This is a genomic window from Roseateles sp. GW821-FHT09B06 (genome assembly GCF_059418245.1).
On record NZ_JBWKPM010000021.1, the window covers coordinates 1 to 54,092 of the forward strand.

A 54,092-nucleotide genomic window follows, 5' to 3' on the forward strand; every position below is an offset into this window, starting at 1 on the left:
GCCCTTGGCCGCCAGCGCCGTGGCCGAACCGGCGCCGGTCGACCCCGCCGCGGCCGTCGCCCTGGCCCTGCCCCGGGAGCGCGACGCCTGGCAGGAGCTGGCCGCGGCCTGGCGCGTCGAGCTGCCCGAAGGCGAGGGCGACGAACCCTGCCAGGCCCTGAGGCGCCAGCAGGCCGGGGTGCAATGCTTCCGCAGCGACGACGGCATGGTGCTGCTGCGCCTGCTGGACCGGCCCGCCATCCTGACCCTGCACGACGGCTCGGGCACGCCCTCCTATGTCACCCTGCTGAGCCTGGGCGGGCAGGAGGCCACCGTGCGTGCGGGCAGCCGCACGCAGACGGTCGGCCTGCTGGCCCTGGGCCAGCAGTGGCGCGGCGAGTTCGCGACGCTGTGGCGCGTGCCGCCGGGCTACCAGGCCCCGCGCATCACGCCGGGGCCGGCCCTCGACTGGCTGGACGCGCAGCTGGCCAAGGCCTTCGGCGTGGCGCCCCAGCCGGGCGCGCCGGGCCTCGACGCCGCGCTGCAGGCGCGGGTGGCGGCCTTCCAGCGCTCGCAGGGCCTCAAGAGCGATGGCCTGCCGGGGCCCATCACGCTGATGCAACTCAACCGCGCGGCGGGCGTCGACGAGCCCCGCCTGCCGGCAGCCGCCACCCTGGCGGCGAACTAGGGCGAGCCGCCAGCCATGTCCTACATCCTCGATGCCCTGCGGCGCGCCGAATCCGAGCGCGAGCGCGGCAAGGTGCCCACCCTGCACAGCAATTCCGGACCCGCCGACCGTGCCGACGACGAGGGCGCGGCGCCGCGCCCGCGCCGCTGGCTGGTCGGGGCGGCGGGCGCGGTGGCGCTGCTGGCGCTCGGCGCCCTGGCGGCGCAATGGTGGCCGCAGCCCGCGGCCGAGCCCGTGGCCGAGCGCACAGCCGAGCGCGCGGCCGCACAGCCCGTACCGCCGCCGGCCGCGCCGCCCCAGATCCTGCCGGCGCAGTCGCCATCGCCATCACCGGCCGCGCCGGCCGACGCCGAGCCCGCACTGAAGCGCCTGCAGCCGGGCCCGCCACCGCAGCCGCTGGCGCGGCCGGAGCCGGCCCCGCCGACGGCGACGCCTGCCAAGGCGCCGCCCGCTGCCGCCCCATCGAACCGCCCCGCGCCCGGCCTCAAGGAGCTGCCCGAGGCGCTGCGGCGCGAACTGCCCGCCGTGGTGACCAGCGGCGCCATGTATTCCGAGACGCCGGCCAACCGCATGCTGATCATCAATGGCCAGCTGTTCCGCGAGGGCGACCAGGTCGCGCCGAATCTGGTGCTGGAGCAGATCCAGCTGAAGAACGCGGTGCTCTCCTTCAAGGGCCAGCGCTACAGCATCAGCTACTGAACCTCCTGGCACCGGCCGACCGGGCATTTCAGGTCTGTGCGGATATCGCGCGAACCTGGCAAGACCTGGCACGGAGCCTGCGAATAGACAGGTAATTCGTTTGTCTCCTCCATCCCCGCGATGGATTCAGCCCCAGGCCTCGCGGCCCGGGGCTTTTTTTTGGCGACCCTGCCCGGCGGGGTGCGAGATGCACCCGGGCGGTGCGGGCGAGCCCGGCGTCCGATCTTCAAAGGCTCGCGGCGGCCCGCACCCGGCCCAGCGCCCGTTCCAGGGTCGCCAGCGGCACCGAACCCAGCGCCACGCGCAGGGCCTGCGGTACATGGGCGGTGGCCGCGAAGGGCTCGGCGGTGCTCAGCAGCAGGCCTTCGCGCCGCAGCGCGGCCGCCACGCTGTCCGCGCGCAGGCCTTCGGGCAGGGCGAGCCAGAGGTAGTAGGCGCGGGGATGGGCCATCACGCTGCAGCCTTGCAGCACCCGGCGCGCCAGGGTCTGGCGCCGCCGCGCGTCGCGGCGCTTGGCCTCTTCCAGCGCATCGACCGTGCCCGCTTCGATCCAGCGGCAGGCCAGCGCCACGGCCAGCGAGGGCGTGTTCCAGGTGGAGGCCCGCTGCGCCTGCTCCAGCGCCGGCACCAGGGCCGGCGGCGCCGCGACAAAGCCGACCCGCAGCCCCGAGGCCACGCTCTTGGACAGGCCCGAGACATAGACCGTGCGCTGCGGTGCCAGCGTGAACAGCGGCCCGGGTGCGGCGGGTTCGGCCAGGAAGGCATAGGCGCCGTCCTCGATGATGAGCAGATCGTGCCGCTCGGCCAGCGCCACCAGCCGGGCGCGGTCCGCGGCGCTCATCACGCTGCCCAGCGGGTTGTGCAGGGTGGGCATGCTGTAGATGGCGCGCAGCGGGCGGCGCCGGCACAGGGCCGCCAGCGCGTCCAGGTCGGTGTGGCCCTCGCGCTGCGGCAGCGCGCACAGCTCGATGCGGTGCGCTTCGGCCAGCGCCTTGATGCCCGGATAGGTCAGCGCGTCGACGGCCAGCGCATCGCCGGGCTTCAGCAGGGCCAGCGTCGCCAGCGCCAGGCCCTGCTGGGCGCCGTTGACGATCAGCACCTGCGCGGCGCCGACCCGGATGCCGCGGTTGCGCAGATGCTGCGCCGCCGTCTGGCGCTCGTGCGGCCGGCCGCCCTGCGGCGCCGAGTGCAGCAGCGCGTCCAGATCGCCGGAGGCGGCCAGCTCGCGCAGGCCCTCGCGCAGCAGCTCGGCCTGGCCGGGCAGGGCGGGATAGTTGAAGCTGAGGTCGACCAGTCCGCCGCCGCTGGGCTGCTGCGCCAGCGGGCCGTGGCTGCGCGGCAGCGAGGTGTCGCGCACAAAGGTGCCGCGGCCCGCCTCGCCGACCACCAGCCCCACCGCCTCCAGCGCGCGGTAGACCCGCGCCGCGGTGGCCAGGGCCATGCCCTGCTGCCGCATCAGCGCGCGCACCGTGGGCAGCTGCGCGCCGGGGCGCAACTCGCCGCTGCGGATGCGACGGCTGAACTCGTCGACGAGGTGCTGGTAGCGGGGGCTGGGCATGGTGGCTGTATCTAGAACAATTATTTGTTTGTATCAGACGCCCCGGCTACGCTGAAGCCTTTGGTGAACAGGAGTCCAGTCAGCGATGTTCAGTCACATCACGGTCGGCTGCCGCGATCTCGCCCGGGCCGCGGCCTTCTACGACGCCCTGCTCGCGCCGCTCGGGCTGGCGCGGCGCGCGGTGCAGCCCGACGGCGGGCCGCCGGCGGCCTGCTGGATCGCACCGGGCCGGGGGCTGCCGCGCTTCTATGTCTATCGGCCCTTCGACGGCCGTCCGGCCAGCGCCGGCAATGGCTGCATGACGGCTTTCGCCGCCGCGTCACCCGCCGCGGTGGATGCCGCTCATGCGGCCGGCCTGGCGGCGGGCGGCCGCGACGAGGGGGCGCCGGGGCCGCGCCCGCGCTATGGCGAGGGCTATTACGGTGCCTATCTGCGCGACCCGGACGGCAACAAGCTGCACCTGGTGCACCGCGGCGACATGCCGGAGGCCGGGGCATGATGCCGATCGTCGAGCCCGCCACCCTGGCGCTGTTTGCCCTGGCCGTGCTGCTGCTGCTGATGTCCCCGGGGCCGAACATGGCCTTCGTGATCGCCCATGGCCTGAGCTACGGCTGGCGCGGCGGCGTCGCGGCCGCGCTGGGCATCGGGGTGGCCGATCTGCTGCTGACGGCCCTGACGGCGCTGGGCATCACGGCGCTGGTGGCGCAATGGCCGCCGGCCTTCGACCTGATCCGCTGGGCCGGCGTGTGCTACCTGCTGTGGATGGCGTGGCAGGCCTGGCGCAACCCCGGCGTCCTGGCGGGCCTGGGGCGCGGCCCGCAGCGTTCGCTGCGGGCGGTGGCGCTGCGCTCGATGCTGAACAGCCTGCTGAATCCCAAGGCCCTGCTGTTCTTCATGGTGTTCCTGCCGCAGTTCGTCGACGCCAGCCGCGGGCCGGTGGCGCGCCAGCTGATCGCGCTGGGCGTGCTGCTGACCCTGATCAGCATGCTCTTTCACGCGGGCCTGGGCGCGCTGGGCGGCGCATTCAAGCGGCTGACGGCGGCCGGGACGCGCGCCGCGCGCTGGCAGTCGCGCGCGCTGGCCCTGGTGCTCGCGGCGCTGGCGATCCGGCTGGCGCTGCTCAGTCGGGCTTGATGCCCGCCTCGCGCACCACCTTCGCATTGGCCTCGTGCTCCTGGCGCACGCGCGCCGCGAAGCTGTCGACGCTGCCGGTGCTCAGCACATTGTCGAGCGCCACCAGGCGCTCCTGCAGGTCCTTGGCGGCCAGCAGCTTGTTCAGCTCGGCATTGATCTTCAGCTGCAGCTCGCGCGGCGTGCGTGCCGGCGCGAACAGGCCGAACACCGAACTGAGATTGGCGTCCGGATGGCCCAGCTCGGCCAGGGTGGGCAGCTCGGGCATGGTGGCCAGGCGCTGCGGCGCCGCCACGGCCAGCACGCGCAGCTTGCCGCTCGCGATCTGCGCGTTCAGCGCCGGCGCCGGATTGGCGGTGAAGAGCTCGAACTGGCCGCCCAGGGCATCGTTGGTGACCTGGCCGCCGCCCTTGTAGGGGATGTGGTTGAACTGGACGCCGGCCTTGCGGCCGATCTGCTCCAGCATGATGTGGCCGATGCTGCCCATGCCCGAGCTGGCCATGTTCAGCTGGCCGGGCCTGGCCTTCGCCTGGGCGATCGCGTCGGCGAAGCTCTTGCCGCGGAAGGCCTGGGTGGCGATCAGGTAGACCGGCGAATACATCACCTGGGCCACCGGCGCCACATCCTTCAGCGCGTCGTAGGGCATGCGCGGCTGCAGATGCGGGTTCAGGGTCAGCGGGCTGATCGCGGCGAAGGCCAGCGTGTGGCCGTCCGGCGCGGCCTTGGCCATCAGGTCCATGCCGCTGGTGCCGCTGGCGCCGGGCTTGTTTTCCACCACCACCGGCTGGCCCAGGGCCGCGTGCAGGCGCTCGCCCAGCAGGCGCGCCACGGCATCGCTGGTGCCGCCCGGCGCATAGGGCACGACGATGCGGATGGGCTTGGTCGGCCAGTCCTCGCGGGCGCGGGCCGCCTGGGGCAGCAGGGCGGCGCCGGCGAGCAGCGCGAGCAGGGTCAGGCGGCGGGACGGGGCGGCAGGCTTCATGGGCGGAGGGCGGCGCGAAAGATGATGACGATGATGATGAAAAGGCGAGGGCGCAGCGTAACCCATGGCCGCAGCGATGGCCGCAGCAGGCTTGCCACCGATCGGGCCTCGCGGGCCCTGCAGGGGGCGATGCCGCCGGCCCGTTGCGCCATTGCATGGCCCTCGACGACGGGATCAATCCGTTTCGCGCGACAGGAACGCAAGCGCCCTGGGCACGAAGTCGGCATGGAACTGGAACACCGCGCCATGTCCGGCATCGGGATAGATGATGAGTTCGCTGTTCGGCAGGCGCCGCGCCAGTTCGTAGGTGTTAGCGCTCGGGACCATGCGATCGCTGTCGCCGTTGGCGACAAGGACGGGGTGCTGAACTCCCGACAGGTCCGCGGGGCTTTGCTCGCCCCACCGGCGCAGCGCTTTCAACTGGGCCTGCAGCGCGGCCACGGTGATCTTCCTGTCGCGGCCTACGGAGCGTTCCTTGATGCGCAGCAGAAACTCCTGCCCCGCGCGGATTCCGGCAGGCGTCCTGGTGAAGAACAGGAACTGCTTTGGATCCTGGCCGGTGAGCAAGCCCCGGAGCATGTCCAGGTAGGTGACCCGGGCCACCTTGCCGATGCCTTCGCCACCCGCGGGACCCGTTCCCGTGATGATCATCTTGCGCACGAGCTGCGGCCGCATCAGCACGATCTCCTGCGCAATCATCCCGCCCATCGAAAACCCGAACAGGTCGACCCGGCCAAGTCCCATGGCCTCGATGAAGGCGATGGCATCCTTGGCCATGTCCTCCATCGACGTCGCCGGGGCGCCGCTGGAGGCGCCGACGCCCCGATTGTCGAAGGTGACCACGCGATGCTGCGTCGCGAAGCCGTCGACGACCCGAGGGTCCCAGTTGTCCAGAACGGCGGCCAGGTGGATGAGAAACACGACCGGCGTGCCGGGCCGGTCCGCCCCGAGTTCCCGGTAGGCGAACTCCACGCCGCCTGCGGTGATTGTCCGGGTCGGAACGTCCTTCCAGCTGAGCTTCAATGTCGGCGATGCATTCATGTGTTTCTACCTTCGCGATAGGCCTGTCCGGCCGTGGTGCAGCACGCTGGTCCGATCGCCGGCGCCCGCGCAGCATTCAGGCCGCCATTGCCGGGGTGAAGAGTCCGGGAATGCGCGGGTAGCCCAGGCCGTTGGGCGATGGCGAGGTGCCCTCGACGACGATCAGGCCCGCCGAGGCGCGCTGGCCGTAATACTCGGCCATCAGCGCGTTGGGCGTATTGGCATCGACGGCGCGGCTGCCTGTCATGGGCACCATGACGGCGCGATTGGCGAGCTGAATCGAGGCAGCCGAGAGAGGTTCGAAAACGTTGTTGATCACCAGCGTCGCATCCGATGCCAGCGCTGCGGCGGCCCTCACCTCGTCGAGATTGGTGACGTCGAGTCGCAGCGGCCGGGCGCCGGGCAGGCTGATGCTTGCAGGGTCGCGCGCGCCCGCATAGACCTTGCGGGCGCCGCGGGCGAGCAATTCGCGGGTGAAGGCCAAGCCGATGCCGCGATTGGCGCCGGTGACAAGGACAACAGCGTTCTCAAGTTGCATCGGCATCTCCAGGAATGAGTCTGAACCGGGCTCACCTGACCTTGACGACGACCTTGCCCTTCGCGCGGCCGGTTTCGACATAGGCCAGGGCCTCGTTGGTGGATTCGAACGGGAAGACCTTGTCGATGACGGGGCGGATCGCTCCTCCTTCGATGAGGCGGGTGATCTCCAGCAGTTGGGGCCCGTTCGCCTTCATGAAGAGGAAGGAGTAGCCGATGCCTCGGCCTCGCGCCTTGCGCCTGATCCCCGAGCTCAGCAGCCGCATGACCAGTTTCACGAAGCCGGCTGCCGCGATTGCCTGGCCGAATTCGGGATCGGGCGGCCCGGAGATGGAGATCAGCTTCCCGCCGGTCTTGAGCACCCGAAGCGACTTCTCGAGCGTCTTGCCATCCTGGCTGTTCAGCACGACGTCGTAGTCGCGCAAGACATCCTCGAAGTCCTGCGTCCTGTAGTCGATGACGAGGTCCGCCCCCAGGCTCTTCACGAGCCTGGCATTGGTCGTGCTCGTCGTCGTGGCGACCGTGGCGCCCAACTGTTTGGCCAACTGAATCGCGAACGTGCCCACGCCGCCGGAGCCGGCCTGAACAAAGACCTTTTGCCCCTTCTTCAGTGCGGCCCTCTCAACGAGCGCCTGCCATGCCGTCAAGCCGACCAAGGGGATGGAAGCGGCTTCCTCCATCGTGAGGCCCCGGGGCTTGAGAGCCAGCGACGCCTCCCTGACCGGGATGAATTCGGCGAAGGCGCCGATCCGGAAATCATCGACCCGGGCATAGACCTCGTCACCCGGCTTGAACTGCCGTGCACGAGGCCCGACCCGGGTCACGACGCCCGCGACGTCGTGACCCAGGACGAGGGGCAGGCGATAGGGCAGGATGAGCTTGAACTCGCCGTTCCTGATCTTGGCGTCCAGCAGATTCACGCCGGCGGCATGGACCTCGACCAGGACCTCGTCATCGCGCGGCTCCGGAATCGGCATTTCCGTCGGCCGCAACGCGACCTTTTTCCCATAGCGCTCGAGAACAAATGCTTTCATGGGGCCTCCTTACTCCTGGCGTACCCAGGTTTGCGAACGGCCCAGCATCGGCACGCCGATGTAGCCGCGCACGCTGAGCTTTTTGCCGCTGTCGGTCAGGCGCAGCCTGCTGCGGTAGACCTTGCCGTTGTCCGGGTCGAGGATCTGGCCGCCCACGTACTCGTCACCCTCCTTGACCAGGCCGCTCAGGATCACCAGGCCGACGACGGGCGCGTTCTTGTTCGCGCCTTCGCACCTGTCGCACTTCGGGTTCGGGTCTTCGGTGGGGGCAGGAAAGACCTTCTCGATCCTGCCCTGCAGCGTGCCGTTCGATTCGGAGATGCGAATCAGAGCCCGCGGCTTGCCGCTGACGTCGTCCAGGTTCTTCCACAGACCCGTGGGCGAGGCCTCGTCGGCCCGCACGGGTGAGGCGGCGAGCGCGGCAAGCAGGGCCATGGCCTGGAAAAGTGAATTTCGCATGATGATCGTCATGTGTAAAGGCGAGCCAATGGGCCGCATCCCCGATGGGTTCAGTGAGCGGCTGGGGTCAGGTGTTTGAGGGCGGCCTTGCGCAGGCCGTCCGACAGTTCCGGCTCATCGACCGCGCGAGCCAGCAGCAAGGCGCCGACCATGGTGGCGATGGTCACGAATGCCCGTTCATGGGCGCTGGGCCGTCCCCAGTCCGGCGATTGGCGGGCGACGAGGTCGATCATTTCCTTGATGTGCCGGGTCGCCACTCGCCGCACTTCGGGCGCCTGGCGCGAGGTTTCGGAACCCAGGGCAGCCAGCGGACAGCCTGTTTCGGCATGCTCCAAATGCTCCCTGGAGAGATAGGCGTCGAGCATGGCGGTCAGCGCCATGCCGGGAGGCACGCCGGCCACGGCGTCCGCGGCCGCGGCCGCGGACTCCGCGCATGCCTTTCCCGCCGCTTCGGCCAGCATGGCTTCGCGCGACCTGAAGTGGGAATAGAAGGCGCCATGCGTCAGGCCGGCCTCTTTCATGATGTCCGCAACGCCGGTGCCGTCGTAGCCGCTTCGACGGATAGCTCGGGCGGCCACCGACACGATGCGTTCGTGCGTGGCATCTTTGGCGGCGGCCCTGGCATTGGTCTTTGCGTTTCGCATGATGTTCATCATACACAATTTGCCGACGACGCGCAGGAGCGCCACGGCCGCTCAGCGGGCCCGCGTCCTCGGATGGAGCGCCCGTCCGAGTCCGCCGAACCGGCCCAGCCAACGCGGCCAGCGCGGCAATGGCGTCGCGGCCTCGCGCAGCAGCAATGCGGCGCGGCCCCGCGCCCGCAGGTGCACCGGGCCATCGGCCGGCTCGACCACCCACACCATGCCGGGCCGCAGCAGCAGGCCGGCCTGGGCGCCGGTGTCGCCCAATGTGCGGCGCGGCAGGCTCAGCTCGACCAGTCCGGTCCGCAGCTGCAGCAGCGCCATGCCGGGCCGCAGCCGCAGCCATTGGCCGGGCTGCAGCTCGAGGACCTGGTGGAGCTGGTCCTGGCGCTGGGAAAAGGAGGGGAAAGATGGCGTCATCGCGGGCTGCTCCTGTCAAGGCCTCCAGCCTAGGCAGCGGCGGCGCGCGAGACCAGACACAAGGACCGCGCTGTGCTGCATTACAGTGCCGCCGCGCGCACCATAGCGGCCGCGTTGGCGGCGGGCGCCGGGCGCATGGCCGCGCCCGGCCCCTACACTTGGGGCATGAGCTCCCCCATTGCATTCATCGGCGGCGGCAATATGGCCAGCGCCATCATCGGCGGCCTGCTGCGCGCCGGCCGGCCGCCCGCCTCGCTGCGCGTGATCGAGCCCTACGAGACGCAGCGCGCGCAGCTGGCCCAGCAGTTCGGCGTGGCGGCGCAGGCCGCGCCCGATGCCGCCGCGCTGGCCGATGTCCAGCTGGTGGTCTGGGCCGTCAAGCCGCAGCTCTTTGCCGCGGCGGCCGCGCCCTGCCGCGGGCTGATCGGGCAGGCCCTGCAGCTCTCGGTGATGGCCGGCATCCCGACCGACGCGCTGGCCCAGGCCAGCGGCAGCGAGCGGGTGGTGCGGGCGATGCCGAACACACCGGCCCTGATCGGCCAGGGCATAGCGGGCCTGTTCGCCCGCGCCGCCGTCTCGGCGGCCGACCGCGCGCTGGTCGACGAGGTGCTGCGGCCCACCGGCGCCACCTTGTGGGTGGAACGGGAAAGCCAGATCGACGCGGTGACCGCGCTGTCGGGCTCGGGGCCGGCCTATTTCTTCTTCGTGGTCGAGGCGATGATGGCGGCGGCCCAGGAACTGGGCCTGACGGCCGAGCAGGGCCGGCAGCTGGCCCTGTCCACCTGCGCCGGCGCCGCGGCCCTGGGCCTGCAGTCCGGCGAGTCGCCCACGCTGCTGCGCGAGCGCGTCACCTCCAAGGGCGGCACCACCCATGCGGCGATCGGCAGCCTGCAGGCCGATGGCGTGGGCGAGGCCTTCGTGCGCGCCATCCATGCGGCCGAGCAGCGGGCGCGCGAGCTGGGCGCCGAGTTCGGGCGCTGAGTTCGCGCTTCACGGGCCGCCGACTCTCGGATGGGCATTGCAAGCCGTGCCGGCCTGCGCGACTGGCTGCGCGCGCCGGGTTCGCTGAGCCGCCGGCTGGCGGCGCTGGGCCGGCGCTACGAGGTCCAGGTCCTGCGCCAGGCGGTGGCGCCGCTGCGGGCGGCGGAGCGCCGCGCGCTGGGCCTGCCGCGGCGCGGCTGCGCCGTGGTGCGCGAGGTGATCCTGCGCGTCGACGGCCAGCCCCTGGTCTGGGCCCGCTCGGCCCTGCATGGGCAGGGCCTGGCCGGCCCCTGGAAGGCGCTGAAGGGCCTGGGCGCCAAGCCGCTGGGGCATCTGCTCTATGCCGACCGGCGCGTGGCGCGCAGCGAGCTGCAGCCGCGCCGGCTGGCCCGTCACGGCCATACCTGGCGCCAGATGCAGCGCCAATGGACCGAAGCCACGGGGGCGCCGCCATCGCCGCAGATGCTGTGGTCGCGCAACTCGGTGTTCACGCGCCACGGCGCCCAGCTGCGCGTGATGGAGCTGTTCGCGCCGGCGCTGGCCGCGCATGCGCCGCGGCACGGCCGGGCGCGGCGCCGCTGAAGCCGGCCATAGCCCGGGCGCGGCGCCGCCCCCGTTAGCGCGGCTGCCGGGCCAGCAGCGCGGCACGGCGCGCCAGGCTCTCGGCCGGCCAGTACCGCTTGCGGTCGTAGTACTCGGGCACGGCCGGCTGCTCCGGCGGCAGCAGCACCCAGGGCTGCTTGGAGGCGGTGAAGATATGGATGTCGGGCGGCAGCCGGTCCGGGTCGTCCAGGGTGCCGACGCGCACGAAGCTGACGGTGCGGCCGGCGCCGGCGTAATGGCTCCACAGCGCGATGCGGCAGACCGGGCAGCGCGCGATCAGCTGGCCCCGGCCGCTGTTGGAGGGCGTGTCCACCAGCTCCGGCGTGCCGGCCAGCAGGGTGAGGCGATCGCTCTCGATCATCGCGTTCAGCGCGAAGGAGGCGCCGCTCTCGCGCTGGCACCAGCGGCAATGGCAGCAATGCACGAACAGCGGCGCGCTTTCCAGCCGGTAGCGGATGGCGCGGCAGTCGCAGCCGCCCTCGGGCTGCGACGGCGTGGCCGCGCTCATACCCGGCTGTCGAGCTGCGAGACGGGCAGGCCGGGCAGGCTGGACAGGGCCTCGGGCTCCAGCGGCAGCCAGGCCTGCTGGCCGTCGGGCGTGCGCACGCAGCGGGCGCGGCGGCCGATGCTGCTCAGCGAGCCGGCCGGTACCGCGCCGGCGCATTGCTCCGAAAAGCTCAGGCTGCGGGCCTGGACCAGCAGCACCGGGTCGGTGTCGAAGCGGCCCATCGCCGCGGCGCCGGCCTCCGCCGCGCTGGCATAGAGCGCCACCACGGGACCGGCCTGCGTCGAGGGGGGCTGCATGCTCTGGCAGCCGGCGCACAGCGCCAGCAGGGCGGCAAGGGGGAGGGTGGCGAGCAGGGACTTCATGGCGGACGGCGGCAGGCAAGGGGTGCTGCCAGCATTCTGCGCAGTGCCGCCCGGCCCCGCCATCGGCCTTTCCCTAGGCTGTTTGCCGCATGCGCTGAGCGCACGCCCGGATGGCGGCGCCGCGGCCGCGGCGCTCTAATGGCCCGATGAACAGCCCGACCCTTCCCGATCTGACCGAGGCCATCGCCTTCGCCCGGGCCCATGAATGCCCCTGGCCGCGCGATCCGGCGGCCGACCCGGCCGCCTGGGGCGTGCACCACGAGGACACGCCGCCCTTCAACCGCCTGCGCGGTCCGGTGCATGCCCGCGGCCCGCAGGGCGGCGTGATCTGGCAGCGCGGCCGCGAGATCGCGGCCTGGGGCGAGCCGGCGCGGGCCGACCTGACCTTCAGCGTGGCCAAGACCTATCTGGCCCTGCTGGCCGGCATCGCGCAGCGCGACGGCCTGCTGCCCGACGAGCAGCGGCCGGTGGCCGAGCAGCTGCCCGGCATCGGTTTCGACGACAGCGAGCACAACCGGGCGATCAGCTGGGCCATGCTGCTGGAGCAGACCAGCGAATGGGAGGGCTCCTGCTTCGGCCTGCCGGACCAGGTGGACCGCTGGCGCAAGGTGGCCAACGACCCGCGTCCGGCCGGCGGACCCAAGGGCGGCGCGCGGCCGCTGCAGGCACCGGGCAGCTACTGGGAATACAACGACGTGCGCATCAACCAGCTCGCGCTGGCCCTGCTGCACCTGTTCGGCCGGCCGCTGCCCGAGGTGTTCCTGGCGGAAATCCTGAAACCGCTGGGCGGCGGCGCGGACTTCGCCTGGCGCGGCTATGACGACGCCTGGCTGGAGCTGCCGGGTGCGGGCCGGGTGCAGTCGGTGCCGGGCGGCACGCATTGGGGCGCCGGCGTCTCGATCGGCGCGCGCGACCAAGCGCGCATCGGCCAGCTGCTGCTGGACGGCGGGGCGCACGCGGGCCGGCAGATCCTGCCGAGCGACTGGGTGGCGAAGCTGCACGAGCCCTGCGCGATCGCGCCCTTCTATGGCCGGCTGGTGTGGCTGAACCGCGATAGCAGGAGCTTCCCGGGCGCCTCGGCGCAGAGCTTCTTCATGGTCGGCGCCGGCGGCCACTATGTGTGGATCGAGCCGGCGCTGGAGGCGGTGATCGTGCTGCGCTGGCTGGACGGGGCCCATGCGCCGGGGGTGATGACGCGGCTGAGCCGGGCGCTGGCGGGCTGAGGCGGCGATGACGGGCGCCGCGATGCCGAGTCCGCTCCTGCTGGTGCTGGCGGGCGGCCTGGTGGCCGGCGCGCTCGACATCCTGTTCGCGATCTCCTTCGCGGCCTACAACGGCACGCGGCCCCTGCAGCTGCTGCAGATCGTCGCCAGCGGTCTGTTCGGCAAGGCGGCCCTGGCCGGCGGCGCGCCGATGGCGGCCTGGGGCCTGGCGCTGCATTTCATGCTGTCCCTGATATGGGCCGGCCTCTTTCTGACGGCGGCCCGGTGGCGGCCGGTGCTGCTGCGGCCGTCGCCTTATGTCAGCGGCATCCTGTTCGGCATCCTCGTCTTCCTGGCGATGCGCCTGGTGGTGCTGCCGCTGTCGGCCTTTCCCTTCCCGGTCGGCTTCAAGCCGCTGGCCACGGCGCTGGACCTGCTGTCGCACATGCTGCTGTTCGGCGTGCCGATCGCCTGGGCGGTGCGCAAGGCGCTGCTGGCCGGGGCGCCCTGAGAGGCCGCGGGCGCGGCCCTAGCCGCGCAAGCTCAGATCCGCCACCGTCCCGACGAAGACCGCGAAGCCCACCCAGTGGTTCAGCCGGAAGGCCTTGAAGCAGCCCTCGCGGCCGCGCTCCTTGATGAGCGTGTAATGCCAGATGACCTGGGCGGCGGCGGCCGCGATGCCCAGCAGGAAGACCTTGCCCAGGCCCAGATGCAGGCCCAGCGCGGCCCAGCTCAGCAGATGGATGGCATAGAAGGCCATCACGCCGATCACGTCGAAACGGCCCAGCGTCAGCGCCGAGGTCTTGATGCCGATCTTGATGTCGTCGTCGCGGTCGACCATCGCGTACTCGGTGTCGTAGGCCAGCACCCAGAACAGGTTGGAGACCAGCAGCGCCCAGGCCGACAGCGGCACCGCGCCGCGCAGCGCCTGCCAGCTCCAGTCGTTGCCGCCCAGGGCCGCGCCGAAGGCCATCGGGATGCCGAAGGAAAAGGCCACGCCCAGCACCGCCTGCGGCATCGACAGCACGCGCTTGGCGTAGGGATAGAGCAGCGCGACGATCAGCGCCGCGAAGGACAGCGCGATGGTCGGCGCATTGGTCGTCAGCACCAGGCCGAAGGCGAGCAGGGCCAGCATGGCGCCGAGCAGCAGGGCCTGCCGCACCGAGACCGCGCCGCTGGTGACCGGGCGGTTCGCGGTGCGCTTGACATGGCGGTCGAACTCGCGGTCGGCCACGTCGTTGACGCAGCAGCCGGCCGAGCGCATCAGGATGGTGCCCAGCGTGAAGACGATCAGCAGATGCCAGCCCGGCCAGCCGTCGGCGGCGATCCACAGCGCCGACAGCGTCGGCCACAGCAGCAGCAGCCAGCCGGCGGGGCGGTTCCAGCGGATCAGGTCGAGGTACAGGGACAGGCGGGACGGGGCGTGGGTGCTCATGACTCCGGCATTGTGTCAGCTGGGCCCGCCGCCGCGGTGTATAAACCCGGCCCGGTCAACGAGCGATCTCGCCGAGCGATCTCGCATTACCAAGGAGCGGCCATGGGCGCACAGTGGAAAGCCAAACACAAGGACCTGGCGGCCAATGCCAAGGGCCGCATCTTCACCAAGCTGTCCAAGGAGATCATGCAGGCCGCGCGCAACGGCGCCGATCCGGACATGAACGCGCGCCTGCGCATGGTGGTGGAGCAGGCCAAGAAGGCCTCGATGCCGCGCGAGACGCTGGAGCGCGCGATCAAGAAGGGCGCCGGCCTGCTGGGCGATGCGGTGCAGTTCGAGCGCGTCACCTACGAGGGCTTCGCGCCGCACCGGGTGCCGGTGATCGTCGAATGCCTGACCGACAACGTCAACCGCACGGTCTCCGAGATCCGCGTGCTGTTCCGCAAGGGCCAGCTCGGCGCGGCCGGCTCGGTGTCCTGGGACTTCGACCATGTGGGCCTGATCGAGGGCCTGCCGATGGCCGATGCCGCGGCCGGCGCCGATCCCGAACTGGCCGCGATCGAGGCCGGCGCGCAGGACTTCGAGCCCTCGGAGGAAGAGGGCGGCACCCTGTTCATCACGGATCCGGCCGATCTGGATGTGGTCGTGAAGGCGCTGCCGGCGCAGGGCTTCAGCGTCGTCGCGGCCAAGCTGGGCTACCGGCCCAAGAACCCGGTGGACAGCCTGGGCGCGGCCGAGCTGGACGAGGTGGAGGCCTTCCTGGCCGCCATCGACGCGCATGACGACGTGCAGGAGGTCTACGTCGGCCTGACGGGCTGATGCCAGGGCCGGCCGGCGGCTTCGACAGCACGCCCCGGCTCGGCCGGACCCGCCCGGCGCCGACCAGCAGGCCGGCACCGAGGGACAAGAGATAGACCTTCATGGTGCCGGCTCCGGGATTTGGCGGGTCGGGGTCAGCCCTCGTGGCCGCCGAACATCGTCTGGGCGTAGGTGATGCCCAGGCCGTAGGCGCCGCCCAGCTTCTTGGCGATGCCGGTGGTCAACTCATAGGTCTCGCCGCGGGCCCAGTCGCGCTGCAGCTCGAGCAGGTATTGCACCGCGGTCAGCGGCCGCGCGCCGGCCTGGACCATGCGCTCCATCGCATGCCGATGCGCCTCCTCGGAGACGTCGCCCGAGGCGTCGGCGATCACATAGGCCTCGAAGCCCTGCTCCAGCGCCGACAGCACCGGGCCGACGATGCAGACCGAGGTCCACAGGCCGGCGAAGACGATGCGCGGCTTGCCGATGCGGTTGACCTCCTTGATGACGTTCTCGTCCTCCCAGGTGTTCATCGAGGTGCGGTCGATCGCGGCCTGGCCGGGGAAGGCGGCCTTGATCTCGTCGAACATCGGGCCGGAGAAACTCTTCTCGGCCACCGTCGTCAGAATCGTCGGCACCTTGAAACCGGCGGCGGCCTGGGCGACGAGGCCGGCGTTGTTGCGCAGCACGACCGCGTCGATGGACTTGGTCGCGAAGGCCATCTGCGACTGGTGATCGATCATCACCAGGGCATGGTCGGTCGGGGTCAGCAGGGACTTGGCGGGACGGGCATGGGCGTTGGGCATGGAATTCTCCTAATATCAATCAAAGTTTTGAACGATTCGCGGCCGGCGGATTCGCGGGTATTTGTTGGCGTTTCCTCTGGCGTGATTGCACTTTAAGGAGACCGGCCCGATGAAGCCAGCGGTCATTTTTCAATCAATTGATCAAAATTTCTGACCAATGAAGCTCAGCCTCGAAGTGCTCACCGTGCTCGACGCCATCGACCGCCGCGGCAGCTATGCGGCGGCCGCCGAGGAACTGCACCGCGTCGGTTCCGCGCTCAGCTACCAGGTGCTGAAGCTGGAGTCGGACCTGGGCGTCAAGGTGTTCGACCGCAGCGGCCACCGCGCGGTGCTGACGGCCACCGGGCGCCTGCTGCTGGAGGAGGGGCGCCAACTGCTGCGCGCGGCCCAGGCGCTTGAGGCGCGCGCGCTGCGCATGGAGCGCGGCTGGGAGACGGTGCTGCGCATCGCGGTGGACGCGACCGTGCCCTTCGCGCTGCTGCTGCCCGAGGCCCAGGCCTTCGCGGCCGAGCATGCCGACACCGAGCTGCGCTTCGGCCGCGAGGTGCTGGGCGGCTGCTGGGATGCGCTGGTGACGCGGCGCGCGGACCTGGCCGTCGGCGCGGTGGGCGAGCCGCCGGCCGGCGTGGGCCTGTCGGTGCGGCCGCTGGGCGAGCTGGAGGTGGCCTTCTGCGTGGCGCCCGAGCATCCGCTGGCCGAGGCGAGCGAGCCGCTGACCTGGGAGCAGATCCAGCCGCATCGCGTCGTCAGCATGGCCGACAGTTCGCACCGTCTGCCGGCGCGCAGCCTCAACGTGGCCGCCGGCCAGCCGGCGATCAGCGTGCCCGATCTGTGGGCCAAGCTGCTGGCCCAGCTGGCGGGCCTGGGCTGCGGCCATCTGCCGCTGTTCATGGCCCGGCCGCATCTCGAGGCCGGCCGGCTGCGCGTGAAGCAGCTGGCGGAGGCGCGGCCGCCGCAGCGCTTCCACCTGGCCTGGCGCACCGCCGACGACGGGCCGGCGCTGCGCTGGTGGATGGACAGGCTGAACCGCCCCGAGCTGATCTCGGCGGCGGCGCTGGAGCAGTACCCGGGCTGAGCCGGCCCCTCAGGCCCGGCGGCGCCGCTCAAGCAGCGCGCCGATCTCGCCGACCACGCCGCGGCGGAAGGCCAGCACGCAGAGGATGAAGATCAGGCCGGTCACGAGCGACACCGATTCGCCCAGGCCGTTGAACCATTGCACGCCGGTGGTCTCGGCCAGCAGCTTGCCCAGATCGCCGATCTTGTTCTCCAGCGCGATGATGATCAGCGCGCCGACGATCGGGCCCACCATCGTGCCCATGCCGCCGACCAGGGTCATCAGGATCACCAGACCCGAGGTGGTCCAGACCGCGTCGGTCAGGGTGGCGAAACCCAGCACCAGGGTCTTGGTGGCGCCGGCCAGGCCGGCCAGCGCGGCCGACAGCACGAAGGCCACCAGCTTGAAGCGGTCGACGTCGTAGCCCAGCGAGGTGGCGCGCGCCTCGTTCTCGCGGATCGAGGTCAGCACCTGGCCGAAGGGCGAATGCACGGTGCGGTAGATCAGCCAGAAGGCGCCGATGAAGATGGCCAGCACCACGTAGTACAGCACCAGGTCGCTGCCGAGGTCGAGGCCCAGCAGGGTGCCGCGCGGCACGGCCTGCAGCCCGTCCTCGCCGCCGGTGAACTGGGCCTGCAGGAAGAAGAAGAACAGCATCTGGGACAGCGCCAGCGTGATCATCGAGAAATAGATGCCCGAGCGGCGGATCGCCAGCAGGCCGAACACCAGGCCGGCGACGGCCGCGGCCGCGGTGCCGAAGGCCAGGCCCAGCGGCACCGGCAGGCCCCAGACCTTCAGCGCATGGCCGGCGCCATAGGCCGCCGCGCCCAGGAAGGCGGCATGGCCGAAGCTCAAGAGGCCGGTGAAACCGATCAGCAGGTTGAAGGCGCAGGCGAACAGCGCGTAGCACATCACCTTCATCACGAAGATCGGATAGGCGCCCAGCAGCGGCAGCAGCGCGATGCCAGCGAACATCAGGCCGTAGCCGACCAGGGGTTTTTTGTTGTGCATGGTTCTACTTCACCGCGATCACAGGAAACCGGCCGAACTTAGCGGCGCCCGAGGATCCGGCTTTGCCGGTCCTGCGGGCGCGCCCCCTTGAGGGGGCCGGCGAAGCCGGTAGGGGGTGGGCTTTGCCCTTCATTTCTCTTTACCGAACAGGCCGGCCGGGCGTACCAGCAGCACGATGGCCATCACGACGAACACCACGGTGTTGGAGGCCTCGGGGTAGAACACCTTGGTCAGGCCCTCGATGATGCCCAGGCCCAGGCCCGTGACGATGGAGCCGAGGATCGAGCCCATGCCGCCGATCACCACCACCGCGAACACCACGATGATCAGGTTGCTGCCCATCAGGGCCGTGACCTGCAGGATCGGCGCGGCCAGCACGCCGGCAAAGGCTGCCAGCGCCACGCCGCCGGCATAGGTCAGCGTGATCATGCGCGGCACGTTGATGCCGAAGGCCTGTACCAGCTTCGGGTTCTCGGTGCCGGCGCGCAGCGTGGCGCCCAGCGAGGTTTTCTCGATCAGGGCCCAGACCGCCAGGCAGACCACGATCGAGGCCACCACCACCCAGGCGCGGTAGTTCGGCAGGATCATGAAGCCGAGGTTGGTGGCGCCCTGCAGGGCCTCCGGCACGCTGTACTGCTGACCGGAGACGCCGTAGAAGCTGCGGAAGATGCCCTCGGTGACCAGCGTGATGCCGAAGGTCAGCAAGAGGCCGTAGAGATGGTCCAGCTTGTAGAGCCACTGCAGCAGCAGGCGCTCGATCAGGATGCCCAGCACCCCGACCACCAGCGGCGCCACGAGCAGCATGACCCAGTAGTTCAGCCCCAGGTACTCCAGGCCCATCCAGGCCAGGAAGGCGCCCATCATGTACAGCGCGCCATGGGCGAAGTTGATGATGTTGAGCATGCCGAAGATCACGGCCAGGCCCAGCGACAGCATCGCGTAGAACGAGCCGTTCACCAGGCCCAGCAGCAGCTGCCCCAGCAGCGCCGGCAGCGGTATCCCGAAAAAGTCCGTCATGTCTTCAGCAGCTCAACAGATCGAGGGGCTCAGGTCACTTCTTGACCATCGGGCACTTGCTGTCCGACAGCTTCGTGTAGGCCTCATTCGCCGGAATGACCTGGGCCACCTTGTAGTAGTCCCAGGGCTCGGTCGACTCGGCCGGCGTCTTGACCTGCATCAGGTACATGTCGTAGCGATGCCGGCCGTCGGGGCCGATCTCGCCGTTCTTGGCGAAGAAGTCGTTGACCTTGGTGCCCTTCATCTTGGCGATCACCTTGTCGGCATCGTCGGTCTTGATCGCTTCGACGGCCTTCAGGTAATGCATGGTGGCCGAGTAGTCGCCGGCCTGCAGCATCGAGGGCATGCGCTTCATCTTCTCGAAGAAGCGGCGGCTCCAGGCGCGCGACTCGGCGCTCTGGTTCCAGTACCAGCCGTCGGTCAGGTACATGCCTTGGGTGGCCTTCAGGCCCAGCGAGTGGACGTCGTTGATGAACATCAGCAGGCCGGCCAGCTTCATGTTCTTGGTGATGCCGAACTCGTTGGCCGCCTTGATCGAGTTGATCGTGTCGCCGCCGGCATTCGCCAGGCCGAGGATCTGCGCCTTGCTGCCCTGGGCCTGCAGCAGGAAGGAGCTGAAGTCGCTGGCCGACAGCGGGTGCTTGACGCTGCCCACCACGGTGCCGCCGGCCTTCTGCACCACGGCGGTCGCGTCGCTCTGCAGCGAGGCGCCGAAGGCGTAGTCGGCGGTCAGGAAGTACCAGCTCTTGCCGCCGCTCTTGACCACCGCGTTGCCGGTGCCGTTGGCCAGGGCCACGGTGTCGTAGGCGTAGTGGATGGTGTAGGGCGTGCAGTCCTCGTTGGTCAGGCGCGAGGAGGCGGCGCCGATCGAGATGAAGGGTTTCTTCTTCTCGGCCGCGATCTTGGCCATGGCCAGATTGGCGCCGGAGTTGGTGCCGCCGATCAGCAGGTCCAGGCCCTGGGTGTCGATCCACTCGCGCGCCTTGGAGGCGGCCACGTCGGCCTTGTTCTGATGGTCGGCATAGATCAGCTCGATCTTCTTGCCCGCCACCATGCCCTTCATGTCGCCGATCGCCAGCTTGATCGCCTCGACGCCGCCGGCGCCGTCGATGTCGGCGTACAGGCTGGACATGTCGGTGATGATGCCGATCTTCACCACATCGCCGGAGATCTGGGCCTGGGCCGCACCGGTGGCGGCAATGCCGCAGGCGGCCAGGCTGGCCAGGGCGATGCGCTTGATAGCGTGTTTCGTCGTCATGCTTGTCTCCTTCATGGTGAATGACATCGGGCCGGGCCTAGCGACATCCGCGGATTCGGCTTTGCCGGTTCGCCGGATGTGCCCCCTTGAGGGGGCGTGCGAAGCGCGTAGGGGGTGTTTCATTTCAAACGCTGAGCAGCTCGTCGAGCAGGGCCCGCTTGGATTCCAGTTCGGCGGCGGCGAAGGACTCGACCACCTGGCCATGCTCGATCACGATGAAGTGGTCGGCCAGCGGGGCGGCGAAACGGAAGTTCTGCTCCACCATCACGATCGTGAAGCCCTGGGTCTTCAGGGTGCGGATCATGCGCGCCAGGGCCTGGACGATCACCGGGGCCAGGCCCTCGGAGATCTCGTCCAGCAGCAGGATGTCGGCGCCGGTGCGCAGGATGCGCGCCACCGCCAGCATCTGCTGCTCGCCGCCCGACAGGCGTGTGCCCTGGCTCATGCGGCGCTCCGCCAGATTGGGGAACATCGCGTAGATCTCGGCCTCGCTCATCGGCTTGCCGCGACCGCCCTTCAGCGGCGGCGGCAGGCGCAGGTTCTCCTCGGTGGAGAGCGAGGCGAAGATGCCGCGCTCCTCCGGGCAGTAGCCGATGCCCAGATGGGCGATGCGGTGCGTCGCCAGGGCGATGGTCTCCTCGCCGTGCACCTTGATCGAGCCCTTGCGCTCGCCGGTCAGGCCCATGATGGCGCGCAGCGTGGTCGTGCGGCCGGCGCCGTTGCGGCCCAGCAGGGTCACGACCTGACCCTTGGGCACCGTGATGTTGATGCCGTGCAGGATGTGGCTTTCGCCATACCAGGTGTGCAGGTCCTTGATTTCGAGCGCGTTCGTCATTGATTGAAACCTTGCCGGACCGAGCCGACGTTGGCATGTGGCGATGCCGACCCAGCGAAGCCCGAGGATCCGGCTTTGCCGGTCCTGCGGGCTTGCCCCCTTGAGGGGGCGCGCGGAGCGCGTAGGGGGTGGGCCATCAATGCGCTCCCTGCAGCTCGGCCGCTTCGCTGCCCATATAGGCCTCCAGCACCGCCGGATGCCTGGACACCTCGGCGTAATCGCCCTCGGCCAGCACGGCGCCGCGCGCCAGCACGGTGATGCGGTCGGCGATGGTCGAGACCACCTTCATATTGTGTTCGACCATCAGCACGGTACGGCCCTCGGCGACGCGCTTGATCAGCGCGGTGACGCGCTCCACGTCCTCGTGGCCCATGCCCTGGGTCGGCTCGTCCAGCAGCATCAGCGCCGGCTCCATCGCCATCGTCGTGGCGATCTCGAGCGCGCGCTTGCGGCCGTAGGGCAGGTCGCCGGCCTTGAGTTGAGCCATCTCGCGCAGGTCCACCAGTTCCAGCAGGGCCAGCACCCTGGCGTCCAGGGTCTGCAGGCCGGTCAGGCTCTTCCAGAAATGGAAGCTGGTGCCGGTGAAGCGCTGCAGGCCGATGCGCACGTTCTCCAGCACCGTCAGGTGCGGGAACACCGCCGAGATCTGGAAGCTGCGGATCACGCCGCGGCGCGCGATCTCGGCCGGCTTTTCGCCGGTGATGTCCACGCCGTTGAAGACGATCTTGCCGCGCGTCGGGGTCAGGAACTTGGTCAGCAGATTGAAGCAGGTGGTCTTGCCGGCGCCATTGGGGCCGATCAATGCGTGGATATGGCCGCGCTGCACCTGCAGGTTCACCCCGTCCACGGCGGTGAAGCCCTTGAACTCCTTGGTGAGTCCGCTTGTCTCCAGGATGAGTTCGCTCATCGGCTGTTGTGTCTTAGAGTTGGACGCCCAATGTAGGGTGATCCCGTGCCGCACGGTCACGGGAAAGACCTTTACGTACGATTGCGCAAGGGCTTACCCGGATGACGTTCACGGCAATCCCAGGGTGCGTCCCATCAGCGCGGTGGCCTTGTGCACGCCGTAGCGCTGGCGCAGGCGGCCGCGCAGTTTTTCGATGGTGCGCGGCGACAGGCCCAGGCTGCGCGCGCATTCCTTGGCGGTCTGGCCCGCCACCATGCCGGCCAGCACCTCGCGCTCGCGCGGGCTCAGGCCCTCGGGCTCGACGCCGCTGGGCAGGGGCTCGAACACCCAGGCCACCTCGCGCAGCGGCGTGGCGCGGTCGCTGGTATGGCCATGCACGCGGAACCATTGCATCAGGCCGTCACGCCTTTTCATCAAACGTTCATCGCGGTAGCTGCCGTCCTGCCGCAGGCTGGCATGCAGGCGCTCGCCGATGCGCTCGAATTCGGTCCGGGTGGCGAACAGCATGCAGAAACTCTGTTCGAGCAGGGCCTCGCGGGGGTAGCCGAACATCGTGGCAAAGGCCTCGTTGACCCACACCAGGCGGCGCTCGCGCGCCAGCGCCAGGCCCAGGGGACTGAGCGCGGCAAAGGCCTCGGCTGGGGAAAACCCGGGCGTAGTCCCGGGGCTGGCATCGGCTTGCATGGCTGTCTAGCCTAGCGGACTGTCAGCGCTGCCGGGTCGGGACTGTCCCGATGGGCCGCGCCCGGCGCCAAGGACCCGCACGAGGCCCGCCGACAACCCAGGAGACCCCGATGAAGCACAAGCCGTATGCCCCCGCCGCCTGCCTGAGCGCCGCGCTGCTGAGCGCCGCCTGCAACGGTTCCGACGACCCGGCGCCCGAACCGCCGGCCCCGGTGCCGGTGGTCAACACCATGCCGGGCTTCGTCGCCGGCGGCACGATCTCCGCCGCCAGCTACGACGGCAGCAGCGACGACCTGCTGACCGCCGGCCTGGGCAAGACCGGCCTGCTGGCCGCCGCGCCGGCACCCGCCAACCCGCTGGCGCCCACCGTCGCGGAACTGCGTCGCAACGCCATCCACACCAACTACCGCGCCCTGGTGGACCCCACGGTGGCCGGCGGCTTCACCAAGCTCTACGGCCCCAATATCGACAACGCCGGCAACGACAGCCTGGGCGAGGGCAAGATCGCCGGCACCGAGCACATCGCGGTGGCCGACGAGGGCACGGGCAAGCAGAACGTGGTGCTGATGGTGCAGGTGCCCGCCGGCTTCGATCCCAAGGCCCCCTGCATTGTCAGCGCCACCTCCTCGGGCTCGCGCGGCGTCTACGGCGCGATCGGCACGGCCGGCGAATGGGGCCTGAAGCGCGGCTGCGCGGTCGCCTATGCCGACAAGGGTTCGGGCAACGGCCTGCACGACCTGGCCAGCGACCAGGTGATCCAGATCGACGGCACGCTGGCCAGCGCCGCCGCCGCGGTGGCCGCCAAGAAGCTGCATTTCAGGGCCGACCTGAGCGATGCCGAGCGCCAGTCCTTCAACGCCGCCTTTCCGAACCGCGTCGCCTACAAGCATGCGCATTCGCAGCAGAACCCCGAGAAGGACTGGGGCCGCGACACGCTGCGCGCGATCAAGCTGGCCTTCTACGTGCTCAACGAGAAATACGGCACCGACATCGCCGGCCAGCCCGGCAAGAAGGAGGTCGTGATCAAGCCGAGCAACACCCTGGTGATCGCCTCCTCGGTGTCGAACGGCGGCGGCGCCGCGCTGGCCGCGGCCGAGCAGGACAGCGAGGGCCTGATCGACGGCGTGGCCGTCACCGAGCCCCAGGCCCAGCCCGGCGCCAACGCCGGCCTCACGATCAAGCAGGGCGCGGCCACCGTGGCCACCCACAGCAAGCCGCTGGCCGACTACTTCACCTATGCCAATGTCTACCAGCCCTGCGCGGCCCTGTCGGCCCAGGCGGGACTGTCGCTCGCCGCCTTCTGGCCGGCCGCCTACACCACGGCCGCGCAGAACCGCTGCGCCGCGCTGCAGGCGCGCGGCCTGGTGGCCGGCGCCACGCTGGCCGAGCAGGCCGACGATGCGCTGGCCAAGCTGAACACCTATGGCTGGATGACCGAGACCAACTTCCTGCAGCAGTCGCATTTCCGCTTCGCCACCAACTCGATCGCGCTGACCTATGTGAACGCCCATGGGCGGTTCAAGGCCACCGACAACGTCTGCGGCTTCAGCTTCGCCAACACCAACGCCAACGGCGACGTGATCGCCCAGGCGGCGGCGACGCAGGCGAGCCTGTTCTCCACCGGCAACGGGGTGCCGCCGACCTCGGGCGTCAATATCGTCTACAACGACTCGGTGGGCGGCGCCAAGCTGGACTTCCTGGCCGTCTCGCCCACCAGCGGCCTGCCCGACTTCGCGCTGGACGGCGCGCTGTGCCTGCGCGCCCTGGTCACCGGCAAGGACCCGGCCACGGGGGCGGGCCTGTTCGGCACGATGAAGGCCTGGTCCGACCGCGTGATCGCCGGCATCGCCGAGGTGCAGCTCTCGGCCAAGCTGCGCGGCCTGCCCACCATCATCGTGGCCGGGCGCAACGACACGCTGATCCCGGTCAACCATGCGGCACGGGCCTATTACGGCAAGAACCAGCTGCAGGACGGCGCCGCGGCCAAGACCCGCTACTACGAGGTCACCAACGCCCAGCATTTCGACACCTTCATCGGCCTGGGCGCGCTGGCGGGCTATGACACGCGCTACATCCCGCTGCATGTCTACTTCGTGCGGGCGCTGGACCAGATGTGGGCGCACCTGAAGAGCGGCACGGCCCTGCCGGCCAGCCAGGTGGTGCGCACCACGCCGCGTGCCTCCGGTGCGGCGCTGGCGGCCGGCAATGTGCCGCCCTGGGCCGCCACGCCGGCCGCGGCCGACGCGATCGACTTCAGCGCCGGGGTGCTGAGCGTGCCGCAGTAGGCCGGGGCCTGCCCAGCGCGAAACGCCGGCTTGCTCTATGCTCGCCGGCGTTTTCTCATCCGGGAGCTTTCGCATGCGCTTCGCCATCGCCCTGACCCTGTCCCTGGCCGCTCAGGCCGCCCAGGCCGCCGCCCCGCAGCTCAAGACCCAGGCCCCGGGCTACTACCGGATGATGCTGGGCGACTTCGAGGTCACCGCGCTGAACGACGGCACGGTGGACCTGCCCGTCGACAAGCTGATGGACAAGGCCCGCCCGGGCCAGGTCTTGCGCGCCCTGCAGAAGGCCTATCTGGGCGTGCCGCTGGAGACCTCGGTCAACGGCTATCTGATCAACACCGGCACCAAGCTGGTGCTGATCGACACCGGCGCGGCCGGCCTGTTCGGCCCCACCCTGGGCAAGCTGCAGGCCAATCTGAAGGCCGCCGGCTACCAGCCCGAGCAGGTCGACGAGGTCTACATCACCCACCTGCATCCCGACCATGTCGGCGGCCTGCTGAATGCCGAGGGCAGGCCCGCCTTCCCGAACGCGGTGGTGCGCTTCGACCGGCGCGACGGCGACCACTGGCTGAGCGGCGCGCAGATGGACAAGGCCCCGGAGGAGGGCAAGGGCTTCTTCAAGGGCGCGATGGCCGCGCTCAAGCCCTACCAGGATGCCGGCAAGGTGCAGCCCTTCGACGGCCAGGCCCGGGGCGTCGAGCTGCTGCCGGGCCTGCGCGCTCTGCCCACCTATGGCCATACCCCCGGCCACACGGTCTACCTGGCCGAGAGCAAGGGCCAGAAGCTGGCCGTCTGGGGTGACCTGATGCATGTGGCCGCGGTGCAGTTTCCCGAGCCCGCGGTGACGATCAGCTTCGACGTCGACTCCAAGGCCGCGCTGCCGCAGCGCCGGAAGGCCTATGCGGCCGCGGCCAGGGAGGGCTACTACGTCGCCGTGGCCCATGTGTCCTTCCCCGGCATCGGCAAGCTCCGTGCCGACGGCAAGGGCTACCGGTGGCTGCCGGCCAACTACAGCAGCAAGCCCTGACCCTGCGGCCCGGCGGCGCTACTGCATGGGCGCCGCCGCGCCCGGATCGAACTCCATCAGCAGGCTGGCCGCCTCCAGCGCGCGCCACAGATGGGGCGGCATCTGCATGATGCGTTCCGGCGTCCGGGCATGCAGGGTCCAGGCATGGATCTCGGCGTGCTGGTCGCGGGTCAGCAGGTTCAGCGCGAGCATGTCGTCCAGGGTCTGCATGGGGCCTCCTCGGTTCTGAGCGTAGCTTAGCGACGAAGCATGCCTTTTCAAGCGCTGCGCCGGTAATCCTGCGCGCCCGGGGATCATTCCTCCGGCACGAAGATCCACAGCAGCAGATAGACCAGCGCGCCGGTGCCGGCGCACAGCAGCAGCAGCGCGAACATCAGGCGCAGCAGCCAGGGTTCCAGGCCGGTGAACTGGGCCAGGCCGCCGCAGACGCCGCCCAGCCAGCGCTCGCTGCGGCTGCGCCGCAGATTGTTGATGGCCGCGCCGGCGGCCGGGCCGGCGCCGAGGATGCGCGCCTTGGCGCGCGCGAACTCTTCGTCGGTCAGGGCGCCGCGCTGGTGCAGATCGGCCAGGCGGCCCAGTTCCTCGCTGTCGGACATGACGTTCTCCCTTGTGGACCGGTGATGTTGCGCACAGCGTAGCGCCGCAGAGCCGGTCCCGGCCAGGGCGCGGCGACGAACTGCAGCGCGGCGGGGTCAGGCCTCACGGGCCGGCGATGCGCTGCTGCAGGCCCTGGGCGGGCTGCCGCCGCTCAGCCGTCCAGCTTCTGCTGGAACACCAGGCCCGCGTGCTCGCGCAGCGCGTGGAACTTGATCTTGGGCCAGTTCTCCTGCATCGCGCGCAGTTCGCCGGCGTATTCCAGCAGCACGGTGGGCGCGTTCACCGCGTCCCAGGCGACGCGGTGGGCGTTGTGGTCGATGAAGCGGCGCAGCTCCTTCTCGCCGCTTCCGGCAGCCCCATCGAGGTCCTCGCAGGTGACCCAGCGCGCCACGTTGTAGCGCGCCGCCATGATGCGGGCCTTGACGCCGTACTCATGCTCCAGGCGGTGCGCCACCACCTCGAACTGCAGCTGGCCCACCGCGCCCAGCAGCAGCACGCTGCCGGCCTCGGGGCGGAACACCTGGATCGCGCCTTCCTCGCCGAGCTGGCGCAGGCCCTCGCGCAGCTGCTTGGTCCTGAGCGGATCGGCGACCTCGACGCTGCGGAACATCTCCGGCGCGAAGAAGGGCAGGCCGGTGAACTGCAGGGCCTCGCCCTCGGTGATGGTGTCGCCGAGCTGCAGCACGCCGTGGTTGGGGATGCCGATGATGTCGCCGGCGAAGGCCTCGTCCAGCAGTTCGCGGCGCTGGGAGAGGAAGCTCACCACCGTGTTGGGCCGCAGCTCCTTGCCGCTGCGCACCACCTTCAGGCGCATGCCGCGTTCGAAATGGCCGGAGGTGACGCGCAGGAAGGCGATGCGGTCGCGGTGCGCCGGGTCCATATTGGCCTGGATCTTGAACACCACGCCGCTGAACTTGGGCTCCTCGGGCTGCACCACGCGCTGCATCGCGGCGCGCTCGGCCGGCGCCGGGGCCAGCTCGACCAGCGCGTCCAGCACCTCCTGCACGCCGAAGTTGTTGACGGCGGAGCCGAAGAACATCGGCGTCTGCCGGCCGGTGAGGAAATCGTCCAGGCTGAATTCGGGCGCGGCCTCCTTGACCAGCTCGATCTCGCCCTGCGCGTTGTCGTACTGCATGCCGAAGCGCTCGGCATAGACCGGGTTGTCCAGGCCGTCCAGCACCTCCTCGGTGCCGGCCACGCGGTCCTCGCCGGGCGCGAACACGCGCATCCGTGCCTGGCGCAGGTCCATCACGCCGTGGAAAGCTTTGCCCATGCCCACCGGCCAGGTGAAGGGCACGACGGTCATCCCGAGCTCGCGCTCGATCTCGTCCATCAGCGCCAGCGGATCCTGCACCTCGCGGTCCATCTTGTTGACGAAGGTCAGGATCGGCGTGTTGCGGGCGCGGCAGACCTGCAAGAGGCGCCGGGTCTGCGGCTCCACGCCGTTGGCCGCGTCGATCACCATCAGCGCCGCGTCCACCGCGGTCAGCACGCGGTAGGTGTCTTCCGAGAAGTCCTGGTGGCCCGGGGTGTCGAGCAGATTGATCACGCAGTCGCGGTACTCCATCTGCATCACCGAGCTGGCCACCGAGATGCCGCGCTGCTTCTCGATCTCCATCCAGTCCGAGGTGGCGTGGCGGCTGGCCTTGCGCGCCTTCACCGAGCCGGCGATCTGGATCGCGCCCGAGAACAGCAGCAGCTTTTCGGTCAGCGTGGTCTTGCCGGCGTCGGGGTGGGAGATGATGGCGAAGGTGCGGCGGCGGCGAACTTCGCCGTCGATGCGTGACGGGGCGCGGGTGGGCTGGTCGGCGGACATGGTGCGGGCTTGACGGGAGCTAACCGGCGATTATCGCCGCGTGTCCCCGGGACGACATCAGGCCGGCAGCACGAAGGGGCGCACGCGCGCGACCAGCCGCTCGACATAGGCCTGCTTCTCGCCCACCGGCGCGACATAGTGCAGCGCCTCGCGCGCCGCGGTCTCGCCGGCCTTGACCAGCATCACCCAGGCCGCCAGGTACTGCGAGGCCAGGCAGCCGCCGGCCGTGGCCACCGGGCCCTGCGCATGGAAGGGCTCGTCGAGCACGCGCACGCCGGCCTCGACGACCCAGGGCTTGGTCGTCAGGTCGGTGCAGGCCGGGGCATCGCCCAGCAGGCCCAGGCGCGCCAGCAGCAGGGTGCCCGAGCATTGCGCGCCGAGCAGTTGCTTGACCGGGTCGAGCTGCAGCCGGTCCAGCAGGGCGCTGTTCTCGGCGATCGCGCGGGTGTACAGCCCCGAGCCGAACAGCACGACCTCGGCCTCGTTGGCCCATTCCAGCGGCCGCTGCAGCTGCACGGTGACGCCGTTCATCGATGTGACATGGCTGCCGGGGCCGCACAGCTCGGCGGCGAAGCCCTGCGGTTTCAGTCGGTTCAGCAGGCCCAGCGCGACGAAGCTGTCCAGTTCGTTGAAGCCGTCGAAGGTCAGGATGGCGATGCGGGTGGGCTGCATGGTGCGGATTGTGGCCCGATCGGCGCGGCCGCTCATCGGTTGTTCGTTCATTCCACCTTGATGCCGCTCAGCGCGGGGTCGCCGGTCGGATAGCGCAGCGCCAGCCCTTCCAGCGTGGCCTTCAGCACGCGCGCGATCATCAGGTTGCGGTGGGTCTTGGAGTCGGCCGGCACGATGAACCAGGGCGCCCAGGCGCTGGCGGTGGCGCCGATGGCGCGCTCGTAGGCCTGCTGGTAGGCGGCCCATTGCTTGCGCGTCTCCAGGTCCGAGGCCTGGAACTTCCAGCGCTTGGCGGGGTCGTCGATGCGTGCCTGCAGGCGCTCGCGCTGCTCCTGCTTGGAGATGTGCAGCATGAACTTCAGCACGATGGTGCCGGTCTCGGCGAGCAGGCGCTCGAAGTCGCGGATCTGCGCGTAGCGCTGCCTGGTCTGCTTGGCATCGAGCGCGCCGTTGACGACCGGCACCAATACGTCCTCGTAGTGGCTGCGGTTGAACACCATGATCTCGCCGGCCGCCGGCGCCTGGCGGTGGATGCGCCAGAGATAGTCGTGGTCGCGCTCCTCGGAACTCGGGGCCTTCCAGCCCACCGTGTGCACGCCCAGCGGGCTCATGCGGCCGAACACGCCGCGCAGCGTGCCGTCCTTGCCGCTGGTGTCCAGGCCCTGCAGCAGCACCAGCAGCTTGTAGCGCCGGTCGGCATAGAACAGGTTCTGCAAGGCGTCCAGTTCGACGGCCAGCGACTCCACGGCCAGCTTGTCGGCGGCCTTGTCGCCGCCGGAGCAGGGCTTGTCGGTGGGGTCGTAGGCGGACAGGCTGAAGTCCGGATCGGCCTCGCTCAGCCGGTAGCGGGCCGGCAGCCCGGCGGCGTCGGACTCGTTGGGTTTTGCGGGCATGGTGCGGGAAGAAGGAAATTGGGCGACGCGGCCGCGCCGCGCGCCCCGTGCTGCTTAGTCCTCCAGCAGGCTGCGCAGCATCCAGGCGGTCTGCTCGTGCACGGTCAGGCGCTGGGTCAGCAGGTCGGCGCTGGGCTCGTCGCTGGCCTTGTCGACCAGGGGGAACAGGCTGCGCGCGGTGCGCGCGGCGCCCTCATGGCCCTCCATCAGGATGCGCACCATGTCCATGGCCTTGGGCGGCGTGGCCGGCGCGTCGGGCAGGGAGCTGAGGGCGGCGAACTGGGCATAGGAGCCCGGCGCCGCATGGCCCAGCGAGCGGATGCGCTCGGCGATCGGATCCACCGCGTTCCACAACTCGGTGTACTGGGCCATGAACATCGCGTGCAGCGAGTTGAACATCGGGCCCGTCACGTTCCAGTGGAAGTTGTGGGTGGTCAGGTAGAGCGTGTAGGTATCGGCCAGCAGCTTGGACAGGCCGCCGGCAATCGCCGCGCGGTCCTTCTCGCTGATGCCGATATTGATGCTGGGGCCGGAGGCCGCGGCGGCTTTCTTCTTGCTCATGAATATCCTCTGAGGTGGGCGTGGATGACGCCAACTATAGGACGGGTGGGGTCAGATGTTGCCATGCCGCATCCACTCGACCGGGTATTCGGCGTTCAACGCGGCGCCGGCCACGACCAGCGCCAGGACCAGCCCCAAAAGGCGGCTGGTCCTGCGCATCGTCATGGCCGGCTCCGGGATCACGCCAGGTCGAAACGGTCCAGGTTCATCACCTTGGTCCAGGCCGCGACGAAGTCCTTGACGAACTTGGCCTGCGCGTCGCTGCTGGCGTAGACCTCGGCCAGCGCGCGCAGCACCGAGTTGGAGCCGAAGATCAGGTCGTTGCGCGTGCCGGTGTACAGCACCCTGCCGGTCTTGCGCTCGCGGCCCTCGAACAGCTCGGCCTCGCCGTCCACCGGCTTCCATTCGATGCCCATGTCCAGCAGCTTGACGAAGAAGTCGTTGCTCAATGTCCCGACCCTGTCGGTAAACACGCCATGCTGGCTGCCATCCACATTGGTGCCGAGCACCCGCAGGCCGCCGACCAGGGCGGTCATTTCCGGCGCGCTCAGGGTCAGCAGCTGGGCCTTGTCGACCAGCAGGGCCTCGGTCGGTGCGCCGAGCTTGCCCTTCTTGTAGTTGCGGAAGCCGTCGGCCAGGGGCTCGAGCACGGCGAAGGATTCGACATCGGTCTGGGCCTGGGCGGCATCGACGCGGCCCGGCGCGAACGGCACCTCCACCGCGACGCCGCCCGCCTTGGCCGCCTGCTCGATGCCGACGCCGCCGGCCAGCACGATCACGTCGGCCAGCGAGGCCTTGCCCGAAGCCTTCTGGATCTCCGCCAGCCTGGGCAGGGCCTTGACGGCGTTGCGGTTGATCTCCCAGTCCTTCTGCGGGGCCAGGGCCAGGCGTGCGCCGTTGGCGCCGCCGCGCTTGTCACCGCCACGGAAGGTGGCGGCCGAAGCCCAGGCCACCGACACCAGTTCGCCCACCGACAGGCCCGAGGCGGCGATCTTGGCCTTCAGGTCGGCGATGTCCGCCGCGCTCGGCTTGTGGGTGGCGGCCGGCAGCGGGTCCTGCCAGAGCAGGTCTTCCTTCGGCACTTCGGGGCCGAGGTAGCGCGCCTTCGGGCCCATGTCGCGGTGGGTCAGCTTGAACCAGGCGCGGGCGAAGGCATCGGCGAAGGCCTGCGGGTCTTCGGCGAAGCGCTTGGAGATCTTGCCGAACTCCGGGTCGAAGCGCAGGGTCAGATCGGTGGTCAGCATGGTGGGCTTGTGGAACTTGCCCGGCACATGCGCGTCCGGAATGATCTCCGGTGCGTCCTTGGCCACCCATTGCTTGGCACCGGCCGGCGACTTGGTGAGTTCCCATTCGAACTTGAACAGGTTCTCGAAGAAGTTGTTGCTCCACAGCGCCGGGGTCTTGGTCCAGGTCACCTCGATGCCACTGGAGATGGTGTCCTTGCCATGGCCGCCGCCGAAGTTACTGGTCCAGCCCAGGCCCTGCGCCTCGATCGGCGCACCCTCGGGTTCCGGGCCCTTGTGCGATTCGGGCGCGGCGCCATGGGCCTTGCCGAAGGTGTGCCCACCGGCGATCAGGGCCACGGTTTCCTCGTCGTCCATCGCCATGCGGCCGAAGGTGGCGCGGATGTCCTTGGCCGCGGCCATGTAGTCGCCGCTGGCGTTCGGGCCCTCCGGGTTCACATAGATCAGGCCCATATGGGTGGCGGCGAGGTTGTTGTCCAGCTCACGGTCGCCATGGAAGCGCTTGTCCGTGTCCAGCCACTTGGTTTCCGCGCCCCAGTTCACGTCCAGGTCCGGTTCCCACACATCCGCACGGCCGCCGGCGAAGCCGAAGGTGCGGAAGCCCATCGATTCCAGCGCCACATTGCCGGCCAGGACGAAGAGGTCGGCCCAGGAGATCTGCTGGCCGTATTTCTGCTTGATTGGCCAGAGCAGGCGGCGCGACTTGTCGATGTTGACGTTGTCGGGCCAGGAGTTCAGCGGCGCGAAACGCTGCTGACCACGACCGCCGCCGCCGCGGCCGTCGACGGTGCGGTAGGTGCCGGTCGCATGCCAGGCCATGCGGATCATCTGCGGGCCGTAGTGGCCGAAGTCGGCCGGCCACCAGTCCTGCGAATCGGTCATCAGCTTGACCAGGTCCGCCTTGAGCGCCTTGTAGTCGAGCTTCTTGAACTCTTCGGCATAGTTGAACTGTTCGCCCAGCGGGTCGGACTTGCTGGAATGCTGGTTCAGCAGATCCACGCGCAGCTGGTTCGGCCACCAGGTCTTGTCCGTCGTACCGATGCCGGCGGCATGGTGGAAGGGGCATTTGGCTTCGCTTGTCATCTGTTCTCTCCTTGGCTTGTTGAGACCCGACACCCTGGTGCGTGTGCGCGGCCCGGGTGCCGCTAGTTGAATGGTTTGTGCTGGCGGCGTCCAGAGTGCGCCGGCGCTTTTTCTGGGGGGCCGCGCTAGTGGCCGGCGCTGGGGTTCGGAGGGGCTGGGGATTGAGGGCTGGATCGCATCGGCTTCTCCTTGCTTGGCGCCAGCGAGCACCGGCAATTCAAAGCGTATTTTTCGCCGCAATATTGATCAAATCGATAAATCAAAACACGTCGATAGCTAAAAACAAAGAGCCGCCCCATCTTCCGACGGAGCGGCCCGGCTGTCATCTCACTTTTGGGGCGTCGCGGCCCTTGCCGCAAGAGGCTCGTCAGGACAGGCGCTCGACCCCGCCCAGCCGGCAGTCGTAGATCGCATTGCGCAGCGCCGCGATGGCCTCGTAGCGCGTGTAGGTCCGGCGCCAGGCCAGCACCACGCGGCGGCTGGGCACCGGCGCGGCGAAGGGCACGAAGCGCAGGTGCGGCTGCGTTTCCTTGGGCACCGACAGCGCCGGCACCACGGTGATGCCCATGCCCGAGGCCACCATATGTTTGATGGTCTCCAGCGAACTGCCCTCGAAGCTCTTGCGGATGCCCTCGGCGTCGCTGGAGAAGCGCGCGAACTCGGGGCAGACCTCCAGCACATGGTCGCGGAAGCAATGGCCGGTGCCCAGCAGCAGCATGGTCTCGCTCTTCAGTTCCTCGGAGCTGATCGACTCGCGCTGCGCCAGCGCATGCGCGGCCGGCACCGCGACGACAAAGGGCTCGTCGTACAGCGGCGCGATCGCCAGGCCGGTGTCGGGGAAGGGCTCGGCCATGATGGCGCAGTCCAGCTCGCCGGTGCGCAGCATCTCCAGCAGCTTGACCGTGAAGTTCTCCTGCAGCATCAGCGGCATCTGCGGGTAGCGTTCGATGGTGTGGCGCACCAGCTCGGGCAGCAGATAGGGGCCGATCGTGTAGATGATGCCCAGGCGCAGCGCGCCGGCCAGCGGGTCCTTGCCGCGCTTGGCGATCTCCTTGATGGCCGTGGCCTGCTCGATCACCGACTGGGCCTGGCGCACGATGTCCTCGCCCAGCGGCGTCACGCTCACCTCGGCGGCGCCGCGCTCGAAGATCTTGACGTCCAGCTCCTCTTCCAGCTTCTTGATGGCCACGCTGAGGGTCGGCTGCGACACGAAGCAGGCCTCGGCCGCGCGGCCGAAATGGCGCTCGCGGGCGACGGCAACGATGTAGCGCAACTCGGTCAGGGTCATGGATGTCTCCTATCAAGACCGGAGCCTACATTGTCTGCACCAACATATGGCCTTGCCCTGCACCGCTACACTGCGGCCGCCGCGTCTTGCGGCTGTCCGCTAATCGCACATCGCACCCATGAACACCGAACGCAAACCCCTGTCGCTGCAGCGCCTGCTGGACATGCATGGCGCCGGCGAAAAGATCGCGATGCTGACCTGCTACGACGCCGCCTTCGCCAGCCTGCTGGACGAGGCCGGCGTGGACGTGATGCTGGTCGGCGATTCGCTGGGCATGGTGCTGCAGGGCGAGGCCACGACGGTGCCGGTCGGCCTGGACGCGATGGTCTATCACACGCGCTGCGTGGCGCGCGGCCGCAAGACCGCCTGGATCGTCGGCGACCTGCCCTTCGACAGCTACCAGGCCTCGCGCGAGGAGGCCTGGAAGAGCGCCGCCGCGCTGGTGAAGGCCGGCGCCCATATGGTCAAGCTGGAGGGCGGCGGCTGGACCGCCGAGACGGTGCGCTTCCTGGTGGAGCGCGGCATCCCGGTCTGCGCCCATCTGGGCCTGACGCCGCAGACCGTCACGATGCTGGGCGGCTACAAGGTGCAGGGCCGCGAGGAGGCCTCGGCCGACAAGCTCAGGCGCGAGGCCCGCGAGCTGGTGGCGGCGGGCGCGCAGATGCTGGTGCTGGAGATGGTGCCGGCCCCGCTGGCCCAGGAGCTGACCGGGGCGCTGGGCATCCCGGTGATCGGCATCGGCGCCGGCGTCGGCTGCTCGGGCCAGGTGCTGGTGCTGCACGACATGCTGGACGTGACCCCGGGCCGCCGGCCGCGCTTCGTCAAGAACTTCATGCAGGGCGCGTCCTCGGTGCAGGATGCGGTGCGCCGCTATGTGGCCGAGGTGAAGGCCCAGACCTTCCCGGACAACGCCCTGCACAGCTACTGACGGAGACCACCCCCTACGCGCTGCGCGCGCCCCCTCGAGGGGGCGGAGCCGGCCGCCCGGCAGAGCCGGATCGGCGGCACCCGCTGGGTCATGCAAGCCAACACGGAAAGACAAGATGAAGGTCATCCACCACATCGCCGAGCTGCGCAGCGCGCTGGCCGGCCAGGCCAGCGCCTTCGTGCCCACGATGGGCAATCTGCACGAGGGGCACCTGAGCCTGGTGCGCCAGGCCCGCGCCGCGGCCGGCACCGGGCCGGTGGTGGCCAGCATCTTCGTGAACCGCCTGCAGTTCGCGCCGCACGAGGATTTCGACCGCTACCCCCGCACGCTGGCGCGCGATGCCGAGCTGCTGCAGGGCGCCGGCTGCGACTATGTGTTCGCGCCCGACGAGGCCGAGCTCTACCCCGAGCCGCAGGGCTACAAGGTGCAGCCGCCGCCCGAGCTGGCCGACATCCTGGAGGGCCATTTCCGCCCCGGCTTCTTCACCGGCGTCTGCACGGTGGTGGCCAAGCTGCTCAATATCGTGCAGCCGCGCTGGGCCTTGTTCGGCAAGAAGGACTACCAGCAGCTGATGGTGATCCGCCGCATGGTGGCGCAGCTGGCGCTGCCGGTGGAGATCCTGGCCGGCGAGACCACGCGCAGCGAGCTGGGCCTGGCCCTGTCCTCGCGCAACGGCTACCTGAGCGAGGCCGAGCTGGTCGAGGCCCTGCAGCTCAGCGCCGCGCTGAAGGCGATGATCGCGCGCTGGCAGCAGGCCGGCGCGCGCGATCTGGCCGCGATCGAAGGCGCGGCGCTGGACAGCTTGCGCGCGCGCGGCTGGCAGCCCGACTACCTGGTGCTGCGCCGCCGCCTGGATCTGGGGGCGCCGACGGCCGGCGAGGCCCTGGTGGCCCTGGGCGCGGCCAAGCTCGGCAACACGCGGTTGATCGACAACCTGGAATTCTGATCTGTACGAATTTGTGCAAGATCCGTGCGCTGTGCGCGCAAATTCACATCCGGACATAGTTAGCCGTCGGCGAATGCAGATACTGCGGCTCCCCGAGCGCATCGCATCCTCGATGCGCCTTGATTGCCGAAAGTATCCGTTTCATGAAATCGATCAAATATATGTGCGCCACGAGCGCCCTGGTCCTGCTGGCCGCCTGCGGCGGCGGTGGCGGCAGTGATGGCGGCAGCGTCGGAATGCCGCCCGCCGTGCCGCCGGTGGCGATGACCATCACCCACAAGGTGACGATGACGACGAGCAAGGGTGTCATCGAGCTGGGCCTGGACGCCAACCATGCACCCGCCACGGTGGCCAACTTTCTGAAGTACACCAATGACGGCTTCTACAAGAACACCGTCTTTCACCGCGTGATCTCGAACTTCGTGATCCAGGGCGGCGGCTATGTGCGCAGCAACAGCGTGCTGACCGAGAAGGCGGCCACCTATGCGCCGATCGCGCTGGAAAGCAACAACGGATTGAGCAATGTTCGCGGCACCATCGCGATGGCCCGCACGAGCGTGCCCAACAGCGCCACCAGCCAGTTCTACATCAACGTGGTCGACAACACGACGCTCAACTACCCGGGCGCGGACAACGGTGGCGGCTACGCGGTGTTCGGCAAGGTGACGGCCGGCCTGGACGTGGTGGATGCGATCAAGGCGGTGGCGACCGATGCCAACAGCGTGCCGGTTCAGGACGTGACGATCACCGAGGTCAAGGAAGTCAAGTAAGAAGTAACAGGCGGCCGCGCGCGTCAGCGCGCGGGCCGCTCGTGCGTTGAAGGCTGGTTCGCCTTGCGGAGCTGGTTCGATGCGCGCGTCCTCTCTTCCTTCGCTTTCCGCCCTGCTTCTGGTCCTGCTGCTAAGCGCCTGCGGCGGCGGCTCTATCTATGTCGGCATCGGCGACGGGGGCGACGATCCGCCGCGCCCCAGCCCCAATCCCCGGCCCGACCCGCCGACGCTGAGCTGCAGCGCGGCGGGCCTGGCGGCCTCGGCGCAGAGCGCCTGGCCCACCGTCTGCATGCTCACCAGCAGCGGCGAGATGGTGTTCGAGCTCTATGACCGGCCCTATGCGCCGCTCAGCGTGGCCAACTTCCTGCGCTATGTGGCCGACGGCTACTACGCCGGCACCCTGATCCACCGCGTCGATCGCGATTTCGTGATCCAGGGCGGCGGCTACACCAGCGGCCATGTGCCCAAGCCGACGCCCTATGCGCCGATCCCGCTGGAGAGCAACAACGGCCTGTCCAATCTGCGCGGCACCCTCGCGATGGCGCGGCGCAGCGAGCCGGACAGCGCGACCAGCCAGTTCTTCGTCAATGTGGTGGACAACCGCGCGCTCGACTACCAGAGCGCCACCCAGCCGGGCTACGCGGTGTTCGGCCGCCTGATCTCGGGCCTGGCCACGCTGGACGCGATCAACGACGTGCCGGTCTATGTCTACAGCGACAACGACCGGCGGCCGCGCACCGAGGTACTGGTGTACTGGGTGCAGCGGCTGAAATAGCCGGCCGCGCGGCGCGCCTTGCTCAGGCCTTCAGGAACTCGGCCTTGCCGCCCAGCCAGCGCTCCACCTGGCGCCGTGCCGCGTCGGGATGCCGGTCCAGCAGCCGGGGCGCCAGCTCGCGCGCGGCCTTCAAGAGCGGCGCATCCTCCTGCAGGTCGGCAAAGCGCAGCAGCTCTGCGCCGCTCTGGCGCGCGCCCATGAACTCGCCGGGGCCGCGGATGTCCAGGTCGCGGCGCGCGATCTCGAAGCCGTCGTTGGTCTCGGCCATTGCGCGCAGCCGGTCCTTGCCGGTGGGCGAGAGCGGCCCGGCATAGAGCAGCACGCAGACGCTGGCCTTGGCGCCGCGGCCGACGCGGCCGCGCAGCTGGTGCAGCTGCGAGAGGCCGAAGCGCTCGGCATGCTCGATCACCATCAGGCTGGCATTGGGCACGTCCACGCCCACCTCGATCACCGTGGTGGCCACCAGCACGCTCATCTCGCCGGCGCTGAACCGCGCCATCACCGCGGCCTTCTCGGCGCTCGGCATGCGGCCGTGCAGCAGGCCCACCAGGCGGCCGGGCAGGGCGGCGCTGAGCTCGGCATGGGTCTCGGTGGCGTTCTTCAGGTCCAGCGTTTCCGACTCCTCGATCAAGGGGCAGACCCAGTAGACCTGCGCGCCCTTGTCGCCCACTTCGTCGCGGATGCGCTCGATCACGTTGTGGCGCTTCTCGTCGGCGAACACCTTGGTGACGATGGGCGTGCGACCCGGCGGCAGCTCGTCGATGGTCGAGACGTCCAGGTCGGCGAAATAGGTCATCGCCAAGGTGCGCGGGATCGGCGTCGCGCTCATCATCAGCAGATGCGGCTCCAGCGCCTGGCCGGCGAGCTTCTTGCGCAGCGCCAGCCGCTGCGCGACACCGAAGCGGTGCTGCTCGTCGATGATGGCCAGGCCCAGCTTTTTGAAGCTGACCTTGTCCTCGATCACCGCGTGCGTGCCGATCACCAGCTGGGCCGAGCCGTCGGCCACCGCATCGACCATCTTCTGGCGCGCGCGGCCCTTGACGCTGCCGGTCAGCCAGGCCACCTTCAGGCCCAAGGGCTCCAGCCAGCCCACGAGCTTGCGGAAATGCTGCTCGGCCAGGATCTCGGTGGGCGCCATCAGCGCACATTGCCAGCCGGCGTCGATCGCCACCGCCGCGGCCAGTGCCGCGACCACGGTCTTGCCCGCGCCGACATCGCCCTGCAGCAGGCGGTGCATCGGTGCGGGGCGGGCCAGGTCTTGCGCGATCTCCTCGCCGACGCGCTGCTGCGCCCCGGTCAGGCCGAAGGGCAGGGCGGCCAGCAGCTGCTCGTGCAGGCCACCGCGCGCTGCCCTGAGGGCGGGCGCCTTGAGCCGCGCGCGCTCGCGCTGGGCCTGCAGCTGGCTCAGCTGCTGGGCCAGCAGCTCCTCGAACTTCAGGCGCTGCCAGGCCGGGTGGCTGTGGTCCTCCAGCTGGGCCAGACCCAGGCGCGGCGGCGGGTGGTGCAGGAAGTCCAGCGCCTCGCGCAGCGTGGGCAGCTGGCGCGGCACCGTGTCCGGCGGCAGCAGCTCGGCGAGATCCGCGCGCCGCAGGCCGGCCGCCACCGCCTTGCGCAGATAGGCCTGGGGCAGGCTGGCGCTGGTCGGGTAGACGGGGGTCAGACTTTGCGCCAGCGGCGTGTCCTCGTCCACCGCCCTGAAATGCGGGTGCACCATCTCGCGCCCGAAGAAGCCGCCGCGCAGTTCGCCGCGCACGCGCAGGCGTTGGCCCTCCGCCATGGTCTTCTGGTGTGCGGGGTAGAAATGGATGAAGCGCAGCAGCAGCTGGGCGCCGGCCTCGTCCTCGATCTTCACGATCAGCTGGCGCCGACCGCGCAGCTCGACGCGGCACTCGGTCACGACGCCCTCGCACTGCACCGTGTCGCCCTCGCGCGCCTGCGCGATCGGCGTCAGCCGCGTCTCGTCCTCGTAGCGCAGCGGCAGGTGCAGGGCCAGGTCGATGTCGCGCGTCAGCCCCAGCTTCTCCATGGCCTTCTGCGGCGCGGACTTGGGTTTGGGGGGCGACGCGGTGGCGGGGGCGGGGCTGGCCTCGGGCATGGGCGGGATTCTGCCTTGGGCTGGCCTGCTTATTGCTGAGCAAGGTGCGAGCGCGGCGTCCGGGCCGGGCACGGCCCGTATGCCCTATGCCGCATGTCATCCCGATCTGCGATGCTTCGCGCTGCCGGTTCCTTGCTTTGGGAGAACGCCTTGTCCATCCATGTCGCGCTCAAGCATGTCACGCGCTATCGCTACGACCGCCGGGTCGGGCTGTCGCCCCAGGTGGTGCGCCTGCGGCCCGCGCCGCATTGCCGCACCCCCATCCTGTCCTACTCGCTGACGGTGGAGCCGGCCGGGCATTTCATCAACTGGCAGCAGGATCCCTTCGCCAACTACCTGGCGCGCCTGGTGTTTCCCGACAAGGCCACGGAGTTCAAGGTCACCGTCGACCTGGTGGCCGAGATGTCGGTCTACAACCCCTTCGACTTCTTCCTCGAGCCGCATGCCCAGCAGGTGCCGTTCGACTACGAGGCCGGCCAGCGCGCCGAGCTGGCGCCCTATCTGGTGACCGGGCCGGCCACCCAGCGGCTGGCGGCCTACCTGGCTGGCATCCCGCGCGAGCCGGTGCCGACCATCGACTTCCTGGTGGCGCTGAACCAGCGCGTGCAGCAGGACGTGTCCTACCTGATCCGCATGGAGCCGGGCGTGCAGACGCCGGAGGAGACCCTGGCCAAGGCTTCCGGCTCCTGCCGCGACTCCGGCTGGCTGCTGGTGCAGCTGCTGCGTCATCTGGGCCTGGCGGCGCGCTTCGTCTCCGGCTACCTGATCCAGCTGACCCCCGACCAGAAGGCGCTGGACGGCCCCAGCGGCACCGAGGTGGACTTCACCGACCTGCATGCCTGGTGCGAGGTCTATCTGCCCGGCGCCGGCTGGATCGGCCTGGACCCCACCTCCGGCCTGTTTGCCGGCGAGGGCCATATCCCGCTGGCCTGCACGCCCCAGCCCTCCAGCGCCGCGCCGATCAGCGGCGCGGTGGACGAGAGCGAGGTCGAGTTCGGCCACGAGATGGCCGTCACCCGCATCTGGGAGTCGCCGCGCGTCACCAAGCCCTACACCGAAGCGCAATGGTCCGCCGTGCTGCGCCTGGGCGAGCAGGTCGATGCCGAGCTGCTGGACCGCGACGCGCGCCTGACCATGGGCGGCGAGCCCACCTTCGTCGCGGTGGACGACCGCGACGGCGCCGAATGGAACACCGACGCGCTGGGCCCCACCAAGCGCCTCTACGCCCAGGAGCTGGTGCAGCGCCTGCGCGCCGAGTACGGCCGGGGCGGCTTCCTGCACTACGGCCAGGGCAAGTGGTACCCGGGCGAGCAGCTGCCGCGCTGGGCCCTGTCGATCTGCTGGCGTGCCGACGGCCAGCCCTGCTGGCAGGATCCGAGCCTGTTCGCCGACGAGCGCGAGGCCCATGCCTACACCAGCGAGGATGCCCGCGCCTTCATCCACGCGCTCACCGCCCGCCTGGGGCTGAATCCGGGCTTCGTCCAGCCCGGCTTTGAAGACACCTGGTACTACCTGTGGCGCGAACGCCGCCTGCCGGTCAATGTCGACCCCTTCGAATCGAAGCTGGACGACGAGATGGAGCGCAGCCGCCTGCGCCGCATCTTCGAGCAAGGCCTGTCTCAGGTGGTCGGCTATGTGCTGCCGATCAAGAAGGGCGAAGCGGGCGCTCCCGGCCTGGCCGGCGCGCCCTGGGTCAGCGGCCCCTGGTTCTTCCGCGACGAGCGCATGTACCTGTTCCCGGGCGACTCGCCGATGGGCTACCGCCTGCCGCTGGACTCGCTGCCCTGGGTCGGCAAGAGCGACTACCCCTATCTGATCGAGCAGGACCCGTTCGCCCCGCGTGGCGCGCTGCCGGCGGCAGCGCGGCTGCGCACGCAGCCGCTGGCGGACCGGCGCGGCGTCGGCAATGGCATTCGCGGTGGCGAGGGCGAGGGCGAGGGCGAGGGGGGCGGCCTCGGCCCGGCCCTGCTGTTCACCGATCCGCTCGACCAGCGCCCCGAGCGCTTCCAGAGCGCGCACTGGATCACCCGCAGCGCGCTGTGCGTGGAGGCGCGCGATCCCCGACGGGCCAACGGCCCGTCGGCCGAATTCGGCGCCAAGGCCGCAGGCACCGGCCGGGCCCGCGGCGTGCTCTATGTCTTCATGCCGCCGCTGGAAAGGCTGGAGGACTACCTGGAGCTGCTGGCCGCGGTGGAGGCCAGCTGCGTCGAGCTGGGCGTCAAGATCGTGCTGGAGGGCTACGGCCCGCCGCGCGACCCGCGCCTGAAGCTGCTGCAGGTCACGCCCGACCCCGGCGTGATCGAGGTCAACATCCACCCGGCGCACAACTGGAAGGAACTGGTCGCCCACACCGAGTTCCTCTACGAGGCGGCCCGGCAGTCGCGCCTGTCGAGCGAGAAGTTCATGCTGGACGGCCGCCACACCGGCACCGGCGGCGGCAACCATTTCGTGCTGGGCGGCGCCACGCCGGCCGATTCGCCCTTCCTGCGCCGGCCCGACCTGCTGGCCTCGCTGCTGGCCTACTGGCACAACCACCCCTCGCTGAGCTATCTGTTCTCGGGCCTCTTCATCGGTCCGACCAGCCAGGCCCCGCGCGTCGACGAGGCGCGCAACGACCAGCTGCGCGAGCTGGAGATCGCGCTCGCGGAGATCGAGCGCAGCCGGGCGGTCCACGGCGCGCAGATGCCGCCCTGGCTGGTGGACCGCTCGCTGCGCAATGTGCTGGTCGACGTCACCGGCAACACCCACCGCAGCGAGTTCTGCATCGACAAGCTCTACTCGCCCGACTCGGCCACCGGGCGTCTGGGCCTGCTGGAGCTGCGCGCCTTCGAGATGCCGCCGCATGCGCGCATGAGCATCGTCCAGCAGCTGCTGCTGCGCGCCTTGGTGGCGCGCTTCTGGGCCGAGCCCTACCGCGCCCCGCTGGTGCGCTGGGGCACCGAGCTGCACGACCGCTTCCTGCTGCCCAGCTTCGTGCAGATGGATTTCGACGACGTGCTGGAGGAGATGGGCCGCGCCGGCCATGCCTTCGACCCGGCCTGGTTCGCGCCGCATTTCGAGTTCCGCTTCCCCAAGGCCGGCGAGCTGGCCGTGGCCGGCGTGCACCTGACCCTGCGCAACGCGCTGGAGCCCTGGCATGTGATGGGCGAGGAGGGCGCCGCCGGCGGCACGGTGCGCTATGTCGACTCCTCGCTGGAGCGCATGGAGGTCCGGGTGACGGGCCTGGTCGACCCGCGCCACCGCGTCACGGTCAACGGCATCGCGCTGCCGCTGCAGCCCACCGGCCGGGCCGGCGAATACGTGGCCGGCGTGCGCTACCGGGCCTGGCATCCGGCCTCGGCCCTGCACCCGACGATCGGCGTGCATGTGCCGCTGACCCTCGACCTGGTGGACACCTGGATGCAGCGTTCGCTGGGCGGCGGCCGCTACCATGTCGCCCACCCGGGCGGGCGCAGCTACGCCACCTTCCCGGTCAATGCCTACGAGGCCGAGAGCCGCCGCCTGGCGCGCTTCTTCGCCCTGGGCCACACGCCGGGCCGCATGGAGGTGGCGGCGCCCGAGCGCAGCCTGGAGTTCCCCTTCACGCTGGACCTGCGCAAGGCCGGCCGCTAGCCGGGCCGGCGCGGGCCCGCGCATGCACGGTTTCGGGGCGTTGCGGCGCGGCCCCATGAATGGGCGAGTACCGATGCCGGGCGGCCTGCGCCCGAGGCATGATGCCGACATGTCCAGTTCTTCCAGTCCGCGGCAGTCCAGCCTGCTGCCCGACGACGACCTTCCCGACGCGGTGGCGCTGGCCATGGCGGCGGCCCTGCGCGGCCGCGACGGGCATTACGACGAGCTGCGCGGCCGCCCGAGCCCCTGCGGGTCCGGCGGCCTGGCGCCGCTGTGGCAGCAGTTCTTCGCCGCCACCGGCATGGCCGGCTGGCAGGACCTGGGCGCGCGGGCGGCCCATGTGCAGCGCCGCGTGCGCGACGACGGCGCCAGCTACAACATGCACGACGCCGGCGGCGAGGGCGAGCGCGTCTGGCCGCTGGAGCTGCTGCCGATGCTGGTCGATGCCGACGAATGGCAGCACATCGAGCGCGGCGTGCAGCAGCGCGCCCGCCTGCTGAATGCCGCGCTGGCCGATGTCTACGGCGCGCGCAGCCTGCTCGACGAGGGCCTGCTGCCGCCCTCGCTGGTGCTGGCGCACCCGCAGTACCTGCGGCCCATGCACGGCTGCGTGCCGCCCGGCGGCGTGCATCTGCATGTGGTGGCGATCGACCTGGCGCGCGGCCCGGCCGGCCATTGGTGGGTGGCCGGCCAGCGCACCCAGGCGCCCTCGGGCCTGGGCTATATGCTGGAGAACCGGCTGATCATCGCCCAGCAGTTCCCCGAGGCCTTCCGCGCGCTCTCGGTGCAGCGCCTGGGCGCCAGCTTCCAGACCCTGCTGCGCGGCCTGCAGCGCCTCTCGCCCGAGGGCGAGCGCGCCAATGTCGCGCTGCTGACCCCCGGGCCGCACAGCGAGACCTATTTCGAGCATGCCTTCCTGGCCCGCTACCTGGGCATCAGCCTGGTGGAGGGCGCCGACCTGACGGTGCGCGAGAACCGCGTCTACCTGAAGACCCTGCGCGGCCTGGAGCGCGTGCATGTGCTGCTGCGCCGCGTCGACGACGACTACCTCGACCCGCTGGAGCTGCGTCCCGACTCCGCGCTGGGCGTGCCGGGCCTGCTGCAGGCGCTGCGCGCCGGCGAGCTGGTGCTGGCCAATGCGCCCGGCGCCGGCTGGCTGGAGAGTCCCGGCCTGGCGGCCTTCTGGCCGGGCGTGGCCCAGCGCCTGCTGGGCGAGGAGCTGCTGCTGCCGGCCACCACCTCCTGGTGGTGCGGCGAGGCGGCGGCCTGGCGGACCCATGAGGCCGAGCTGGACCAGTTCGTCGTCTCCGCGACCTTCCCCGCCAGCGAGACCACCCAGGGTTTCGCACCGATCGCCGCCGGCTCGCTGGGCAGCGCCAGCCGCATCGCGCTGCTGAGCCGCATCGCCGCCGACCCGGCCGCGCACACGCTGGAGGCGCGCCTGGCCGCCTCGGAAACCCCGGTCTGGCGCGCCGGCCAGCTGGAGCCGCGCGCCGCGGTGCTGCGCGTATTCGCGCTGTCCGACGGTCAGGGCGGCTACAAGGTGATGCCCGGCGGCCTGGCCCGCGTGCTCAGCGGCCGCGAGGGCAGCGAGCATCCCTGGGTGTCGATGCGCCATGGCAGCGCCAGCGCCGACACCTGGGTGCGCACCGAGGACCGGGTCGACCCCACCAGCCTGCTGCCCAAGCCGCTGACCGCTGCCGACCTGACCGGCGCGCATTGGACCGTCACCAGCCGCGCCGCCGAGAACCTGTTCTGGCTGGGCCGCTACACCGAGCGCGCCGAGAACTGCGTGCGCCTGGCGCAGCTCAGTCTGGAGGCGCTGGGCGCCTTCGCGCGCAACGGCGGTGCCCGTGGCAGCCCGGTGCTGGCGATGCTGGACAAGCTGACCCGCCGCCATGGCCTGGTGGGCGAGGGCGTGCCGGGCGCGGAGGCCGCGCCGCGGGTGTTCGAGCGCGCGCTGCTGCAGGCCCTGGCCGACACGCGCGGCGCGCACAGCGTGGCCTGGAACCTGCAGGCCCTGCAGGGCTGCGCCAGCGGCCTGCGCGAGCGCCTGGCGGTCGAGCATTGGAAGCTGATCCACCAGATGGGCGACGAGTTCCGCGAGGGCCTGCAGGCCGTGCTGGACAGCGGCCTGCCCGAGCCGCGCGCCGACGTGCAGGAGCTGCTGGCGCGTGCCGGCATGCATCTGGCCGCCGTCACCGGTGCGCAGACCGACCGCATGACCCGCGACGACGGCTGGCGCCTGCTCAGCGTGGGCCGCCAGATCGAGCGCCTGGACTTCCTGGCCGGGGCGCTGGCACTGGGCTTCGAGCATGAGCTGCCGCGCAGCGACGAGGGCTTCGCCCTGCTGCTGGGCCTGTTCGACTCGACGATGACCTACCGTGCCAAGTTCCAGGCCCATCGCGAGGTGGCGCCGCTGCTGCACCTGCTGGTGCTGGACACCGACAACCCGCGCTCGCTAGCCTGGGTGGCGCGCACCCTGCTGGGGCGCTTCCAGAAGCTGTCGCGCCACGACCCGGACTGGGCGGCCGAGGCGGCGGCGCCGCTGCCCCTGCCCGAAAGCTGGGCGCTGGAGCGCCTGTGCCGGCCGGCCGCCGACGGCAGCCACGCCGAGCTGCTGGGCCTGCTGCGCCAATGCAGCGAGCAGGTCCAGGCCCTGTCGGTGACGCTGGACCGGCGCCTGTTCTCGCATGTCGGCAGCGCCGACCGGCTGGTGTGGCAATGACGATCAGGACCGACGACCCGCCCTGCGAGATCCCGCCGCTGCGCTGGCTGCGGGTGCAGCACGACACGATGTACGACTACGACGCGCCGGTCGAGCTGGCGCATCACCAGGCCTGCCTGAGCCCGCGCGCCACGCCCTGGCAATGCGTGCGGGGCTGGCATCTGAACGTCGATCCGGTGCCCGACGGCTGGGGCTGCACCGAGGTGCCCGAGGCGCTGTTCAGCCACGATGCCTGGGGCAATGCGCGCCTGGTGTTCAGCCATTCGCGGGTGCACGAGTGCCTGGTCGTGAAGAGCCGCTTCGAGGTGGGGCTGAGCGCCGCGCCGCCGATCGATCCACGGGCCAGCCCGCCCTGGGAGGCGGTGGCCGAGCAGCTGCGCTACCAGGCCGGTGCGCCGCGCAGCGATGCCGAGGAGTTCGTGCTGGCCTCGCCGATGGCGCCGCATCATCCGGCGCTGGCCGAGTTCGGCCGCCAGGCCTTCCGGCCCGGCCGGCCGCTGGCCGAGGCCGCGCTGGCGCTGATGAGCCAGATCCACGCGCAGTTCCGCTACAAGCCCCTGGCCACCGACGTGGGCACGCGCGCGCCCGAGGCGCTGGCGCTGAAGCAGGGCGTCTGCCAGGACTACGCCCATGTGATGATCGGCGCCTGCCGCTCGCTGGGCCTGGCGGCGCGCTATGTGTCGGGCTATCTGCTGACGCGCGTGCCGCCCGGGCAGCAGCGCCTGGTGGGGGCCGATGCCTCGCATGCCTGGGTGGCGGTCTGGTGCCCGCGGCAGGGCTGGCTGGCGCTGGACCCGACCAACGACGTGGTGGCGGGCCTGGACCACGTGACCCTGGCCTGGGGCCGCGACTATGCCGACGTGGCGCCGCTGCGCGGCGTGATCCGCGGCGGCGGCCAGGCGCACCCGCAGGTGGCGGTGACGGTGGAGCCGATCGACGCGCCGTCGATCGCGCCCTGAGCGCCACGCGCCGGTGTAAGCTGGCCGGCCGCCCAGACAACGAGGAGTCGCTCATGCCCGGACTGCTGCCCGACGTCGATCCCGACGGCCTGCTCGAATACTCGGTGGTCTTCACCGACCGCGCGCTGAACCACATGTCGCAGAAGTTCCAGCGCGTGATGCGCGACATCTCCGGCGTGCTCAAGGAGGTCTACAACGCGCATTCGGCCATCGTCGTGCCGGGCGGCGGCAGCTTCGGCATGGAGGCGGTGGCGCGCCAGTTCGCCACCGGCCGCAAGACCCTGGTGATCCGCAATGGCTGGTTCAGCTACCGCTGGACCCAGATCTTCGAGATGGGCGCCATCCCCTCCGAGCAGCTGGTGCTGAAGGCGCGGCGGGTCGGCGGCGGCGGCCGCCAGGTCCCGTTCGCGCCGGCGCCGATCGAGGAGGTGGTGGCCACGATCCGCGCCGAGCGTCCCGCGCTGGTGTTCGCGCCGCATGTGGAGACGGCCGCCGGCCTGCTGCTGCCGGAGGCCTATCTGCGCGCCGTCGCCGAGGCCGCCCATGAGGTGGGCGCGCTGTTCGTGCTGGACTGCATCGCCTCGGGCGCGCTGTGGCTGGACATGCAGGCCTGCGGCATCGACGTGCTGATCAGCGCGCCGCAGAAGGGCTGGAGCGGCTCGCCCTGCTGCGCCTTCGTGATGCTCGGCGAGCGCGCCCGCGCGGCGCTGGTCGACAGCAACAGCAGCAGCTTCGCCGCCGACCTGAAGAAATGGCTGCAGATCATGGAAGCCTACGAGGCCGGCGGCCATGCCTACCATGCCACCCTGCCCACCGACGCGCTGGCCCGCACGCGCGACGCGATGCTGGAGACGCGCGCCTACGGCTTCGAGCGCCTGCGCCAGGAGCAGCTGGAACTGGGCCGGCGCGTGCGCGCGTTGCTCGAGACCCGGGGCCTGCGCAGCGTGGCGGCCGAGGGCTACCAGGCGCCGGGCGTGGTGGTCAGCTACACCGACCACGACGGCCTGCACAGCGGCAAGGCCTTCCTCGCCGAGGGCGTGCAGAGCGCGGCCGGCGTGCCGCTGCAATGCGACGAGGGCCCCGACTTCAAGACCTTCCGCATCGGCCTGTTCGGTCTGGACAAGCTGCATGCGCCGGAGCGCACGGCGGCCAGCCTGGGCGCGGCGCTGGACCGCATCCTCGGCGCGCAGCAGGCCGCGGCGGCCTGAGGGCAGGAGAAGGAAGAGGCAGAAGGCGCATGGGACAATCCCGCGCTTCCTCCTTGCTTCCTTCCTGTTTGGCACGGGTCCGTCCGGCCCTCAACACCCCATGTCCGCCCACCGCTCCTATACCGTCGCCGATTTCGATTTCGCGCTGCCCCCCGAACTGATCGCCCAGCACCCGGCGTCCGAACGCAGCGCCTCGCGCCTGCTCGATGGCCGCGGCGCAACCCCGGTGGACCGCGTGTTCCGCGAGCTGCCCGAGCTGCTGAACCCGGGCGACCTGCTGGTGTTCAACAACACCAAGGTGATCAAGGCGCGGCTCTACGGGGCCAAGGCCAGCGGCGGCGCGGTGGAGGCGCTGGTGGAGCGGGTGTTGCCCGGCACGCGCGAGGTCTGGGCCCATATGCGCGCCAGCAAGAGCCCGAAGCCCGGCGCCCTGGTGCGCTTCGCCGACGGCGCCTTCGAGGCCGAGGTGCTGGGCCGCTGCGGCCCGGACCAGGGCCTGTTCCATCTGCGCCTCTCGGGCGAGCCCTTCGCGCTGCTGGAGCAGCATGGCCATGTGCCGCTGCCGCCCTATATCGAGCATGGCGACTCGGCCGACGATGTGCGCCGCTACCAGACCGTGTTCGCCAAGGAGCCCGGCGCCGTGGCCGCCCCCACCGCGGCCCTGCATTTCGACGAGGCCCTGCTGGCGCGCCTGGTCGAGCGCGGCATAGGCACGGCCCATGTGACCCTGCATGTGGGCGCCGGCACCTTCCAGCCGGTGCGGGTCGAATCGCTGGCCGAGCACAAGATGCACAGCGAATGGTTCGAGGTCGCGCAGGCCACGGTGGACGCGATCGCCGCCTGCAAGGCGGCCGGCGGCCGGGTGGTGGCCGTCGGCACGACCACCCTGCGGGCGCTGGAGTCGGCCGCCCAGGGCGGCGCGCTGCAGGCCGGCGCGCGCGAGACCGAGATCTTCATCACGCCGGGTTTCGAGTTCCGCGTGGTCGACCGCCTGGTCACCAATTTTCACCTGCCCAAGAGCACGCTGATGATGCTGGTGAGCGCCTTTGCTGGCTACGAGCCGGTGATGGCCCTGTACCGCCACGCGATCGCCCAGCGCTACCGCTTCTTCAGCTACGGGGACGCGATGCTGCTGGAGCGCCGGCCGCCGGGCTGAGGCCCGAGCGCCGGCCGGCGCATGCCAAGCGCGGTGGTGTGAGGTTTTTTTCCGCGCGACGTCACAAGGCGCCGGACTGGGCCGTCTTGTGGGTGTGATCCGCAACGAGTCGATCACCCCTCAACCTTGATTGGACCCACGACCATGAGCCACAGCACCCAAACCCGCCTGAACTACATGCAGCAAGCGCCCGAGCTGTTCAAGAAGCTCGTCGACGTCAGCATGGCCATCGGCAGCGGCGGCCACCTCGACCAGACCGTGTCCCACCTGGTGGACATCCGCGCCTCGCAGCTGAACGGCTGCGCCTTCTGTCTGGACATGCATACCAAGCAGGCCAAGCTGCACGGTGAGCGCGAGCTGCGCCTCTACCATGTGGCGGTGTGGCGCGAGTCGCAGCTGTTCTCGCCCAAGGAGCGCGCCGCGCTGGCCTGGACCGAGGCGCTGACCCAGATGAAGCCCGAGGGCGTGTCCGACGAGCTCTACACCGAGGTGCGCGAGCAGTTCAGCGAGAAGGAACTGGCCTACCTGACCTACCAGGTGATGACCATCAACGCCTGGAACCGCGTCAACGTGGCCTTCCGCTCCGCGCCGGGCACGCAGGACAAGGCCTACGGCTTGGACAAGGCCGGCCTGGCCTGAGCGGGCCCCGGCGGCCGGGCGGGCCGGGGGTAATATGGCCCGCCCCAGCCATTTGTTTCCGCCTCAGCAGCCCCGGCCCCAGGCCCGGCACCGCCCGCGCGCGCCTCGTCCCGATGCTGAGGATGCTGTTGTTGCTGCTGCTGCCGGGCCTGCTCGGCCCCGGGCCGGCGCGGGCCGCCGTGTCGCAGCCAACGCCGCCGCCGCCGCTGCAGATCATCGGCACCGACGTGCCGCCGCTGATCTACCAGAAGAAGGGGCGGCCGACCGAGGGTTTCTGCGTCGAACTGGTGCGCGAGCTCCAGCGGCGCATCCGGGACGCCACGCCGATCCAACTGCTGCCCTGGCAGCGGGCGATGGCGCAGGCGCAGCAGGCCGAGACCCTGGTGGTCTGCCCCAAGTGCATCGAGGAGCGCGAGGCGAGGTTCCAGTGGGTCGGGCCGCTCTACACCTCGCGCAGCTATTTCTACGTCCGGCGCGACAACCCGCTGCGCATCGCCTCGCTGGACGAGGCCCGGACCCTGTCCGGCGTGCTGCTGCCGCGCGCCTCGCCTCCTATTCCTTCGGACAGCTGAGCGCCAAGGGCTTCGGCAATCTGCAGCCGATCTCCGGCACCGGGCTGAACCCGCTGAAGATGCTGCTGGCCGGGCGCGCGCCGGTCCTGGTGCTGGAGGATCGCCGGCTCGCGGCGCTGCTGCGCGAGGCCGGGCTGCCGCCGGACAGCGTGCGGCCGGCCTACCTGGCGCTGGTGGTCGACGGCTACCTGGCGTTCTCGGCCGGCACCTCGCGCTCGCGCGTGCTCGAATGGCAGCGCGCGCTGGCCGAGCTCAAGCGCGACGGCGGCTTCGAGCGCCTGCACCGGCGCCGGTTCGACGCCCGGCCGGCGCCGGAACTGCTGCAGATGGCGCCGCTGACGGCGCCGCCGGCCGCCGCGGCCTCAGCGCCGCGATAGCGCGCAAGCCTGGTACGCAAGGGATGGGTCAGGCGGGGGCGGCAGCGGCCGGCGGCGCCAGCATCCTGACCAGGTCCTGCGTCGGCACCGCCGGCGCGCCGGCCTCGGCCAGCCGCGCCTGAACCTCGGCGCGGATCGCGGCCGCGCTGCGATCCCCGGACGGCCAGGTGTTGTGCGCGTCTTCGGCCAGCAGCACCCGGTAGCCCAGGGCCAGCGCCGAGCGCGTGGTGTTTGTGACGCAGAACTCGCTCTGCAGGCCGCAGACGACCAGCGTGTCGACGCCCAGGGCTTTCAGCCGGGCATCCAGGTCGGTGTTTTCAAAGGCGCTGGAGGCGTATTTCTTCTGCACGCTCTCGCGCGGGCCGTTGCCGGGTTCGGGCCGCAGGGCTTCGTGCAGTTGCCAATGCTCGCTGCCTTCCTCGAACACCTCGCCGGGCGTGGTCTCGCAATGCTGGACGAACACGATCGGGTGGCTGCCGGCGCGGGCCGCGTCCACCAGCGCCCGGGCGTTGGCGACGAAGGGTTCGGGCGAATCGATCGGCGGGCAGCGGACGCCGTCGAAGGCGCCGCGTTGGATGTCGATGACGAGGAGGGTGGTGGGCATGGGGTGGGTTGAGTTCAGTGAGAGGCAGCCTGGTGCACCGCGCCATAGCGTTCGGCCAGGGTAGCCAGCCGCCGGTCCAGCGTCCACAGTTCGGCCCCCGGGGTCAGCCTCACCGAGGCCAGCAGCGTCAGGTCGATCAGCCCGCAGCCCCGGCCATAGAGCCGTTCCTTTTCCACCCAGGCCAGCACCTCGTCGATGCTGGCCTGCTGCGCCGGTTCCAGCAGCCGGATGTCGCCGAGGGTGCGGGCGCGTTCGGGCGGCGTGCCGCAGGCCAGTTCGCCCCAGATCAGCGGATGGGTCAGGGCCGCATCGGCCAGCAGCAAGCCGACCAGATGCTCGCTGCGCTGGCGGAAATGGGCGACCCAGACGGAGGTGTCGATTAGGACGGTGCGGCTCATGCGGCCGGCTCACGACGGGCTGGTTGTTTCTTCCTGCGCGCGTTCGCGCGGAATGTCCGGCATTTCCGGGGCCGCCGAGCCCAGCGCAGCCAGTCGGGCGGCGGCCCGCACGCGCACAAAGGTCTTCACCGCCTCGCGGAACAGATCGGCCTTGTCCATCGCCGGATCGGCTAGCTCCAATGCCTTCGCATACAACTCGTCCTCGATCGTGACCGTGGTTCTCATAGCGGGCCTTCGTCATCAAGATTGATGCGATACTGCATCAGATGGGGTGGCGGGTCAAGCCGGTACGGCGCGCCGAAACCCTGAAGACCGGAGACGACATCCATGCCTATATCGAGGCGGTGATGGAAGAGGGCGGCGATGACCTGCGTTCATTACCCATGCGCTGGGCGTCGTGGCGCGCGCCCGCAATATGAGCCAGCTGGCCCGCGATGCCGGCATGAGCCGCGAGGGTGTCTACAAGGCGCTGTCGGACGACGGCAACCCGAGCTTTGCCACGGTGGCCAGGCTGGCGCGGGCGCTGGGATTCAAGCTGGGGCTGGTGCTGGTGTCACGGTAGGGCGTTGCTTCCCGGCAGCGACTGAGGGCAGCTCTCCCAGATTCCGGAGCCGAACGTCGGTTGGGAAATGGAAGACCTGACCCTGAGGCCTCGGGATCAGGCCGACTGGGTGCTCTGCACTGCTCGTGTCCCCCGGCCTGCGGCCTCCTCCTTTACCTCGCCATGCAGAACACCCAGCCGGCCTGATCTGCCAACGGTCGTCGTGTTCTCAGGGAAGGGCAGAGCGCCTGTTGCCGAGGGCAGTGGGTGAGTGGCGCAGCGAGGTAAAGGAGGAGGCCGCAGGCCGGGGGACAGGAGCGAAGTCACTTGCCGCTGGCCTCGGCGCTCCGCTGGGTTGTGGGAAGCGGGAGACCTGACCCCCGCGCCGGACCGGGGAAAGCGAGTGTGTGCCGTTCTTTCGTTCGTCTATCCATCTGATCAAATCGGCATTTCAACCAAACCAGCGGGGAGACAGCGTGGCGCGAACGATCTATGAGAAGCCGACGAGGGCGTTACTGAAGGACATGCTCTCTGATTGGAATTTGAAGCCCGGTGAGACATTCGCCGCGCAACGAGCCATTGACTGGTTCGCGCAACACTATCCGAAGCTCAAGCCCGGCAGCATTCATGCGCATTTGGTTCAGGCTTCAACCAACGACCGGAGCAGATTGCATCATCCGGCAACCAACGCCACGGACGATCTGTTGTTCAAGGTCGGAGCACGTGAGTACCGGCGTTACGACCCGGTTACTGATCCAGCACCGCTGCACCAAGCTGGCAAGGTCGAGATTGCAGGCACTAGCGGCAGGATGGTGTCCTTGACCGACGAAGACGACGATGCGGGTGCGGCCATTGATGCGGCGCTTGCCGGCTCCTCGCAGTTCGCCCTGGAGAAAGACCTTCAACGGTACTTGGCGGACAACCTGCAGCTCATTGAGTCGGGACTGACGCTTTTCCAGGACGAGGAAATCACTGGGTTTGAGTACCCCGCTGGCGGTGGTCGTCGTATCGACATCCTGGCCAAGGATCGATCAGGTGGATTTGTCGTGCTGGAGCTAAAGGTTGAAAAAGGCTATGACCGGGTGGTCGGTCAATTGCTGCGCTATGTCAACTGGGTGCGCAGAGAGCTTGCAGAGCCAGGGCAGCGCGTGCGAGGCATCATTGTTTGCAGAACCATGTCTGAGGATCTGATTTTGGCCTGTGCTGGCATCGCGGATGTGGAGCTCTTTGAGTACCGGCTTCAAGTGACGGTGTCAAAGGTGCCACCCCTTGAGCTTTCCTGATGTTCGGATTTCTCAAGAGGAAAGGATGGCATCCAGCGCATCAGCTGGGCCCCACCGACAGCTCTAAGCAAACGGCCACCCAAAGGCGGCCGTCTTTCATCGCAGAGCAGAACCTGAAATTCAGTCCTTCCCGCCCCCAGTCAGCAACTGCACGCTCCCCTCACTCTGGCTCCCCAGCAGCCCGGTGCTCGTGTAGATGCCCAGCTTGGCGCGGGTGTCCGTGATGTCCAGATTCCGCATCGTCAGCTGCCCGATCCGGTCGGCCGGCGTGAAGGCGGCGTCCTCGACCTTCTCCATCGACAGGCGCTCCGGCGCATAGGTCAGGTTAGCGCTGACCGTGTCCATGATCGAGTAGTCATTGCCGCGGCGCAACTCCAAGGTCACCTCGCCGGTGATCGCGCGGGCGAC

At 70.0% G+C, this 54,092-nt stretch carries 56 protein-coding genes and 1 pseudogene (1 of these 57 running past the window's edge); 26 read left to right on the top strand and 31 right to left on the bottom strand.

Annotation, left to right across the window (positions count from 1 at the left end; all coding sequences use genetic code 11):
* Together AC07OQ_RS17090 and AC07OQ_RS17095 are read left to right on the top strand one after the other, a co-directional pair.
* A partial coding sequence (locus tag AC07OQ_RS17090) for a peptidoglycan-binding protein (RefSeq protein WP_495054333.1) occupies positions 1-667 on the top strand: 667 nt, incomplete at its 5' end.
* Between the two features lie 15 nt (positions 668-682).
* On the top strand, positions 683-1,366 hold the full coding sequence (locus AC07OQ_RS17095) for a general secretion pathway protein GspB (protein WP_495054334.1): 684 nt from the start codon (positions 683-685) through the stop codon (positions 1,364-1,366).
* Between the two features lie 226 nt (positions 1,367-1,592).
* On the opposite strand, the gene AC07OQ_RS17100 is transcribed toward AC07OQ_RS17095, so the two are convergent.
* Positions 1,593-2,924 carry an aminotransferase-like domain-containing protein gene (locus AC07OQ_RS17100; RefSeq protein WP_495054335.1) on the bottom strand — a complete coding sequence of 444 codons (1,332 nt, stop codon included), beginning with the start codon at positions 2,922-2,924 and terminating at the stop codon, positions 1,593-1,595.
* Positions 2,925-3,009: 85 nt separating this feature from the next.
* On the opposite strand from AC07OQ_RS17100, the gene AC07OQ_RS17105 reads away from it, so the two are divergent.
* Positions 3,010-3,423: a VOC family protein gene (locus tag AC07OQ_RS17105; RefSeq protein ID WP_495054336.1), complete on the top strand. Its 414-nt coding sequence runs from the start codon at positions 3,010-3,012 to the stop codon at positions 3,421-3,423.
* Between the two features lie 5 nt (positions 3,424-3,428).
* On the top strand, positions 3,429-4,058 hold the full coding sequence (locus AC07OQ_RS17110; RefSeq protein WP_495054425.1) for a LysE family translocator: 630 nt from the start codon (positions 3,429-3,431) through the stop codon (positions 4,056-4,058).
* Here the strand turns inward: AC07OQ_RS17110 and AC07OQ_RS17115 are convergent.
* The 7 genes from AC07OQ_RS17115 to AC07OQ_RS17145 all read right to left on the bottom strand — a co-directional run bounded on the left by AC07OQ_RS17115 (position 4,045) and on the right by AC07OQ_RS17145 (position 9,169).
* Positions 4,045-5,037: a Bug family tripartite tricarboxylate transporter substrate binding protein gene (locus tag AC07OQ_RS17115; protein WP_495054337.1), complete on the bottom strand. Its 993-nt coding sequence runs from the start codon at positions 5,035-5,037 to the stop codon at positions 4,045-4,047. The two genes, AC07OQ_RS17110 and AC07OQ_RS17115, sit on opposite strands and share 14 nt — an antisense overlap.
* A gap of 174 nt (positions 5,038-5,211) precedes the next feature.
* Positions 5,212-6,078: an alpha/beta fold hydrolase gene (locus AC07OQ_RS17120; RefSeq protein ID WP_495054338.1), complete on the bottom strand. Its 867-nt coding sequence runs from the start codon at positions 6,076-6,078 to the stop codon at positions 5,212-5,214.
* Positions 6,079-6,154: 76 nt separating this feature from the next.
* Entirely contained in the window at positions 6,155-6,616 is a 462-nt protein-coding gene (locus AC07OQ_RS17125; RefSeq protein WP_495054339.1) for an SDR family NAD(P)-dependent oxidoreductase, read from the bottom strand.
* 31 nt (positions 6,617-6,647) lie between these two features.
* Positions 6,648-7,649 (bottom strand): NADP-dependent oxidoreductase, encoded by a 1,002-nt coding sequence (locus AC07OQ_RS17130; protein WP_495054340.1) that lies wholly within the window; start codon positions 7,647-7,649, stop codon positions 6,648-6,650.
* Between the two features lie 9 nt (positions 7,650-7,658).
* The gene (locus AC07OQ_RS17135; protein WP_495054341.1) at positions 7,659-8,108 is read right to left on the bottom strand and encodes a DUF2147 domain-containing protein; all 450 of its coding nucleotides are present in this window, start codon (positions 8,106-8,108) and stop codon (positions 7,659-7,661) included.
* A 50-nt stretch (positions 8,109-8,158) separates the two neighbouring features.
* Positions 8,159-8,764 carry a TetR/AcrR family transcriptional regulator gene (locus AC07OQ_RS17140; RefSeq protein ID WP_495054342.1) on the bottom strand — a complete coding sequence of 202 codons (606 nt, stop codon included), beginning with the start codon at positions 8,762-8,764 and terminating at the stop codon, positions 8,159-8,161.
* A 39-nt stretch (positions 8,765-8,803) separates the two neighbouring features.
* A complete protein-coding gene (locus tag AC07OQ_RS17145; protein WP_495054343.1) occupies positions 8,804-9,169 on the bottom strand; it encodes a hypothetical protein in 366 nt (121 codons plus the stop codon).
* A gap of 165 nt (positions 9,170-9,334) precedes the next feature.
* Here AC07OQ_RS17145 and proC point away from each other — a divergent pair, with 165 nt between their 5' ends.
* Complete coding sequence (gene proC, locus AC07OQ_RS17150; protein WP_495054344.1) at positions 9,335-10,150, top strand: pyrroline-5-carboxylate reductase; 816 nt, start codon at positions 9,335-9,337, stop codon at positions 10,148-10,150.
* Between the two features lie 30 nt (positions 10,151-10,180).
* Entirely contained in the window at positions 10,181-10,732 is a 552-nt protein-coding gene (locus AC07OQ_RS17155) for a chorismate--pyruvate lyase family protein (protein WP_495054345.1), read from the top strand.
* Between the two features lie 34 nt (positions 10,733-10,766).
* On the opposite strand, the gene AC07OQ_RS17160 is transcribed toward AC07OQ_RS17155, so the two are convergent.
* A complete protein-coding gene (locus tag AC07OQ_RS17160) occupies positions 10,767-11,261 on the bottom strand; it encodes a GFA family protein (protein WP_495054346.1) in 495 nt (164 codons plus the stop codon).
* Positions 11,258-11,623 carry a hypothetical protein gene (locus AC07OQ_RS17165; RefSeq protein WP_495054347.1) on the bottom strand — a complete coding sequence of 122 codons (366 nt, stop codon included), beginning with the start codon at positions 11,621-11,623 and terminating at the stop codon, positions 11,258-11,260. The genes AC07OQ_RS17160 and AC07OQ_RS17165 overlap by 4 nt, the downstream gene beginning before the upstream one ends.
* A gap of 146 nt (positions 11,624-11,769) precedes the next feature.
* Between AC07OQ_RS17165 and AC07OQ_RS17170 the strand changes: the two genes are divergently transcribed.
* Both AC07OQ_RS17170 and AC07OQ_RS17175 read left to right on the top strand, forming a co-directional pair.
* Positions 11,770-12,846: a serine hydrolase domain-containing protein gene (locus AC07OQ_RS17170; RefSeq protein ID WP_495054348.1), complete on the top strand. Its 1,077-nt coding sequence runs from the start codon at positions 11,770-11,772 to the stop codon at positions 12,844-12,846.
* Between the two features lie 22 nt (positions 12,847-12,868).
* Positions 12,869-13,336, top strand: a complete 468-nt coding sequence (locus tag AC07OQ_RS17175) for a hypothetical protein (protein ID WP_495054349.1) — start codon at positions 12,869-12,871, stop codon at positions 13,334-13,336.
* An 18-nt stretch (positions 13,337-13,354) separates the two neighbouring features.
* Here AC07OQ_RS17175 and ubiA read toward each other — a convergent pair whose 3' ends face one another.
* Positions 13,355-14,260, bottom strand: coding sequence for a 4-hydroxybenzoate octaprenyltransferase (ubiA, locus tag AC07OQ_RS17180; RefSeq protein WP_495054350.1), 906 nt, complete (start codon positions 14,258-14,260; stop codon positions 13,355-13,357).
* Positions 14,261-14,362: 102 nt separating this feature from the next.
* Between ubiA and AC07OQ_RS17185 the strand changes: the two genes are divergently transcribed.
* Positions 14,363-15,079, top strand: a complete 717-nt coding sequence (locus AC07OQ_RS17185) for a YebC/PmpR family DNA-binding transcriptional regulator (RefSeq protein WP_495054351.1) — start codon at positions 14,363-14,365, stop codon at positions 15,077-15,079.
* 134 nt (positions 15,080-15,213) lie between these two features.
* On the opposite strand, the gene AC07OQ_RS17190 is transcribed toward AC07OQ_RS17185, so the two are convergent.
* Positions 15,214-15,864, bottom strand: a complete 651-nt coding sequence (locus AC07OQ_RS17190; RefSeq protein ID WP_495054352.1) for a hydrolase — start codon at positions 15,862-15,864, stop codon at positions 15,214-15,216.
* A 157-nt stretch (positions 15,865-16,021) separates the two neighbouring features.
* On the opposite strand from AC07OQ_RS17190, the gene AC07OQ_RS17195 reads away from it, so the two are divergent.
* Complete coding sequence (locus AC07OQ_RS17195) at positions 16,022-16,939, top strand: LysR substrate-binding domain-containing protein (RefSeq protein WP_495054353.1); 918 nt, start codon at positions 16,022-16,024, stop codon at positions 16,937-16,939.
* A 9-nt stretch (positions 16,940-16,948) separates the two neighbouring features.
* Here the strand turns inward: AC07OQ_RS17195 and AC07OQ_RS17200 are convergent, their stop codons facing one another.
* From AC07OQ_RS17200 to AC07OQ_RS17225, 6 genes are all read right to left on the bottom strand, one after another.
* Positions 16,949-17,929, bottom strand: coding sequence for a branched-chain amino acid ABC transporter permease (locus AC07OQ_RS17200; protein WP_495054354.1), 981 nt, complete (start codon positions 17,927-17,929; stop codon positions 16,949-16,951).
* A gap of 129 nt (positions 17,930-18,058) precedes the next feature.
* Positions 18,059-18,946, bottom strand: a complete 888-nt coding sequence (locus AC07OQ_RS17205) for a branched-chain amino acid ABC transporter permease (RefSeq protein WP_495054355.1) — start codon at positions 18,944-18,946, stop codon at positions 18,059-18,061.
* A 34-nt stretch (positions 18,947-18,980) separates the two neighbouring features.
* Positions 18,981-20,204 carry an ABC transporter substrate-binding protein gene (locus AC07OQ_RS17210; RefSeq protein ID WP_495054356.1) on the bottom strand — a complete coding sequence of 408 codons (1,224 nt, stop codon included), beginning with the start codon at positions 20,202-20,204 and terminating at the stop codon, positions 18,981-18,983.
* Between the two features lie 124 nt (positions 20,205-20,328).
* Positions 20,329-21,039, bottom strand: a complete 711-nt coding sequence (locus AC07OQ_RS17215; protein ID WP_495054357.1) for an ABC transporter ATP-binding protein — start codon at positions 21,037-21,039, stop codon at positions 20,329-20,331.
* Positions 21,040-21,175: 136 nt separating this feature from the next.
* On the bottom strand, positions 21,176-21,946 hold the full coding sequence (locus AC07OQ_RS17220) for an ABC transporter ATP-binding protein (RefSeq protein WP_495054358.1): 771 nt from the start codon (positions 21,944-21,946) through the stop codon (positions 21,176-21,178).
* 108 nt (positions 21,947-22,054) lie between these two features.
* Positions 22,055-22,630 (bottom strand): helix-turn-helix transcriptional regulator, encoded by a 576-nt coding sequence (locus tag AC07OQ_RS17225; RefSeq protein WP_495054359.1) that lies wholly within the window; start codon positions 22,628-22,630, stop codon positions 22,055-22,057.
* Positions 22,631-22,740: 110 nt separating this feature from the next.
* Between AC07OQ_RS17225 and AC07OQ_RS17230 the strand changes: the two genes are divergently transcribed.
* On the top strand, positions 22,741-24,915 hold the full coding sequence (locus AC07OQ_RS17230; RefSeq protein WP_495054360.1) for a 3-hydroxybutyrate oligomer hydrolase family protein: 2,175 nt from the start codon (positions 22,741-22,743) through the stop codon (positions 24,913-24,915).
* Positions 24,916-24,988: 73 nt separating this feature from the next.
* Positions 24,989-25,939, top strand: coding sequence for an MBL fold metallo-hydrolase (locus AC07OQ_RS17235; RefSeq protein WP_495054361.1), 951 nt, complete (start codon positions 24,989-24,991; stop codon positions 25,937-25,939).
* Between the two features lie 18 nt (positions 25,940-25,957).
* Here the strand turns inward: AC07OQ_RS17235 and AC07OQ_RS17240 are convergent, their stop codons facing one another.
* The 8 genes from AC07OQ_RS17240 to AC07OQ_RS17275 all read right to left on the bottom strand — a co-directional run bounded on the left by AC07OQ_RS17240 (position 25,958) and on the right by AC07OQ_RS17275 (position 34,093).
* Complete coding sequence (locus tag AC07OQ_RS17240) at positions 25,958-26,149, bottom strand: hypothetical protein (protein ID WP_495054362.1); 192 nt, start codon at positions 26,147-26,149, stop codon at positions 25,958-25,960.
* An 83-nt stretch (positions 26,150-26,232) separates the two neighbouring features.
* Positions 26,233-26,535 carry a PspC domain-containing protein gene (locus tag AC07OQ_RS17245; RefSeq protein WP_495054363.1) on the bottom strand — a complete coding sequence of 101 codons (303 nt, stop codon included), beginning with the start codon at positions 26,533-26,535 and terminating at the stop codon, positions 26,233-26,235.
* Between the two features lie 152 nt (positions 26,536-26,687).
* The gene (locus tag AC07OQ_RS17250) at positions 26,688-28,352 is read right to left on the bottom strand and encodes a peptide chain release factor 3 (RefSeq protein ID WP_495054364.1); all 1,665 of its coding nucleotides are present in this window, start codon (positions 28,350-28,352) and stop codon (positions 26,688-26,690) included.
* 57 nt (positions 28,353-28,409) lie between these two features.
* A complete protein-coding gene (locus AC07OQ_RS17255) occupies positions 28,410-29,024 on the bottom strand; it encodes a DJ-1/PfpI family protein (RefSeq protein WP_495054365.1) in 615 nt (204 codons plus the stop codon).
* Between the two features lie 47 nt (positions 29,025-29,071).
* On the bottom strand, positions 29,072-29,917 hold the full coding sequence (locus AC07OQ_RS17260; protein ID WP_495054366.1) for a PPK2 family polyphosphate kinase: 846 nt from the start codon (positions 29,915-29,917) through the stop codon (positions 29,072-29,074).
* Between the two features lie 54 nt (positions 29,918-29,971).
* A complete protein-coding gene (locus AC07OQ_RS17265; RefSeq protein WP_495054367.1) occupies positions 29,972-30,478 on the bottom strand; it encodes a Dps family protein in 507 nt (168 codons plus the stop codon).
* 179 nt (positions 30,479-30,657) lie between these two features.
* Positions 30,658-32,805 (bottom strand): catalase/peroxidase HPI, encoded by a 2,148-nt coding sequence (gene katG, locus AC07OQ_RS17270; protein ID WP_495054368.1) that lies wholly within the window; start codon positions 32,803-32,805, stop codon positions 30,658-30,660.
* 367 nt (positions 32,806-33,172) lie between these two features.
* Complete coding sequence (locus AC07OQ_RS17275) at positions 33,173-34,093, bottom strand: hydrogen peroxide-inducible genes activator (protein WP_495054369.1); 921 nt, start codon at positions 34,091-34,093, stop codon at positions 33,173-33,175.
* 118 nt (positions 34,094-34,211) lie between these two features.
* Here AC07OQ_RS17275 and panB point away from each other — a divergent pair, with 118 nt between their 5' ends.
* The 4 genes from panB (at position 34,212) to AC07OQ_RS17295 (ending at position 37,512) form a co-directional block, all read left to right on the top strand.
* Complete coding sequence (gene panB, locus AC07OQ_RS17280) at positions 34,212-35,021, top strand: 3-methyl-2-oxobutanoate hydroxymethyltransferase (RefSeq protein WP_495054370.1); 810 nt, start codon at positions 34,212-34,214, stop codon at positions 35,019-35,021.
* A 115-nt stretch (positions 35,022-35,136) separates the two neighbouring features.
* The gene (gene panC / locus AC07OQ_RS17285; RefSeq protein WP_495054371.1) at positions 35,137-35,967 is read left to right on the top strand and encodes a pantoate--beta-alanine ligase; all 831 of its coding nucleotides are present in this window, start codon (positions 35,137-35,139) and stop codon (positions 35,965-35,967) included.
* Between the two features lie 143 nt (positions 35,968-36,110).
* Positions 36,111-36,737, top strand: coding sequence for a peptidylprolyl isomerase (locus AC07OQ_RS17290; RefSeq protein WP_495054372.1), 627 nt, complete (start codon positions 36,111-36,113; stop codon positions 36,735-36,737).
* Positions 36,738-36,816: 79 nt separating this feature from the next.
* Positions 36,817-37,512 (top strand): peptidylprolyl isomerase, encoded by a 696-nt coding sequence (locus AC07OQ_RS17295; protein WP_495054373.1) that lies wholly within the window; start codon positions 36,817-36,819, stop codon positions 37,510-37,512.
* 22 nt (positions 37,513-37,534) lie between these two features.
* On the opposite strand, the gene recG is transcribed toward AC07OQ_RS17295, so the two are convergent.
* Positions 37,535-39,607: an ATP-dependent DNA helicase RecG gene (gene recG / locus AC07OQ_RS17300; RefSeq protein ID WP_495054374.1), complete on the bottom strand. Its 2,073-nt coding sequence runs from the start codon at positions 39,605-39,607 to the stop codon at positions 37,535-37,537.
* 150 nt (positions 39,608-39,757) lie between these two features.
* Between recG and AC07OQ_RS17305 the strand changes: the two genes are divergently transcribed.
* The 8 genes from AC07OQ_RS17305 (at position 39,758) to AC07OQ_RS17340 (ending at position 50,858) form a co-directional block, all read left to right on the top strand.
* Positions 39,758-43,219 carry a transglutaminase family protein gene (locus AC07OQ_RS17305; RefSeq protein WP_495054375.1) on the top strand — a complete coding sequence of 1,154 codons (3,462 nt, stop codon included), beginning with the start codon at positions 39,758-39,760 and terminating at the stop codon, positions 43,217-43,219.
* 109 nt (positions 43,220-43,328) lie between these two features.
* The gene (locus AC07OQ_RS17310; protein WP_495054376.1) at positions 43,329-45,947 is read left to right on the top strand and encodes a circularly permuted type 2 ATP-grasp protein; all 2,619 of its coding nucleotides are present in this window, start codon (positions 43,329-43,331) and stop codon (positions 45,945-45,947) included.
* The gene (locus tag AC07OQ_RS17315; protein WP_495054377.1) at positions 45,944-46,906 is read left to right on the top strand and encodes a transglutaminase family protein; all 963 of its coding nucleotides are present in this window, start codon (positions 45,944-45,946) and stop codon (positions 46,904-46,906) included. The genes AC07OQ_RS17310 and AC07OQ_RS17315 overlap by 4 nt, the downstream gene beginning before the upstream one ends.
* Before the next feature lie 53 nt (positions 46,907-46,959).
* Positions 46,960-48,114: an aminotransferase class V-fold PLP-dependent enzyme gene (locus AC07OQ_RS17320; RefSeq protein ID WP_495054378.1), complete on the top strand. Its 1,155-nt coding sequence runs from the start codon at positions 46,960-46,962 to the stop codon at positions 48,112-48,114.
* 100 nt (positions 48,115-48,214) lie between these two features.
* Positions 48,215-49,270, top strand: a complete 1,056-nt coding sequence (gene queA / locus AC07OQ_RS17325) for a tRNA preQ1(34) S-adenosylmethionine ribosyltransferase-isomerase QueA (RefSeq protein WP_495054379.1) — start codon at positions 48,215-48,217, stop codon at positions 49,268-49,270.
* 144 nt (positions 49,271-49,414) lie between these two features.
* On the top strand, positions 49,415-49,909 hold the full coding sequence (locus AC07OQ_RS17330) for a carboxymuconolactone decarboxylase family protein (protein WP_495054380.1): 495 nt from the start codon (positions 49,415-49,417) through the stop codon (positions 49,907-49,909).
* Positions 49,910-50,031: 122 nt separating this feature from the next.
* Positions 50,032-50,481, top strand: a complete 450-nt coding sequence (locus tag AC07OQ_RS17335) for a hypothetical protein (protein WP_495054381.1) — start codon at positions 50,032-50,034, stop codon at positions 50,479-50,481.
* A gap of 59 nt (positions 50,482-50,540) precedes the next feature.
* Positions 50,541-50,858, top strand: coding sequence for a hypothetical protein (locus tag AC07OQ_RS17340; protein ID WP_495054382.1), 318 nt, complete (start codon positions 50,541-50,543; stop codon positions 50,856-50,858).
* A 28-nt stretch (positions 50,859-50,886) separates the two neighbouring features.
* Here the strand turns inward: AC07OQ_RS17340 and AC07OQ_RS17345 are convergent, their stop codons facing one another.
* Genes AC07OQ_RS17345 through AC07OQ_RS17355 form a run of 3 tightly spaced genes read right to left on the bottom strand, consistent with a single transcriptional unit; the run spans position 50,887 to position 52,085 of the window.
* Positions 50,887-51,462 (bottom strand): cysteine hydrolase family protein, encoded by a 576-nt coding sequence (locus AC07OQ_RS17345; protein WP_495054383.1) that lies wholly within the window; start codon positions 51,460-51,462, stop codon positions 50,887-50,889.
* A 14-nt stretch (positions 51,463-51,476) separates the two neighbouring features.
* On the bottom strand, positions 51,477-51,860 hold the full coding sequence (locus AC07OQ_RS17350) for a type II toxin-antitoxin system VapC family toxin (RefSeq protein WP_495054384.1): 384 nt from the start codon (positions 51,858-51,860) through the stop codon (positions 51,477-51,479).
* 9 nt (positions 51,861-51,869) lie between these two features.
* Positions 51,870-52,085, bottom strand: a complete 216-nt coding sequence (locus AC07OQ_RS17355) for a type II toxin-antitoxin system VapB family antitoxin (RefSeq protein ID WP_495054385.1) — start codon at positions 52,083-52,085, stop codon at positions 51,870-51,872.
* A gap of 98 nt (positions 52,086-52,183) precedes the next feature.
* Here AC07OQ_RS17355 and AC07OQ_RS17360 point away from each other — a divergent pair.
* Positions 52,184-52,422: pseudogene (locus AC07OQ_RS17360) on the top strand (addiction module antidote protein).
* A 455-nt stretch (positions 52,423-52,877) separates the two neighbouring features.
* Complete coding sequence (locus AC07OQ_RS17365; RefSeq protein WP_495054386.1) at positions 52,878-53,684, top strand: endonuclease NucS domain-containing protein; 807 nt, start codon at positions 52,878-52,880, stop codon at positions 53,682-53,684.
* Positions 53,685-53,804: 120 nt separating this feature from the next.
* Here AC07OQ_RS17365 and argG read toward each other — a convergent pair whose 3' ends face one another.
* Positions 53,805-54,092: the final stretch of an argininosuccinate synthase gene (gene argG / locus AC07OQ_RS17370; RefSeq protein WP_495054387.1), read on the bottom strand. The gene runs 1,056 nt beyond the window's last position; the window shows 288 of its 1,344 coding nt (coding positions 1,057-1,344); its start codon lies beyond the right edge, outside the window — the gene reads right to left on this strand; the stop codon is at positions 53,805-53,807.

Bases quoted from the DNA above. Each gene is read 5' to 3' on its own strand.
- AC07OQ_RS17130 (WP_495054340.1), bottom strand. From the start codon at position 7,649: ATGAAAGCATTTGTTCTCGAGCGCTATGGGAAAAAGGTCGCGTTGCGG.
- AC07OQ_RS17120 (WP_495054338.1), bottom strand. From the start codon at position 6,078: ATGAATGCATCGCCGACATTGAAGCTCAGCTGGAAGGACGTTCCGACC.
- AC07OQ_RS17115 (WP_495054337.1), bottom strand. From the start codon at position 5,037: ATGAAGCCTGCCGCCCCGTCCCGCCGCCTGACCCTGCTCGCGCTGCTC.
- AC07OQ_RS17275 (WP_495054369.1), bottom strand. From the start codon at position 34,093: ATGACCCTGACCGAGTTGCGCTACATCGTTGCCGTCGCCCGCGAGCGC.
- AC07OQ_RS17125 (WP_495054339.1), bottom strand. From the start codon at position 6,616: ATGCAACTTGAGAACGCTGTTGTCCTTGTCACCGGCGCCAATCGCGGC.
- AC07OQ_RS17295 (WP_495054373.1), top strand. From the start codon at position 36,817: ATGCGCGCGTCCTCTCTTCCTTCGCTTTCCGCCCTGCTTCTGGTCCTG.
- AC07OQ_RS17210 (WP_495054356.1), bottom strand. From the start codon at position 20,204: ATGACGACGAAACACGCTATCAAGCGCATCGCCCTGGCCAGCCTGGCC.
- AC07OQ_RS17155 (WP_495054345.1), top strand. From the start codon at position 10,181: ATGGGCATTGCAAGCCGTGCCGGCCTGCGCGACTGGCTGCGCGCGCCG.
- AC07OQ_RS17225 (WP_495054359.1), bottom strand. From the start codon at position 22,630: ATGCAAGCCGATGCCAGCCCCGGGACTACGCCCGGGTTTTCCCCAGCC.
- AC07OQ_RS17330 (WP_495054380.1), top strand. From the start codon at position 49,415: ATGAGCCACAGCACCCAAACCCGCCTGAACTACATGCAGCAAGCGCCC.
- panB (WP_495054370.1), top strand. From the start codon at position 34,212: ATGAACACCGAACGCAAACCCCTGTCGCTGCAGCGCCTGCTGGACATG.
- AC07OQ_RS17335 (WP_495054381.1), top strand. From the start codon at position 50,032: ATGCTGTTGTTGCTGCTGCTGCCGGGCCTGCTCGGCCCCGGGCCGGCG.
- AC07OQ_RS17170 (WP_495054348.1), top strand. From the start codon at position 11,770: ATGAACAGCCCGACCCTTCCCGATCTGACCGAGGCCATCGCCTTCGCC.
- AC07OQ_RS17260 (WP_495054366.1), bottom strand. From the start codon at position 29,917: ATGCCCGCAAAACCCAACGAGTCCGACGCCGCCGGGCTGCCGGCCCGC.
- AC07OQ_RS17095 (WP_495054334.1), top strand. From the start codon at position 683: ATGTCCTACATCCTCGATGCCCTGCGGCGCGCCGAATCCGAGCGCGAG.
- AC07OQ_RS17185 (WP_495054351.1), top strand. From the start codon at position 14,363: ATGGGCGCACAGTGGAAAGCCAAACACAAGGACCTGGCGGCCAATGCC.
- recG (WP_495054374.1), bottom strand. From the start codon at position 39,607: ATGCCCGAGGCCAGCCCCGCCCCCGCCACCGCGTCGCCCCCCAAACCC.
- ubiA (WP_495054350.1), bottom strand. From the start codon at position 14,260: ATGAGCACCCACGCCCCGTCCCGCCTGTCCCTGTACCTCGACCTGATC.
- AC07OQ_RS17200 (WP_495054354.1), bottom strand. From the start codon at position 17,929: ATGCACAACAAAAAACCCCTGGTCGGCTACGGCCTGATGTTCGCTGGC.
- AC07OQ_RS17265 (WP_495054367.1), bottom strand. From the start codon at position 30,478: ATGAGCAAGAAGAAAGCCGCCGCGGCCTCCGGCCCCAGCATCAATATC.
- proC (WP_495054344.1), top strand. From the start codon at position 9,335: ATGAGCTCCCCCATTGCATTCATCGGCGGCGGCAATATGGCCAGCGCC.
- AC07OQ_RS17340 (WP_495054382.1), top strand. From the start codon at position 50,541: ATGCTGCTGGCCGGGCGCGCGCCGGTCCTGGTGCTGGAGGATCGCCGG.
- AC07OQ_RS17160 (WP_495054346.1), bottom strand. From the start codon at position 11,261: ATGAGCGCGGCCACGCCGTCGCAGCCCGAGGGCGGCTGCGACTGCCGC.
- katG (WP_495054368.1), bottom strand. From the start codon at position 32,805: ATGACAAGCGAAGCCAAATGCCCCTTCCACCATGCCGCCGGCATCGGT.
- AC07OQ_RS17240 (WP_495054362.1), bottom strand. From the start codon at position 26,149: ATGCAGACCCTGGACGACATGCTCGCGCTGAACCTGCTGACCCGCGAC.
- AC07OQ_RS17355 (WP_495054385.1), bottom strand. From the start codon at position 52,085: ATGAGAACCACGGTCACGATCGAGGACGAGTTGTATGCGAAGGCATTG.
- AC07OQ_RS17250 (WP_495054364.1), bottom strand. From the start codon at position 28,352: ATGTCCGCCGACCAGCCCACCCGCGCCCCGTCACGCATCGACGGCGAA.
- AC07OQ_RS17135 (WP_495054341.1), bottom strand. From the start codon at position 8,108: ATGCGAAATTCACTTTTCCAGGCCATGGCCCTGCTTGCCGCGCTCGCC.
- AC07OQ_RS17205 (WP_495054355.1), bottom strand. From the start codon at position 18,946: ATGACGGACTTTTTCGGGATACCGCTGCCGGCGCTGCTGGGGCAGCTG.
- queA (WP_495054379.1), top strand. From the start codon at position 48,215: ATGTCCGCCCACCGCTCCTATACCGTCGCCGATTTCGATTTCGCGCTG.
- AC07OQ_RS17310 (WP_495054376.1), top strand. From the start codon at position 43,329: ATGTCCAGTTCTTCCAGTCCGCGGCAGTCCAGCCTGCTGCCCGACGAC.
- panC (WP_495054371.1), top strand. From the start codon at position 35,137: ATGAAGGTCATCCACCACATCGCCGAGCTGCGCAGCGCGCTGGCCGGC.
- AC07OQ_RS17175 (WP_495054349.1), top strand. From the start codon at position 12,869: ATGCCGAGTCCGCTCCTGCTGGTGCTGGCGGGCGGCCTGGTGGCCGGC.
- AC07OQ_RS17165 (WP_495054347.1), bottom strand. From the start codon at position 11,623: ATGAAGTCCCTGCTCGCCACCCTCCCCCTTGCCGCCCTGCTGGCGCTG.
- AC07OQ_RS17140 (WP_495054342.1), bottom strand. From the start codon at position 8,764: ATGATGAACATCATGCGAAACGCAAAGACCAATGCCAGGGCCGCCGCC.
- AC07OQ_RS17190 (WP_495054352.1), bottom strand. From the start codon at position 15,864: ATGCCCAACGCCCATGCCCGTCCCGCCAAGTCCCTGCTGACCCCGACC.
- AC07OQ_RS17290 (WP_495054372.1), top strand. From the start codon at position 36,111: ATGAAATCGATCAAATATATGTGCGCCACGAGCGCCCTGGTCCTGCTG.
- AC07OQ_RS17230 (WP_495054360.1), top strand. From the start codon at position 22,741: ATGAAGCACAAGCCGTATGCCCCCGCCGCCTGCCTGAGCGCCGCGCTG.
- AC07OQ_RS17255 (WP_495054365.1), bottom strand. From the start codon at position 29,024: ATGCAGCCCACCCGCATCGCCATCCTGACCTTCGACGGCTTCAACGAA.
- AC07OQ_RS17235 (WP_495054361.1), top strand. From the start codon at position 24,989: ATGCGCTTCGCCATCGCCCTGACCCTGTCCCTGGCCGCTCAGGCCGCC.
- AC07OQ_RS17145 (WP_495054343.1), bottom strand. From the start codon at position 9,169: ATGACGCCATCTTTCCCCTCCTTTTCCCAGCGCCAGGACCAGCTCCAC.
- AC07OQ_RS17350 (WP_495054384.1), bottom strand. From the start codon at position 51,860: ATGAGCCGCACCGTCCTAATCGACACCTCCGTCTGGGTCGCCCATTTC.
- AC07OQ_RS17105 (WP_495054336.1), top strand. From the start codon at position 3,010: ATGTTCAGTCACATCACGGTCGGCTGCCGCGATCTCGCCCGGGCCGCG.
- AC07OQ_RS17220 (WP_495054358.1), bottom strand. From the start codon at position 21,946: ATGAGCGAACTCATCCTGGAGACAAGCGGACTCACCAAGGAGTTCAAG.
- AC07OQ_RS17100 (WP_495054335.1), bottom strand. From the start codon at position 2,924: ATGCCCAGCCCCCGCTACCAGCACCTCGTCGACGAGTTCAGCCGTCGC.
- AC07OQ_RS17195 (WP_495054353.1), top strand. From the start codon at position 16,022: ATGAAGCTCAGCCTCGAAGTGCTCACCGTGCTCGACGCCATCGACCGC.
- AC07OQ_RS17345 (WP_495054383.1), bottom strand. From the start codon at position 51,462: ATGCCCACCACCCTCCTCGTCATCGACATCCAACGCGGCGCCTTCGAC.
- AC07OQ_RS17320 (WP_495054378.1), top strand. From the start codon at position 46,960: ATGCCCGGACTGCTGCCCGACGTCGATCCCGACGGCCTGCTCGAATAC.
- AC07OQ_RS17245 (WP_495054363.1), bottom strand. From the start codon at position 26,535: ATGTCCGACAGCGAGGAACTGGGCCGCCTGGCCGATCTGCACCAGCGC.
- AC07OQ_RS17315 (WP_495054377.1), top strand. From the start codon at position 45,944: ATGACGATCAGGACCGACGACCCGCCCTGCGAGATCCCGCCGCTGCGC.
- AC07OQ_RS17215 (WP_495054357.1), bottom strand. From the start codon at position 21,039: ATGACGAACGCGCTCGAAATCAAGGACCTGCACACCTGGTATGGCGAA.